Here is a 57,671-nt window from a genome sequence, read left to right as displayed (position 1 = left end):
AAGGAAGAATGGGGCTTTAAAGTAGATGGTACAGCATGGCATCATAATGGAAGTTACCCTGCTTACGGACTTGGAGCATTTCAAAACGTGCCTAAAGTAATAAAGACTTTATCTGGAACAAAATTCCGTATTGGTTCTGAGGGACATCAAAATTTTAAATATTCTTTTTTGACTTCTAGAGCTTATAGCCAATTGTATAATTGGGGATTTGGTAATGCTGGACGTCATCCTTTAGAAAATAACGGTATCTATTCGTTGAAAAATGAGTTTTTAGAAATGGCTTATGCAGGTAATCCTGAAGGCACATCGGCGATTGATAAAGATGTTGCTGAAGCATACTTAAGACTATGGGGCAAAGAAGACCCTAAAACTACAGCATCATTTGCAGAAAAAGGATTATATCCAGAAATATTATCAGGTTATCGTTCCTTACCTTACGGCGCTACGGCTATTCATAGACGTGACGATTGGGCAGCAATTATTAAAGGATACAGCAAGTACGTGTGGGCTTCAGAAATATATGTGAAAGCTAATAGATACGGTAGATATCCAGCAAACGGTACTATTCAGTTGTTAAATTCTGGAGGTGAAGAGGCAAGTGGATTTGTACAAGAAGGTTGGGATTGGAATAGATATCCCGGTTCTACAGTGATAAATTTACCCTTAAAAGAGTTAGAACCGAAACTACCATTGATTATGTTCCGTTCTAATGAATCCTTCGCTGGTTCGATTGTATTAGGGCAAGATGGAATTTTCGGAATGATTTTAAATGAATCAAAAGGCACAAATGCAGACGGTAATGAGTCAAATCTAGGCTTTCCAGGAAAGCTAACCGCTAAGAAATCAGTGTTTTCTTTTGGTGGAAAAATGATTGCGATAGGAACGGATATTTCTAGTATCGATACGAAGAATCCAACGCAAACCAATATTTTCCAATCCTCCTTGAAAGATACTAAGGCTCCTATAATGACAGCTTCAGAAACTATTACTAAATTTCCCTTTGAAACTGAGCTAAAGAAAAATAAAAAATCATCAAATTGGTTAATTGATCCTTATGGAAATGGATACAATGTACTGTCTAACAATTCAGTACAATTCAAAAAAGCTTACCAACAATCGTATCATAATGAATATTCTATAAATACTGGAATAATTGAAGATCCTGTTAATGGAGCTCGCGAAACTTACGGGGATTTTGCTTCTGCTTGGATTGATCATGGCACTTCACCAAAAAATGCATCATACCAATATGTTATTTATCCGTTTTTGAGCAAACAAAATCAGAATAATTTCGGTAAAATAGCTGCAAACGATAAGTCATTTGAAATTAAAAGAGCAGATGGTATAGCGCATATAGTCTTAAATAAAGAGACAAATACAACAGGTTTTGTAATCTTTGGAGCTAACCAAACTTTAGACAAGGAAATTATAAAAGAAGTTTCTTCTCCTGCTTTATTAATGGTTAATCAGAAAATTAAAAATGAATTGACTATTAGCGCAGTTCAACCTGATTTAAATTTCCCAGAATACAAGCCAGGGAAGTACAGAAATTATAGCCAGCCAGTAGAATTGAAAATAACAATTGTAGGGAAATGGAAAGTATTTCCTGTAGATTTTATTAAAAATATTGACACTTCTGGAGACAATACTATTATCACGTTAATGTGCGTGGATGGTTTGCCAAGAGAGTTTAAACTTAATAGATAGTAAGAATAAATTGTTTGTTAACGATCGCAAATCCCTGTAATACGGGATTTTGCGGTTGTTTAAAATAAATAATAAAAGATTCCATACTATTTTAGACCAGTTGTATCAATACCCTAATATTAGATTTAACTTTATACACCCCACAAAAGGTGGTTACATAATAAAAATATACAAATATGAATACAAACTATCTTTGCAAAATAATGCTCCTTAGTCTTTCTCTTTCTGTTATGTCATGTAAAATAAACATGAAAACAGAAACGGTGAATACTAAATCTAGTAATAAAGAAAGCGTTACAGAAAAAAATGAGGAAAACCCGTATGCAGATGCAAATGAATCAAAAAGATTCCAAAGTAATTTTGACGCCTATTTTAAAAGTAATACCCCTTCAAAAGTAGATTTGCCGTATGAAACTGAAGAAGAATACCAAAAGAGAATGCAGTGGTGGAAAGATGCAAAGTATGGCATGTTTATACATTGGGGTTTATATTCCATTTTAGGAGGAGAATACAATGGAGAAATAACACCTAAAATTGCTGAATGGATTCAAAACACTTTAAAAATACCTGGATCTGAATACAAAAAATTAATGGATCAATTTAATCCAAAAGATTTTGATGCAGATGAGTGGGTTTCTGTTGCTAAAGCTGCAGGAATGAAATACATGATAATCACATCAAAGCACCACGATGGATTTGCATTATTTAATTCTAAAGTATCAGCGTATAACGTAATGAACACTCCTTTTAAACGAGATATCATAAAAGAATTAAAAGCTGCATGCGACAAACAAGGAATTAAATTTGGATTATACTATTCGCATGCAATCGACTGGGATAACTCTCAAGCTTATATAGGTGAAGGAGCTTTAAGAGACCGCATGAATTTAGTAGATTTCGATTCAAAAAAGATGGATCGTGCTAAATATCTAAAAGAGAAATCATTTCCACAGCTTCGCGAGATACTAACAAATTATGGTACTATTGATATCATTTGGTTTGATATGGGTAAAGGTTTAGATAACGAAGAAATTCGTGAGTTCGTCAAAATTACCAAAGAATTACAACCCAATATTATTATTAGTTCAAGAATTGGAGATGAAGCAGCTCCTGTAGCAATGAACAAAGACTTATATTTTGACTTTTTCACACCTTCAGATAATTACTTTACAGGAGATCAAATGCCAATACCTTTTGAGATGGCTGGAACTACAAATACATCTTGGGGTTATAGAAAAGACGATCACGAATGGAGAAAACCTAATTTTATTTTAAATTCGTTAATTGCTTCGGCAAGTAGAAATGGAAATTATTTATTAAATGTGGGCCCTATGGCAAGCGGATTGATGCCAGCTGAGCCTGTTAAAAATTTAAAGATTGCAGGATCTTGGTTAAAAGAAAACGGAGAGTCTGTTTATAATACTACGCCCTCCCCTTTTCCATGGAATTATAATTGGGGTTATGTAACACAGAAACCAAATAAAATTTACTTAAATGTTTTTAATTGGCCAAAAAACAACACTATTGAACTAAACGGAATTATCAGTTCTATTGATAAAATACACGTATTAGGCAACTCAAAAAATATTAAATTTAAACAAGATGGACGTTTTCTAACATTAGATTTAGCTGGTGTTTCGAAGAAAGAGTTTGCGACTCCAATAGTAGTTGAATATAAAGATGCTGAATTGAAGATCGATCGAAATCTTTCACAAAACAAAGAAAATAACATCAGCTTAGATAGAATTACAAGCAGCTATATGAAAGATGAAGCGATATCGTCATGGCAGTTTAAAGTTCATACTCCTGGTAAATTCAAAATTAGAATTGTTTCTAATGAAAAAGGAAATCACTCTAAGCCAGTATGGACAGGTTCAGAGCAAACAGGTAGTATTCAAGTAGCAGGTAAAATCATACCCGTATCTCTAAAGAGAGATACTGAAATGATAAACCCTACATTATTTTTCTACAAAGAAATTGGCAGCAATGCAGGTGAAATCGAGTTATTAAAAGCTGGCACTTACACATTACAATTAAAAGGTTTTAAAATAGGTGCTGACAAATGGACTGAAGGATTAGGACTGGAAAAAATTGAATTAATAAAAATTTAAATTTTTTCATAATTTTATTAGCATTCGAAACTTAATAAAATAGTAATTATAAAGTAATACATATCAACAAATGAAAAAAACAATAACAATAACCGAGGTCTTAACTAAAGATGTTCGTTTCCCAACAAGTGATTCTCTAGATGGTTCTGACGCTATGAATCCAGATCCAGATTATTCTGCCGCATACGTAATTTTAAAAACAGACGATCCGGAATTTGAAGGTCATGGTCTAACTTTTACAATAGGTAGAGGAAATGAACTATGTGTAGCTGCAATCGAATCGCTTTCACATTTGATAGTTGGTAAAACATTAGAATCTTTCACTCAAAACATGGGAGATTTTTGGAAGATGATTACCGGTGATAGCCAACTTCGCTGGTTAGGTCCAGAAAAAGGAGTAATACACTTGGCAACAGGAGCGGTCGTAAATGCAGTTTGGGATTTATATGCCAAAGTCGAAGGAAAACCATTATGGAAATTAATAGCTGATATGTCACCTGAGGAATTTGTAAGATGTGTTGATTTTACTTATATCACAGACGCTATTACTCCTGCTGAAGCTTTAGAAATTTTAACAAATAATCAAGCAACTAAGCAAGATCGTATTAACGACCTACTAGAAAATGGATATCCTGCGTACACTACTTCTGCAGGATGGTTAGGGTATAGCGATGACAAAATGCGTAGATTATGTCAAGAAGCAAAAGCAGAAGGTTTCAAACATATGAAAATAAAAGTAGGTTCAGACCTACAAGATGATATGCGTCGTGCTCAAATTATTCGCGAAGAAATTGGTGATGATCTACAATTAATGATGGACGCTAATCAAAAGTGGGATGTCGATGAAGCAATTGAAAATATGGCTTCGTTGAAGAAATTTAATCCCTATTGGATTGAGGAACCTACTAGTCCAGATGATATTTTAGGTCATGCAAAAATCGCTAGAGCGGTTGCACCTATTAAAGTTGCAACTGGTGAGCACTGTCAAAACAGAGTAATGTTTAAACAATTAATTATGGCAGATGCATTGCAGATTTGCCAAATTGATAGCTGCCGTGTTGGTGGTGTAAACGAAATTTTTGCCATCTTATTAATGGCTGCGAAATATAAAGTTCCTGTTTGTCCTCATGCTGGAGGTGTAGGACTTTGCGAATATGTTCAGCATTTATCAATGATTGATTATATCTGCGTGAGCGGAACAAAAGAAGATAGAATAATTGAATATGTAGATCACTTGCATGAACATTTCTTCGAACCAGTTGTAATAAAAAATGGTGCTTACATGCCGCCAAAACAACCGGGATATAGCATTACAATGAAACCAGAATCATTAGCAGCATACACTTTCCCTACAGGAGAAATTTGGACTAAAAAATTAAAAAAAGCATAATATGGTATTCAGTTTAAAAGGAAAGACAGCAATAGTTACCGGCGGAGGAAGTGGAATAGGAAAAGCTATTTCAACGACATTTGCTAGACAAGGTGCACACGTTTGTATTTTAGATTTTAGTACAGATAATGGAAATAACACAGTTTCAGAAATTGAAAAAGAAGGTGGATCAGCTAGCTTTTATCAGTGTGATGTTTCTAATCAAGAACAAATGGAAACTATTTTTGACGAAATCGCTAAAAATAACACCATCAATATCCTAATTAATAATGCTGGAATTGCACACGTAGGAAATATTGAAAACACTAATTCAGAGGATTTAGATCGATTATTCAATGTAAATATTAAAGGTGTTTACAACGGAATGAAAGCGGCAATCTCACACTTTAAAAAACATAAAAGCGGAGTAATTGTAAATATGGCATCTATCGCAGCATCGGTTGGTATATCTGATCGATTTGCTTATTCGATGACTAAAGGTGCGGTTTTAACAATGACTTATTCTGTAGCTAAGGATTATGTAAACGAAGGCATTCGTTGCAACTGTATCTCTCCAGCGCGTGTTCATACTCCTTTTGTTGACGGATTTATCCAGAACAATTATCCTGATAATCAAGCTGAAATGTTCGAAAAACTTTCAAAAACACAGCCAATAGGTCGTATGGGAAAACCAGAAGAAATTGCAAATCTTGCACTGTACTTATGTAGTGATGAAGCATCCTTCATTACAGGTTCAAATTTTCCCATTGATGGTGGATTTGTAACTTTAAATAATTAGAAAAATTAAAAAATAAACAGATGAAATTAATACGATTCGGAACAGAAGGGAACGAAAAAATAGGAATTCAACTAGAAAATAAAAGAATAGACGTAAGTGCATTTGGAGAAGATTACGATGAAAAATTCTTTGAAACTAATGGCTTAGAGCGCTTAAAGGAGTGGCTTAACGTTAACGAAGCTACTTGCACAACGGTTGATGATTCGGTACGTTTAGGTTCACCAATTGGTAGACCATCAAAGTTAGTATGTGTGGGTCTGAATTACGCTAAACATGCAGAAGAAACGGGTGCAAAAGTGCCAACAGAGCCTGTTTTATTTTTCAAATCAACAACGGCGATTGTTGGTCCTAATGACAATGTGATGATTCCTAAAAACAGTTTAAAAACTGATTGGGAAGTTGAATTAGCAGTTGTTATTGGTAAAAAAGCATCTTATGTATCTTTAGAAGATGCTGACGATTATATTGCTGGATATTTATTGCATAATGATGTCTCTGAGCGCGCTTTTCAAATTGAAAAAGAAGGTCAATGGTGTAAAGGGAAAGGCTGCGATACGTTTGCTCCTCTTGGACCATTCTTAGCAACAAAAGATGAAATTAATGATCCTAATAATTTAGAATTGTGGTTAGAAGTTAATGGCAAACGCTTACAACACTCTTCTACATCTGACTTTATATTTAACGTTCAGGAGGTTGTGTCTTATATTAGTCAATTTATGACATTATTACCTGGAGATGTAATTTCAACTGGTACTCCGTTTGGCGTTGGTTTAGGGTTTAAACCGCCAATGTACTTAAAAGCAGGAGATGTAATGAGACTAGGAATTGAAGGTTTAGGAGTTTCTGAACAGAACGTCGTAGCATACAAGTAAATGAGAATAGACTCACACCAACATTTTTGGCATTTTGACCCCGTTCGAGATTCGTGGATCAATGAAGACATGAGTGTTTTACAACGTGATTTCTTACCTAAGGATTTAAAGCCACTTTTGAAGGAAAATAATTTTGAATTCTGCATTGCGGTTCAAGCCGATTCTTCTGAAAAAGAAACAGAATTTTTACTAAATTTAGCTGAAAGAAATAGTTTTATAAAAGGTGTTGTGGGTTGGTTGGATTTATGTTCAGATACTATCGAAGCTCGTTTAGAATATTTTTCAAAATTTGAGAAACTAAAAGGCCTGAGACATATCGTTCAATCTGAGGAAAAGGGTTTTATGTTAAGAGCAGATTTTCAGCGCGGCATTTCGGCATTGGAAAAATATAAATTGACGTACGATATTTTAATTTATCCCAATCAATTAGAAGAAGCAATTTTGTTAGTTGAAAAATTTCCTAATCAACAATTCATACTTGATCATTGCGCTAAACCGTACATAAAAGATGGAAAAATAAAAGTCTGGAAAAGTTTGATTGAGGAATTATCGGCTATTGATAATGTGGCCTGTAAAGTATCTGGTTTAACAACAGAAGCTGATTGGACCACTTGGCAAAAACAGCAATTTGAGCCGTATTTCGAAGCGATTTTTGACTGCTTTGGACCGGAGAGAACAATTTTTGGTAGTGACTGGCCAGTAAGCTTGCTTGCAGGGAATTACTCCACAACGTTGAGTTTAGTTGAAAATTACATTCAAAAGTTTACTAAAAGTAAACAACAACAAATTATGGGACTTAATGCGAAAAATTTGTACGATATAAAAGATTAAAACTATGGATTTAAAGCTAAAAGATAAAGTTATAATAGTTACTGGCGGATCAAAAGGTATTGGCTTTGGTATTTGCAAAGTACTATCTCAAGAAGGCGCTATTCCTGTAATTGTAGGAAGAAATGAAACAGATGCACTTCACGCTGCTACTGAAATAAAAGCAGAAGGTGGTGAAGCGTTTTACGTTGTTGGTGAATTGAATGATAAAGCCGAGTGTAAAAATGCTATTGACAGTATCGTTAAGCAATTTGGAAGAATTGATGGCTTGGTAAACAACGCAGGAGTAAATGACGGTGTTGGACTAGAAAACGGAAATTATGACGATTTTATGCTTTCTATTCAGCGCAATGTAGCACACTACTACGCAATGGCACATCACGCATTACCAGAACTTAAGAAAAGTAAAGGATCAATTGTAAATATTGGTTCAAAAACTTCAGTTACTGGCCAAGGAGGAACTTCTGGATACGCTGCTGCAAATGGTGCGAGAAATGCTTTGACAAGAGAATGGGCTGTTGAATTATTGCCTTACGAAATAAGAGTAAACGCTGTTATAGTCGCTGAATGTTTTACTCCATTGTATAAAAAATGGTTACAAACGTTTGAAAATCCTGAAGAAAAATTAGATGGTATTACGAAGCATATTCCGTTAGGACATCGCATGACTACTGATACTGAAATTGCAAATACTGTTGCTTTTTTACTTTCAGAAACCTCCAGTCACACCACTGGACAATTATTGTTTGTTGATGGTGGTTATACTCACTTAGATCGTGCAATCCAATGATAGAAAAAATTATAAAACAGCCTATAGTTGCCAGAAATGTTTTGGTTCCTTTTATACTAATTACCTCTTTGTTTGCGCTATGGGGAATAGCCAATGATTTGACGAATCCTATGGTATCTGCATTTAAAAAAGTGATGCCTGAACTTTCTAATATGGAAGCTTCATTGGTGCAATTTGCATTTTATTTTGGATACTTTTTTATGGCATTACCCGCTGCCCTATTCATTAGAAAATACAATTATAAATCAGGAATAATAGTAGGCTTGTCTTTATACGCTATTGGAGCTTTTTTGTTTTATCCCGCCGCAGAATATGAGACTTTTACCTATTTTTTAATTTCACTTTGGGTAATGACATGTGGTTTGGCATTTTTAGAGACAACATCAAACCCGCTAATTTTAGCATTAGGAACTAAAGAGACTGCAACTCAAAGATTAAACCTCGCACAAGCATTTAATCCGCTAGGTTCTTTAACAGGAATGATTATCGCACAAGTATTTATTATTGATGCTTTGCGATCAAATGCTTTCACAAAGGAAACCTACCAAGCCTTAACAAGTGCAGAAATTGCTGCAGTTCGTGAAAATGATTTGAGCGTAATCAGTATTCCTTACATTGCATTAGGCGTTTTAGTATTGATTATTATGGCAGCAGTTGCTTTAATAAAATTTCCTAAAATGGAAGAGCAATCTAAAATTTCTTTAGCTGAAACATTTAAAAAATTATCAAAAAATAGTGCCTATTTAAAAGGTGTTTTCGCTCAAATATTCTACGTTGGCGCACAAATTATGTGTTGGACATTTATATTTCAGTATGTAGATAATTTAAATGCTACGTTGCCAGTTACTGAACATTTGACAGCTACGTGGTATAATGTAGCAGCAATGATATTATTTTTATCTGGTAGATGGTTAGGTACTTTTTTAATGAAAAATTCTAATCCTTCTAAATTGTTATTCCTTTTTGGTATCGGTGGTGTTATAACAACCATGATTACGGTATTCGTTGGTGGTCATTTTGGTTTATACTCACTAGTTGCTACTTCATTTTTTATGAGCATTATGTTCCCCACTATTTACGGAATCTCATTAACGAATATGGGTGACGAAGCTAAAATTGGTTCTGCAGGATTAGTAATGGCTATTGTTGGTGGTGCTTTACTACCAGTATTGCAAGGTTATATTTTAGATATTGGTGGACCGGGATTTGATGATTCAAAGATTTTTGGATACATCCCAGAAGTTAATTTTTCGTTTATTCTTCCTATGATTTGCTTAGCAGTTGTGGCATTTTTTGGATTTAAAACTATGAATAATGATAACAGATAGACATTGTTTTGCACTTGACTTAATTGATGATGCAAATTTAATTGAAGAATATAAAAAATACCATGAGTCAGTATGGCCTGAAATTGTCGAAAGTATAAAAGATGCTGGCATTCAAGACCTACAGATTTATCTTGTGGCAAATCGGCTTTTTATGATTATGGATGTTTCAGAAAATTTTTCTTTTGAACAGAAGTCACAATCTGACGCCGCAAATCCAAAAGTACAAGAATGGGAGCACTTAATGTGGAACTATCAGCAAGCACTTCCGCAGGCAAAAAAAGGAGAAAAATGGATGCTAATGGAGAAAATATATCATTTAAAAAAGTAATAGACCAAGATGGAAATTAAAATAAACCCAAAATATCCTTCCGTAACCGACTTAAGAAAAAGAGCAATGGTCAAAATGCCAAAATTTGCTTTTGAGTATTTAGATGGCGGATGCAATGAAGACATAAATTTAGATAAAAATCGTTCTGATCTTCAGAAAATAGAATTAATACCACAGTATTTATCAAAATTTGATAAATCTGATATGCGAACAGAATTATTTGGAAAAACCTATGATGCACCTTTTGGAATATCACCAGTGGGTTTGCAGGGATTAATGTGGCCTAATGCACCAGAAATTTTAGCAAAGGCAGCTTTTGATCACAATGTACCTTTTATTCTTAGTACTGTTACAACATCAAGTATTGAAAGAGTTGCAGAGATAACAGAGGGAAAATCGTGGTTTCAATTGTATCACCCAACAGATGAAAAAGTAAAAGTAGATCTATTGAATAGAGCAGCTCACGCTGGAACAGATGTACTTGTAATTTTAGCGGACGTTCCTACTTTTGGCTATAGGCCAAGAGATGTGCGTAATGGATTAGCGATGCCTCCAAGTATGAGCGTAAAAAATATCTTGGAAGTTTTTACAAAACCGGATTGGGCAATTCAAACATTGATTCATGGCCAACCTGCTTTTAGAACAATGGAAGCGTATATGCCGAAGGGACTTAATTTAAAAAAATTAGGTGAATTTATGGATACTACTTTTTCTGGTCGCTTAAACGAAGATAGAATCGCCGCTATTAGAGATCAATGGAAAGGTAAATTGGTTATCAAAGGTGTAGTAAGTGAAATTGATACACAAAAAGCTATTGATTTAGGAATTGATGGTATAATTGTTTCTAACCATGGCGGAAGACAATTAGACGCTGGGCAGTCCTCTATCGTACCTATGACTCTTCTTGCTCAAAAATATAAGGACCAAATAAAAATCATGGTAGACTCAGGATTACGCGGTGGACCAGATATTGCGAGAGCAATGGCGAGCGGAGCTGATTTTACATTTATGGGTAGGAGCTTTATGTACGGCGTAGGAGCTTTAGGTAAAGAAGGCGGAAATCATACTATATCATTAATGAAACGAGAATTCCAGCAAGTTATGGAACAAGTTTGTTGTGAAAAAGTACAAGATTTGCATAAGTTCATTGCAAAATAAATCAAAGATCTTTCCGGTAAAATGCTAAATGTAATTCAAACAAATAGAATTGTTGATTTGAATATTTAGTGAATTTTTAAAAATTTTAATTAAATATTTTACGCATTAGCGTTAACTGATTTTCTAATCTTTAATTTTAAAAAACACGTCAATATAGTAAGATGAAAATTTTAAAAATAATTGTTTTAGCTTTTTGCACATTTTCGTTGTTTGCTTGCAAGCCTTTAAAGAGAAAAACTTTTGATGATAGTTATTTAACTAGTGCAAATTGGATTATCGAGCAGCAACAAGGTGGAAAAGTAGAATTCAAAAATAAAATTATAGAAATTATAGACGCCAAAGGTTGTACCATTTGGTTTAAACATATATTAACTGGTCCTATACAAATTGAGTATGATGTAACGGTCATTGGCAATAAAGGTCCTTATGATAGAGTATCTGATTTAAATTGCTTCTGGATGGCGAGTGATCCTAAAAATCCAAATGACTTTTTTAAAGATTCGAAAAACAGAAAAGGTTTTTTTCCAAATTATCACGAGTTAAAGCAATATTATGTTGGCTATGGTGGCCACGACAACTCTAAATCCAGATTTAGAAGGTATGACGAAAATAAAGAGCGACCATTATTAGCAGAGCACGATTTAAGTGATAAAAAATTTATGATCGTCCCAAATAAGAAAATTCATGTCACGCTAATTGCTAATAAAAATAAGATTCAATATCTACGCGATGGAGAAGTAATTTTTAACTTAAACGATGAAATGCCATACACAAAGGGCTATTTCGGAATTCGAACAGTGGAAAACCACATGATAGTTGAGAATTTAAAGATTAGTACCATCAAATAATCTTCTATATCTTGTCATAGATAAATTAAATGTATTTCTGTATTTAATAATTGTAATGCACAAACGCTATCAAATTTTTAGTATTTGAGACATCAAACTTGACAAATAATAAAACGAATAGAAATTTTGCCGAAAGCGTTATATAATTCAAGCTAAAGGAAAATTTACAAAGTTCGAAAACGAATAAAAATTATATTAAAATAATTACGACTTACTATTTCTTGTTTTTTAAAACACACATTACATTATGAAAAAAATATTTCTTTATGGACTTTTAGCGCTTTCGATTCCAGCATTTGCTCAAACACCTGAGAAAAATCCAATCATACAAAAACCGAATGTAATATTTATTTATGCAGATGATCTTGGCTACGGCGATTTAAGCTCTTATGGTGCAACAAAAATTGCAACACCACATCTTGATAAATTAGCGAGTCAAGGAGTACGTTTTACTAACGCGCACTCTACTTCGGCTACTTGCACTCCATCTCGTTATGCGCTTTTGACAGGAGAATATCCATGGCGACAATCAGGCACTGGAATTTTACCAGGAGATGCAGCTCTGATTATTCCAACAGATAAAATGAGTTTACCAAAATTATTCAAACAAGCAGGTTATAAAACCGCGATCGTGGGTAAATGGCATTTAGGTCTGGGAGATCAAATCGCAAAAAATTGGAATGCTGAAATAAAACCAGGTCCTAATGAAGTTGGATTTGATTACTCTTTTATATTTCCAGCTACCGCTGATCGTGTACCTACAGTTTTTATGGAAAACCATAGTGTTGTTGCTTTAGATTTAAGCGATCCCATTCAGGTTGACTACAACAACAAGGTAGGAAATGATCCAACAGGGAAAGAGCATCCAGAATTATTAAAATTAAAATCTTCACCAGGCCAAGGTCATGAAAATACTATAGTAAACGGAATTGGGAGAATTGGCTATATGAGCGGAGGACATAAAGCAAGATGGGTTGATGAGGAAGTCTCAACTACATTTTTGGCTAAAGCCAAAAGTTACATCGAAGAAAATCGCGAGAACCCCTTCTTTTTGTATTTTACCCTTACAGAACCTCATGTACCTCGCATGCCAGCAACAATGTTTAAAGGTAAAAGTGGTTTAGGTTTACGAGGTGATGCTATACTTCAACTCGACTGGACCGTAGGTGAAATTATGAAGCAACTAGAATATTCTGGTATTGCAGATAATACAATGGTGATTTTTTCAAGCGATAATGGCCCAGTACTAGATGATGGATATCAAGATGAAGCAGTGACACAATTAAATGGACATACGCCAAACGGAGTATTACGCGGTGGAAAATACAGTGTTTTAGAAGCAGGAACGAGAATACCTTTTATATTGACTTGGCCTAAAATTGTTCAACCAAGAATTTCATCAGCGATGATAAGTCAAATGGATTTATTAGCTTCTTTTTCTAGTTTATTAAATCAATCCATTCCTATAGGAGAAGCGCCTGATAGCGAGAATACCTTAGATGCGTTCCTTGGAAAATCAGATAAAGGAAGAAGCGTACTAATTGAGCAAGGTGGTAATGTTCTGGGATTAGGTGGAACATTAGCTATCATAAAAGAAAACTGGAAATTCATACCTGCAAACGACGGTATTCCGTATGATAAATTAATTGACATTGAAACTGGTAATTCATCTGTTCCTCAACTTTACAATTTAAGTACAGATTTAAGTGAAAATAATAATCTTGCTAAAAAATATCCAAAGAAAGTTAAGGAGTTAGCGGCACTGCTTAAAAAAGAAACTAGCAGATAACATATTAGAAACCAAACTTAATATACTAAACTCTTCAAATCAATTTTAAATAATTGTTTGAAGAGTTTTTTTTTTATTTATATTTTAAATTTTGGATTTTCACTTTAGATTAGATTTTTAAAATTATAGTATTCACACTTAGTTTTCACGTAGATTCCAACAATTACTATTTGAATTTCAAGAACACACGAACGATTCGAACTTTAAATTAAAAATGCAATAGTTCTAAATCTTTAAGACCATTAAATTCCTTCTATTAATTTTAAATACATACTAACATAACTATAAATATTAGAGTGTACTTTAATGTACGCTAATAGTTTTTTAAATACAATTTGAAACAATTACGATCCTGTCAATAATATGTTTTTTCACCATTTAAACACACAGAATTACCACTAACAATATCAAATATTCAGAGATATTTTAATTTCTTAATAAAATCATAATATTTTTTGATTTAGTGAGCTGAATAAAAAATGAAAAGGATATTATTTTTATGCTATTTTTTCAGAAAAAATTGATGATTATGAAAAGTAATGCCAGAACTACAAAAACAGTACTATTGAATAATAAAAACAATATGTGTAATTTATAACTATATTCATAATCAATAATACTCAAAATTGTCAGAAAAAAAAGAGTATTCATATAAATATCAGACTAATTACCAATTTTTATAATTTTAATTTGGTGTTCTGAAAACGTTTTCATAACATTGTGTATTATTAAGCCAAAACCAATTTGAGATGTTTATGAAAAAAAATTCAAAATTGAAAAGTCAATCTACCATAAGTGTTTTTAAATGCTTTATTATTGGCGTTCTTCTATCACTCGCTCCAGCTTACGCTCAGGCGCAGAGTAAAACGATTTCGGGTGTAGTTACCGATGATCAAAGAGAAACACTTCCAGGAGTTACAGTTTCTATTAAAGGGTCAAAAACTGCTACACAAACTGATGGTAAAGGTGAGTTTAGAATTAGTGCTACAGCAAAAGACCAATTGGTTTTTTCGTATGTTGGTTTTGAAACCACTTCAATGACTGTTGGAACTAAATCAGTTATAAACGTAAGCCTAAATTCACAAATGAGTGACCTTGATGAGGTCGTTGTTATTGGATACGGAACTTCAAAAAGAAAAGATTTAACAGGTGCAGTTGCTACTGTATCGGTAGCTGATCTTAACAAAGCTCCTGTTCGTTCATTTGACGAAGCTTTAGCGGGACGTGTTGCAGGAGTTCAAGTTACATCATCAGATGGTAGGCCAGGTTCTGGTGTAAACATCGTTATTAGAGGAAATAACTCAGTTACTCAATCTAGTAGTCCTTTGTATGTTGTTGATGGATTCTTACTTGAAGATCAAAACAACAATACTATTAACCCTGCAGATATTGCTTCTATCGATATCTTAAAGGATGCGTCAGCTACAGCAATCTATGGTGCAAGGGGAGCAAATGGTGTAATCGTGATTACTACTAAAAAAGGTAAAGAAGGTAAACCAGTTTTTTCTTTCTCTAGCTCTACAGGTGTTCAAGAAAACATTAATCCTATTGCTTTAATGAATCCTTATGAATTTGTAAAATATCAATTAGAACTTACGCCTGGTGCTACTGGAACACCACGTACTCCAACTGAAATTTATCTTGCTGATGGAAAAACATTAGATTACTACAAAACTGAAAAAGGAATTGATTGGCAAGACAAGACACAACGTGTTGCTGTGGTTACAAACAACAATCTTTCTGTATCTGGAGGAACTAAAAAATTGAAATATGTTTTTTCTGGTTCGACAATCGACCAAGACGGAATTTTATTAAATTCTAATTACAAAAGATATCAAGGTAGAACTGTACTTGATTACAAGATTACTGAAAAATTAAAAGTAGGAGTTAATGCAAATTACAGCTACTTGAGACAATCTGGTTTAAATCCAGTAGTTTCTGAGTCTGGTAGTTCAACATCAAATGTGATGGTAGCAGTTTGGGGAGCTAGACCAGTTCTTACAGATCCTTCTCAAGAAGATTCATTTATAGATCCGGATATTGATCCACTAAATGATTATAGAGTTAACCCTGTAATAAACCTTCAAAACACATATCGTGTAAATAACACTAAAAACTTTAGTGCAAATTCATACGTTGAATATTTGATTACAAAAGACTTAAAATTGAGAACTACTTTTGGTATTACTGAAAATCGTGCTACTCAAAACAGTTTTGATAATTCACAAACTCAATACGGTAATCCAGCTGGTTCAAACGGTGGACCAAGAGGAAGCATCAACAACATTAGTTCAAGCAACTGGTTGAATGAAAATACATTAACATGGAATAAAAAAATATCTAAAAAAGCTAAGATTGATGTTTTAGGTGGATTTACTGCTCAAAAATTTGATATTTGGACAGATGGTGTTGCCGCTTCAAGATTACCTAATGAAGAATTAGGATTGGGTGGATTAAGCCAAGGTGTTCAACAAAGGGTAGATTCAACAGCTTCAGTTTGGACTATGTCTTCATTCTTAGGAAGAGTTAATTATAATTACGATTCAAGATATCAATTAACTGCTTCATTTAGAGCAGATGGATCTTCGAAATTTCCTTCTAAAAATCACTGGGGATATTTTCCTTCAGGAGCAGCTGCATGGACTTTCAAAAATGAAAAATTCCTAAAAAAGAGCACAGTTTTATCAGAAGGTAAATTGCGTGTTAGTTATGGTGTAACAGGAAATAACAGAGTGGGAAATTTTGATTATCTAACAAGATACTTCAATCCAATTGGTTCTAGCTATGTTTTTAATAACGCTTACGTAGCAGGAGTTGTTGCTACTAATCTTGGTAACTCTGAATTAAAATGGGAATCTACTGAGCAGGTAGATGCTGGACTAGATATTGGTTTTTTCAAACAACGTATTACTTTTTCAGCAGATGTATATAAAAAGTTGACTAAAGATTTATTGCTACAAACACAACTAGCTCCTTCTTCTGGATTTGGTACAGCAACAAAAAATGTTGGAAGTGTAGAAAACAAAGGTTTGGAATTAAGCCTTACGACAAAAAATATCCAAACAAAAGATTTCTCTTGGACATCTAGCGCTAACATTTCTTTTAACAAAAATAAAGTTGTTGCATTAGGTGACGATGGAAGTGCAATTCAAAGATCTATTCCTTGGGATCAGAGCTGGAGAAATACAACTGCTTATATTACAAGAGTGGGAGATCCATTAGGTTTAATGTACGGTTACGAATCATTAGGAACGTACAAGTATGAAGATTTTAATTTAAACACTACAACAAATGTTTACACTTTAAAACCAGATGTTGCCGCTAATGGAAATGCTAGAGGAGCAATCCAACCGGGAGATGCTAAATACAAAGATCAAAATGGCGATTTAGCTATTACTACAAGTGATTACACAATTATAGGTAGAGGACAGCCAATTCACACAGGTGGATTTAGCAACAACTTCACTTACAAAGGTTTTGATTTAAATGTATTTTTACAGTGGTCTTATGGTAATGATATCTTGAATGCTAACAAACTTATTTTTGAAGGTAACTCAAGAAATCAAGGATACTTAAATCAGTATGCAAGCTATAATGACCGCTGGTCTGCTGACAATCCAACTTCAGATATTCCACGTGCAAGAGGATATACTGGTGCAATTGGAGGTTATTCATCTGCAATTGTTGAAGACGGTTCATTCTTACGTTTAAAAACGGTATCTCTAGGGTACAACTTTGAGTCAGAATTTACTAAAAGACTTCGTCTTAAATCAATGAGATTTTATGTTTCAGGACAAAACTTAATTACTTGGACTAAATATTCAGGATCAGATCCAGAGGTAAATAGCTATAATTCTGCACTAACATCAGGATTTGATTTCTCATCTTACCCACGTGCACGTACAATTGTTTTTGGAACAAACATTTCATTTTAATAACATTAAATCATTTACAAATGAAAAAAATATATATAACACTAGCATTAGTAGCCGTACTGTCGAGCTCTTGTGAAGATTTTTTAAATACGAAGCCAATTGATAAAATTGCTCAATCTCAGTACTTTACAAATGAAGAAGGATTAACTCAAGGTTTAGCTGGTGTTTACGATCCACTAGGATCAGCATCACTTTATGGAGAGTCATTGTACACAAAGTTAGAAGCATGTACTGATGAAGGTTTCTATGCAAGAAGTGGTCAAAAAACAGAACCAATGGTTTACGTTTTTAACCCAACAGATCCTACTATTTCTAACATGTGGAACACGCTTTATGACGGACTTAATAGAGCAAATGATTTAATTGCAAACATCAATCTTCCAGCGATGGATGAAGGAAAACGTCAAGTTATCCTAGGAGAAGCATTATTTCTAAGAGGATATTATCATTTTATGCTTGTTAAAGGTTTTGGTGCTGTACCAATGAAAACATCTCCAACAACAACTCCTAATGGAACACAACAGCCAGCAACACCAGTAGCTGAGATTTATGCTCAAATATTGAAAGATATGACTGAAGCAGAAGCTAAAGTAGGTACTTCTAGTGCATACGGGTATTCTAGTCGTGTTTCTAAAACAGTAGTTCAAGGAATTCTATCAAGAGTATGTTTGACTATGGCAGGCTTTCCTTTAAATGACACTGCAAAGTATAAAGATGCTTTAGCATGGTCTAAAAAGGTTATGGATTCAGGAGAACATGCTTTGAATGTTACTGCTAACCCAGACCCAAAATACAACACTTTCAATCCTTCTAATGGTGGAAGTACCGCAAATAACGCGTATCGCCAGATATTTATCAATCATGTACAAGATATTTACGATGTAAAAGAATCTATGTGGGAGATTGATTTTAAAGGAAATCGTGGTGATGGATATTTTGAAACTGGTCGTTTAGGAAACACTAACGGTATTACTTTTACAGGAGCTGCACTTTTCAACCAAATTGGTTACAGTTATGGTTTCATCAGAGGAACTGGAAGATTGTTTAACAAATATGGTGATGGAGATTTAAGACGCGACTGGGTACTTACTACCTATACGTTTAATAATACAACTGGAGCTAAAAATCCTATAAATAAATTAGCTGGAGCAAGAGCTTCTGAATTTCCTTACGGTAGAGACTGTGGTAAATGGAGAAGAGAATATGAAGCGCTTTTGCCGAAGGAAAAAAATCATAATCCAAACAATTTTCCTGTGTTAAGATATGCTGATGTTTTATTAATGATGGCTGAATCTGAAAACCAAGTAAACGGACCAACGGTTGCAGCTTACAATGCTGTAAACCAAGTAAGACGTAGAGGATATGGACTTGCTATCAATACAGTAAGTGCAGTAGCTGATTTACCAGCTGGATTATCTAAAGGTGCTTTTCAAACTGCAATTGAAGATGAACGTATGCGTGAACTATGTTTTGAGGGAACTCGTAAATCAGATTTGATTCGTTGGGGTAAATTTGTACAAACAATGAATTCAGTGGGTGCAGAAATGTCAACTGCTCCAACACTTGCAAACCAACAATACGCTGGTTTTGGTGGACTTAATGTTGAAGCAAAACATTTATTGTATCCTATACCTTCAAGAGAAATCGCTTCTAATAAAGAAATTACTCAGAATCCAGGTTGGTAATAAAAAGTGACTAATTAGTCAATTATAATAAGTTATCTAATTGAGCGCAATCTAAATTTTGTTTTTTAAATCAACAGAATATAGATTGTGCTCAATTTTTAAAAAGCATTTATTTTTAAAACATTCATTTTTATCACGCTTTACTCTCATAAAGCATTTTATAAAATGTTAATCACTCTTACAAGAAGTCAACTAAAATTCTAATCATTATGAAAATCATTAAATTCCTACTCATTGCAATTGTTCTAAATAGCTGCGGTGCATCAAAAGATAATGACAAACAAGAAATGAAGGCGCTTATCGATGAAAATTTTGCGTTTGCTGAAAAGCAGTATCAATATTTAATCAAAAATACTCCGAAGGATTCTTTACCTAAAACTTTCAAAGACAATAAAAATATTAATAGTGATGCGTACTGGTGGTGTAGCGGTTTCTATCCGGGAACACTACTTTACATTTACGAGTACACAAAAAACCCTACATTATTAGCAGCAGCAAATCAGAAATTAACTGTTTTAGAGCCTGTTAAATATTTCACTGAAAATCACGATTTAGGTTTTATGATGTATTGTAGTTTTGGTAACGCATACCGTTTAGAAAATAAAAAAGAGTATAAGGATGTAATACTACAATCTGCTAAATCATTAGCTACAAGATACCGTCCAGATGCCAAGGTGATACAATCTTGGGAAATTTCAGAAGGTGCTTTACGCCAAAAAGGATTTGTAGGACCGGTGATTATCGATAACATGATGAATTTAGAAATGCTAGAATGGGCAAGCCAAAATAGCACTGATAAAAGTTTTGCTGATATTGCAAGAACGCACTCTAATACTACAATCAAAAATCACTTTAGACCTGATTACAGCAGTTATCACGTTTTAGATTACGATCTAACGAACGGAGAAGTTAGAAAAAAAGTTACAGCACAAGGTTTCTCTGACGAAAGTGCTTGGAGCCGCGGTCAAGGTTGGGCATTATATGGTTACACAATGATGTATCGCTTTACAAAAGATCCTGCTTACTTAAAGCAAGCTAAAGGTATCGCTGAATTTATTTTAAATCATCCAAATTTACCTGCTGATAAAATTCCATACTGGGATTTTGATGCTCCAGAAATACCTAATGCTTTAAGAGATGTTTCTGCTGGTTCAGTATTTGCTTCTTCATTATTAGAATTAGGTCAATACACAACTGGAAAGGAAAAGGAAAAATATGTTTCAGCTGCTAAAACAATGTTAGTTGCATTGTCAAGTGACAAATACAGAGCTAAATTAGGTACTAACGGAGGATATCTTTTAATGCATAGTGTTGGATCAATCCCTCATAATAATGAAATCGACGTACCACTAACGTATGCTGACTATTATTTTGCTGAAGCATTATTGAGATACAAACAGTGGTACTTATAAACGCTTAAGTATTTAGGAGAGTTAATACTTTAATTTTAAAATTTCCAATTACTATTTTTATTAAATAAATAATGAAAAGATTTCATCTTATTATAATTTTTTCTTTCGTAACTCTAAGTCTAGTTGCCCAAAAAAAGATTGAAAAACCATCAAATTCGTTAGAATGGTGGAGCGATTCAAAATTTGGAATGTTTCTGCATTGGGGTTTATACTCGCAGGCGGCGGGAGATTGGAACGGACATAGATACAAAGGGAATGAGCATTTTATGATTTATGAGAAACTTTCGATAAAAGAATATAGCACTCTAGCTAGTGACTTTAATCCAACGCTATTTAATGCTGAACAATGGGTTGCTATGGCAAAAGACGCCGGTATGAAGTACATGGTACTAACTACTAAACACCACGACGGCTTTGCCATGTATAACTCGCCCAGCAGCGATTACAACATCCTTACTAAAACACCTTTCAAAAGAGATCCGGTAAAAGAGTTAGCTGAAGCGTGTAAGAAAAACGGAATGAAACTAGGTTTCTATTACTCGTTAGGACGCGACTGGGAAGATCCAGATGTTCCAACTAATTGGCCTACTAAAGGAGGAAGAAGCAACTTAGCTGATTTCCCGAATGAGGATATTAAAGATATCGCCAAATATTTTGAAAGAAAAGTTAAACCACAAATTAGAGAATTATTAACGCAATACGGACCAGTTGCTGTATTGTGGTTTGATACTCCAGAGCTTATTACTAAAGCTCAAAGTGAGGAATTATTACAAATGATCAAAACCTTGCAACCTGATTGTATTGTTAACAATCGTATCGGAAATGGATTAGGCGACTATTATGTTTCTGAACAGCAAATTTCTAAAGATGCAAATCCAAAACCTTGGGAAGCTTGTATAACGATGAGTAGAGGTTGGGCTTTCAATCGCCACGATAACGAATGGAAATCACCTGAATTATTAGTGAGACAATTAGTTGAAATTGTAAGTAAAGGAGGTAATTTATTGTTAAACATTGGACCAAAAGGAGATGGAACCTTTCCACCAGAAGCGGTAGAAAGATTAGCACTAGTAGGGAAATGGATGAAAACAAATAGTGAAGCAATTTATGACACTAAGCCATGGACTTTGACTGCTGAGCAAGTATCATCTAAAACATTTGCTGGAGCGATGGTTCACGATTCTGATTCTGATACAACTTCAAAAACAATTTTACCAGACATTTACTTTACATCAAAAGGTAAGGCAGTATATGTAATTGCTCGAAGTTGGACTGAAGCTGTTGTCAATGTAAAATCAATGACTAAAGATAAATATAAAGTGAAGTCTGTGCATTTACTTGGTTCGAAATTAAAACTAAATTGGAAGCAGTCTAACGATGCATTACAGATCACAATGCCGAAAGTAAAGACTAATACTATTCCTGTTTACGTATTTAAAGTAATACTAAAATAAGATTTAAAATATAATTTGTTGCCTTGTTTAAAATGAAAACTATGAAATCCACTAATCTAATAAAACATAAAATTACGAAAATCAGTTTGATTTTTTCACTATTGATGGTAGGATCGGTTTCGGGACAAACGCAATCGAAAGTATTCGAAGCTTATAAAAAAGATAAGACTACCCTACCCGATTTCTCTTATGTGGGATATCATAATGGTGAGCAAGATATTCCTTTAATAAACACTTATAAGATTTTTAATGTAGTTGATTACGGAGCAATACCTAATGATGATGTTTCAGATAAAGTAGCAATTCAGAAAACGATAGATGCTGCTAATAAAAACGGTTCTGGAGTAGTATTTTTTCCTAAAGGACGTTTCTTAGTAAATGAAGACAATGATGCAACTAATTCTATTATTTCAAAAAGTAGTAAAATTATTTTTAGAGGTAGCGGTTCTGGAAAAGATGGAACAGAATTGTATATGAAAAATCCACTTCCACCTGCTGATCCCGCTAAAATGTGGACTGTTCCACCAATCTTTATTTTTGGTAGCGGCGGTAGCGATAAAAAAATTGGCGAAGTAACTACTTCAGCTGTTGTTGGTTCTAAATCAATTTCAGTAAACACTACTGCTGATTTAAAAGCTGGTGACTGGATAATATTAAAATTATTAGATAACAGTAAAGAATTGGCTGCAGCCGAATTAAAAAGTTATAAAGTTGAACCAGAATGGACCTATCTCTATAATAAAGGAATTGATGTAAAAGTTTACCATCAAATTCAAAAAGTAGAAAATAATGCTCTTACTCTCGTTACTCCTATCACTTACAACATCGATCCAAAATATAAATGGGAAGTACTGAAGTTTGCAAATAGTGAAGAAGTGGGAATAGAAGATTTAGCGTTTGTTGGTAACTGGCAAGATAAATTTGTTCACCACCGCTCATGGAAAGATGACAGTGGTTTTACAATGTTACGCATCTCACGCAGTACAAATTCTTGGTTAAAAAATTGCCGATTTACTGATTGCAGTGTTGCAGCAATTGTTACGCAAAGTGCTAATGTATCAGTTATAAGTTGTGTCATTGATGGAAATGCTGGACATGAGGCAATTTGTTCGAATGGTGCTACAAATGTGCTTATTGCAAACTGCACAGATTTAGCTTCGCAATGGCATTCTTTTGGTTCTTCACACGGTGCTATGAATACTGTAATATGGAAAAGCACGTATCCTGCAACGACTAGTTTTGAGTCGCATGCAAGCCAACCTAGGAATACATTATTAGATAATGTTGAAGGAGGATTAATGAATGGTCGCGGTGGTGGAGCTTTAGAAAACATGCCTAACCACATGCAAGGTCTAGTGATGTGGAATTACAAACAAACTAATGCAGCAGAGAAAGATTTTGAATTTTGGCCTGATTCTAGAAGATTTAAATGGTGGAAGATTCCCAATCCTGTTATAGTAGGTTTTACAAGTGCAGGGACTACATTCATACAAGAGCAATTAGGACAAGGAGAATCGTTAGATAAAACTGTCGAGCCAAAATCATTATACGAAGCGCAATTAAAATTACGATTAAAGAAATTACCTAAATGGTTTTTAGATCTAAAGTAAGAAGTAAAGATTATGAAAAATAGAAAGCAGTTTATTTATTTTAAAATATTCGTTTTAGTTTTTGTCACTTCAATTAACTTTTCATGCACAACGCAGAAAAAGATAGCAGATAAAAAACAACCCAACCTCTTGATAATACTTGTTGATCAGTGGAGAGCACAAGCCACTGGATATGAAGGTAAAGAGCCTGTTATGACTCCGCACTTAGATAAATATGCTAAAGAGAGTTTAGTAATGGAGCAAATGGTCAGTAATTATCCTGTTTGCTCACCTGCTCGAGCGATGCTGATGACAGGTCAATGGCCTGTAAAAAACAAAGTGTATAGCAATGTCAATTCATCATCAGCACCTTTTGGAATTGAGTTAGATAAAAATGCAGTTACTTGGTCAGATATTCTAAAACAGAATGGATATTCTAACGGTTACATTGGAAAATGGCATTTAGATTCACCTTATGAGCCTTTTATCCCGACATCTAATAACATAGGACCCGTTGCATGGAATGAGTGGACTTCACCTGACAAACGTCACGGTTTTGATTACTGGTATTCATATGGTACTTATGACGTTCACAATAGACCAATGTATTGGGATACTGATGCTAAAAGAGATGATTTTCATTATGTTGATCAGTGGGGACCTATACATGAAGCCGATAAAGCAATCGCTTTTATGAAAAATGAAAGTGGAAAAGTTCGCAAGGCAGATGCTCCTTTTTCATTAGTGGTTTCAATGAATCCACCACATTCTGAATATGAGACAGTTCCTGAGAATTATTATAATATGTACAAAGATATTCCTTTAGAAGATCTAATTAAAGATGAAAACATTCCTGCCGCTGGAACAAAAGGTGGTGATCAATATAGACATGATATTAAATACTATTATGCAAATATTACTGGAGTTGACGAACAAATAGGGAGAATATTACAAGGCTTAAAAGATCAAAAATTAGACGAAAACACAATCGTACTGATAATGGCTGATCACGGAAACTGTTTAGGAAAACATTCTGAAGTTTCAAAAAATAATATTTATGAGGAGTCTTTGCGAATTCCTTTTATTGTGAATTGGAAAGGACATATCCAGCCGCGAACAGATAATAAATTCTTAGGAAGTATTCCTGACATCTACCCTACTCTATTAGATTTAATGGGAATTAAAAATCAGATACCTAAGGATATTGATGGAAAAAGTTATGCTAATTATTATCGTAACGGAAAAGGAAAAACCCCTACCGAGCAATTTATAATGGGAGCTATAATAAGTGACAATGTAGATATTAATACTGGTTTTAGAGGTGTTCGTACAGAGGATTATAAATTAGCTTACGTAAAGAAAAAAGGAAAAAATGAACTTGTGTTGTTTGATTTAAAAGCAGACCCTTTTGAAATGAATAATATATATTCAATTGATCACCCGATGGTTAAGAAATTAACTCCGGTGTTAAAAAATTATCTGCGAGAAACAGGAGATGGTTTCAAAGTGGAGTAAAATATTTTGTTTAAAAACACTTAATTTTGGTAGCGCTATTCAAGTTTTATGCAGTACAAAAATCGCATAGCAAAAAGAATAAATACTATCAATAATTAATCAATTGCAAAAATATCATGTCAAAAAAGGAAAAACATCAAGACAACACCATACTTGATATCGCATTGGCTTTAAAATTATCACCCGCTACAATATCTAGAGCACTAAACAATGGTGCTTATGTTAAAGCAGAAACTAGAAAACGTGTAACCGATATGGCCGAAAAACTAGGCTATCGAAGAAATATAATGGCTTCTAGTCTACGCAATAACAAAACGAATACGATAGGTTTGATGGTACCTAGAATTTCGATGTTTTTTCATGCTGCAGCGATAACTACAATACAAAACGAATTGTACAAACATGGATATAATTTAATTATTTGTCAGTCGAACGACTCCTTAGCTATTGAAAAACAACTTGCATCAACAATGTTCTCGTCACGCGTTGACGCTTTAATTGTTGCCTGCACGCTTCAAACTGAAGATTTTAGTCATTTTGATGTTTTTGTAAACAATAATATTCCATTAATATTTTATGATAGAGTTCCTACTCATCCTTACAATGCAACAATTATTAAAGGAGATGATTTTAGAGGAGGCTATCTAGCAACAAAGCACCTTTTAGAATTAGGTTGCAAGAAAGTGGCACATATTTCTGGACCTATAAGTTCTAACTTGTACATCGATCGCTTAGCAGGTTATAAAAAAGCTTGCGCACAATATAATATTGAAATTGACGAAGAACTTATTTTTCATCAAGAACTTACACACGACAATGCTAGAAAAGCGATGGAAATAATGTTTGAAGGAGATAATAAACCAGATGCCATTTTTACAGCAAATGATACAAGCGCAATTGCAGCTATAGAATACGCTAGAGAACACAATATTGCTGTTCCTGAAGATTTAAAAATTGTAGGATATTCTAATGATTCTCGAACAGAAATTGTTAGACCTTCAGTTACAACGATTGAGCAGTTTCCAAATTTGGTTGGAACCAAAGTAGTTGAAGAGCTATTGAAAAAATTACGTGAAAAAGCAGACAATATTGATACAGCTGTAGAAACCGATATCACTACTACACCTGTACAATTAGTAAGAAGAATGTCTACCTAAATTTAATATAAAGCGAAAATAGCTTCGATTTAAAGTGTAGCAAAAAATTAAAAATAAATTAATTAAGAATAAAACATAAATAAAATGAACTCAAATTTCGAAAGTCGTTATGCAATAAGCCCGAATGAAGCAAAACAAATGGACACGGCTACTTTGCGATCTAATTTTTTAATTGAAAACTTATTTATAGCTGATCAAGTTAACTTGACGCTATCACATTTCGATAGATATATTGTGGGTGGTGCAATGCCAACAACACAAAAATTGGCTATACCAAATCCAGATAATATTAAAGCAAATTATTTCCTAGAAAGAAGAGAGCTTGGAATTATCAATGTTGGTGCTAAAGGAATTGTCACTGCAGATGGAGAGCAATATGAGATTGACTATAAAGAAGCTTTGTATTTAGGAAAAGGAATTAAAGAAGTACATTTTGAATCAGTGGATGGAAATAATCCAGCTAAATTCTATTTGAACTCTGCTCCAGCACATCACGCCTACCCTTCTAAAAAAATAACTAAAGCAGACGCTGAGATAGTTGAACTAGGATCGATGGAAACTGCAAATCATAGAATTATAAACAAACTAATTGTGAATAGCGTAGTTCAAACATGCCAAGTGCAAATGGGAATGACTGAACTAAAGGCAGGAAGCGTTTGGAATACTATGCCAGCACATACACACGATAGAAGAATGGAAGCTTATTTTTACTTTGAGGTTCCAGAAAATCAAAGTGTTTGTCACTTTATGGGTCAGCCCCAAGAAACTAGACATATTTGGATGCAAAACGAGCAAGCTGTGATCTCACCAAACTGGTCTATACATTCAGGAGCTGGTACTTCTAACTATAGCTTTATTTGGGGAATGGCTGGTGAAAATTTAGACTATGGTGATATGGATCACTGCAGTATCACAGAACTAAAATAAATTCTACTTTACTCTTTGTCAATTCTGTATTCCATTATTTGCAAAGCTTGAAAAGATAGCACCAAAACAAAAAATTAGCGAAAACTAAAGTGATCCTAATTAGTATTAATATTCAAGAAAATAATAAGATATGAAAATACAAAAGAATTTTTTTCTAACCTTCTTTTTAATACCATTTGCAATTTTAGCTCAGAATAAAGCTAATATTAATATTGCGAATAATACAGTTTTAGAACGTAAAGAAGCAATTGTAGCAATTAATTGGAATTCGATTTTATCTCAATATCCACAAATTGATACGACAAACTTTGTTGTAATCAATACTGTTACAAAAAAGCAAGTTCCTTTTCAACTAGAACATAAAGGTCTTCCAGCAATTCAAAATTTATTAGTTCAAGTAGATGTTAAGGCAAAATCCAACTTAAAATTAGCAGTTCAAAAAGGAAAACCGCAAGTTTTTGCTGTAAAGACATTTGCTCGTTACGTACCAGAGAGATTCGATGATTTCGCCTGGGAAAACGATAAATTAGCATATCGAGCATATGGTAAAGCGCTTGAGGGAACTAAAGGTGACGCATTTGGGTTAGACATTTGGGTAAAAAGAACTGATAAAATGATCTTGAATAAGCGCTATAAGTCGGAAGACTACCATAAAGACAGCGGAGACGGATTAGATTATTATCATGTTGGCTTCACTCTTGGCGCAGGTAATATGGCTCCGTATGTAAAAGACAGTGTGCGTTATTCTGGAAACTATCACCATTGGAAAATGATGGATAATGGACCTTTACGCTCTACTTTTATCTTGGGTTATGATACTTGGGATGTCGATGGATTAAAAGTAAAAGCTACTAAAACAATCTCAATCGATGCTGGTTCACAATTTTATAAATTAGAAAATGTGTACACCTATGAAAACAGTAAATCACTACCGGTAGTGGCAGGAATAATCAAACGACCAGAAGCAGGAATCATGTCTTTGAACGAGCAAGATGGTATCATGGGATATTGGGAACCTCAACATGGTGAAGATGGAATAACTGGTGTTGCCGTGGTACTAACTACTCCTGTTAGCACTATAGTGATAGACAAAGAACAAATTTTAGCAAAAACTGAGGTGAAAAGTAATGAGCCTATCATTTATTATGTAGGAGGCGCTTGGAACAAAGCAGGAATTATAACTAATTCTGTGCAATGGTTTGACCACATCAATCGCTTTTCAAAAGAAATAAAAAGTCCGTTAATAGTTACGGTTAAATAAACAATTAAATACGCAACAATGAATACTCTCAATATGTTTCAATTAAATGGAAAATTAGCTCTTGTAACCGGTTGTAAAAGAGGTATTGGTAAAGCAATGGCAATCGCTCTTGCAGAAGCTGGTGCTGACATTATAGGTGTTTCAGCAAATCTAGAACCATCAGGTAGCGAAGTACAAAAAGAAATAGAAGCAACGGGTAGAAAATTTTATTCTTATCAATGTGACTTTTCAAAACGTGATTCGCTTACAGAATTTATCCAAAAAGTGAAAGAAGATCATCCAAATATTGATATTTTAATAAATAATGCAGGTACTATATTACGTAAACCCGCGGCAGAGCATCCTGATGAATATTGGGATGAAGCAATCGCAGTAAATCAAACCGCACCTTTCATTTTAACTCGTGAAATAGGTAAAGAAATGATTAAAAGAAACTCTGGTAAAATTGTATTTACAGCTTCATTACTTTCGTTTCAAGGTGGAATAAACGTTCCTGGATATGCAGCTAGTAAAGGTGCAGTTGCGCAACTTACAAAAGCATTTGCTAACGAATGGGCTTCAAAAGGAGTTAATGTAAATGCTATTGTTCCTGGATATATTGCAACAGACAATACGCAAGCATTGCGAGATGACGAAGCGAGAAGCACTTCAATATTAGAACGTATTCCTGCAAATCGTTGGGGCCAACCCGAAGATTTTAAAGGACCGATAGTTTTCCTTTGTTCAGAGGCATCTAATTATATTCACGGAAGTTTGATCAATGTTGACGGTGGATGGATGGGTAGATAATTTTATACCGCATCGATCAGGAAATAAAAAATCGCAGTTGAATCAAAGCGAAATAATCATTTAAAAAAAGCTGAATTAATATATGGGAAAAGTACTTTGTTTTGGAGAAATCCTATTGAGATATAGTATGGGAGAAAATTTCCCACAAGAGCAAGACTTGAATAGCTATATAGGTGGTGCGGAAAGTAATGTTTCCATGGCTTTAGCCAAATGGGATATTCCAGTTCGTTACTGCACCGCTATGCCAGACAATTTTTTAAGTGATAAAATCATTTCCTTTTATAATGAGAAAGGTATTGATACTTCAAGTATAGTAAAATTGGGACATCGCATTGGTTCTTACTATTTAAATCAAGGCGCAGATGTTAAAAATGCTGGAGTTATTTACGATAGAAATTATTCCTCATTCTCAGAATTAACTTCATCCGCATTAAATTGGGATGAAATTTTTAAAGATGTTACTTGGTTTCACTTCACTGCAATATCACCAGCATTAAATGCAAGAGTTGCTTCAATATGCGAGGAAGCTTTAATTGTGGCTTCAAACAAAGGAATTAATATATCTTTAGATCTCAATTTTAGAGAAAAACTGTGGAAATATGGTAGCGAACCGATAGCTGTTATGCCAAAATTAGCAAAATATGCAAACGTCATTATGGGTAATATTTGGGCAGCTGATAAAATGTTAGGTATTAGAATTTGCACACAAGTAACAGATAATGCTACTGACGCACAATTAGTAGAGCAAGGAGAAATTTCATCTAAAGCGATTCTTAACCAATATCCCAATTGTCATACCGTGGCCAATACTTTTCGATTTAGCGAAGGTCAGGGCGTAAAATATTTCACTACTTTGTATCAAGAAAATCATTTTTACAAAAGTAAAACTTTGTACACCATGAAAACAATAGATAAAGTAGGTACAGGAGATTGTTTTATGGCTGGACTAATTTATGGGATTACTACAAAGGAACAACCACAAAAAATTTTAGATTTTGCTACCAGAGCAGCCTTCCAAAAACTATTTTTAAAAGGTGACTCAACAAATTCAAAATCAGAAGAAATCAAAAAACTTATACATCAAGATGAATAAAAAAGAACGTGTAATACAGCAAATTGTAGCGTCAGGGCTGTTGCCTTTATACTATCACGATGATCAGCAGGTAAGTGTAAATATTTTACGTGCGCTTTATAAATCAGGCGTTCGAATATTAGAATTCACTAATCGTGGCGCAAACGCTGCGGTAAATTTCAAAGCATTAAAAGAAGTAGCAGTGGCTGAAATGCCTGACTTGCTGTTAGGCATTGGAACTGTAAAAACAGCTGAAAAAGCGCAAGAATACGTAGATTTAGGAGCTGATTTTATTGTTAGTCCTATTGTTTCTGCAGCTGTAGCAAAGGTTGTTTTTGAAAATAATTTAGCATGGATTCCTGGCTGCTTAACGCCAACAGAAATTCATGAAGCACAAACATTAGGAGCTACTTTAGTAAAAATTTTCCCTGGTAATCTTGTGGGACCTTCTTACATTCAGACGATAAAAGATATTTTTCCAGATCTTATATTTATGCCAACAGGCGGTGTTGAACCAGAAGAAGAAAACTTAAAATCATGGTTTAGCGCAGGAGTTTCAGCAGTCGGAATGGGAAGCAAACTGCTAAAAACAAATTTAATTGATGAGGGAAATTTTGATTCTCTTTCTGATTATATTTCAAAAGCCATTGCTCTAATTAAGAAATGTAGAATATCCCAATAAAATTAAATCCAAAAAAACTTAGTTTGTTACAATAAAATTTGATTGCTATATTTTTAAATAATAAATTTAAAAAATAGTAATTAGTATAATAAGGTTCAAACTATCTAGAAACCAAAAGATATGGAAGTAAAAAATAAAAATTATCGCTGGAAAATTTGTAGCTTATTGTTCTTCGCAACTGCTATAAACTATTTAGATAGACAAGTTCTTTCGCTAACGTGGAGTGATTTTATCGCTCCAGAGTTTCATTGGACTAACAATGATTACGGAAATATAACAGCTTTATTTTCTATTTTTTATGCTGTATCTCTTTTATTCGCAGGTAGATTTGTGGATTGGATGGATACAAAAAAGGGCTTTTTGTGGGCAATAGGAATTTGGTCATTTGGAGCTTGTTTGCATGCTTTCTGCGGAATTGCTACTGCTGGAATTATCACTGGAAACTGGTTTGTTGGTTTCGAAGAAGCGAAAGAAATTATTGCTACGGTAAATGATACCGGAATGGTAATTAACGTGAGTGTAACCTTATTTATTTTTGCAAGATTTGTTTTGGCTGTTGGTGAAGCAGGAAATTTTCCTGCTGCGATTAAAGCAACTGCTGAATATTTTCCTAAAAAAGACAGAGCGCTTTCAACAAGTATTTTTAATGCAGGTGCAACTGTTGGAGCGTTAGCAGCACCTATTAGTATTCCATTTATTGCAAGAGCATTTGGATGGGAAATGGCATTTATTATAATTGGTGCTTTAGGTTTTGTATGGATGGGATTTTGGATCTTTATGTATGAGAAACCAGAGAAACATCCTAAAGTTACTGCCGCTGAACTAGCTTATATACAACAAGATGACATTGCAGATAGCAAATTAGAAGGCTACACACCTGAAACTACTGCTAAAGTTTCTCTAATGCAATGCTTTAAATACAGACAAACGTGGGCTTTCGCTTTTGGTAAATTCATGACTGATGGAGTTTGGTGGTTCTTTTTATTTTGGACACCAGCTTATTTGAGTTCTGTTTATAAAATGGATTCTACACAAGCTGCACTTCCATTATTTGTATTATATATGATTACTTTACTTTCTATTATCGGAGGTTGGCTACCAACTTACTTTGTGGAAAAGAAAGGAATGAATCCATACGCAGGAAGGATGAAATCTATGTTGATTTTTGCTTTTTTCCCTTTACTAGCGATGATTGCACAACCTTTAGGTCATATTACATACTGGATTCCTGTAATCATTATAGGTATTGCAGGTGCTGCGCATCAAGCATGGTCAGCAAATATTTTTACCACTGTAGGAGATATGTTTCCTAAAAAAGCAATTGCAACAATTGTTGGAATTGGTGGTCTTGCAGGAGGAATTGGTTCTACCATAATTAATAAAGGATCTGGAATGCTTTTCGATTTTTCGAAAGAAACAAATATGGCTTTTATGGGCTTCAAAGGAATCGAAGCTGGATATTTTATCATCTTTTCAATTTGTGCAGTGTGCTATCTAATAGGATGGACCGTAATGAAATTATTGGTTCCTAGATATTCGCCTATAAAAGATATGTAATCTATAAATATTATTTGCTAATTAAGGTTTTGCCATAAATAATCTTTTATTGCAATTATACATGTATAATGAATTGATTTATAACAATGATTGTTATTAGAAGCAAATTGCTAATTCTAATAACAATCATTTTTTTTAGTCAAAATATTCAATTTCGGCTTACACAAAATACCCCCAACTAAATTTTAAAAATCATCGAAATGAAATACTTTTATGCAATTGCTTTGATTCTAATATCACTTCTAAATAACGGAACTACTTTCGCACAGGAAAAAAAAGTAGGTATTCCAAAACCAAATATTGTTATATTTTTAGTGGATGATATGGGTTGGCAAGATACTTCTCTCCCATTTTATAAAGAAAAAACCAAATGGAATTCAATCTACCATACTCCTAATATGGAAAAATTAGCTAGTCAAGGTATGAAATTCACAAATGCTTATGCAGCTGCTGTTTGTACACCTAGTCGAGTGAGTCTATTAACAGGAATGAATCCCATAAATCACAAAGTTACCAATTGGACTTTCGAAAAAAATAAAAGCGAGGAAGGAGAGTCAGCGCTTGTAACAATACCTGAATGGAATTTGAATGGGTTAAGTGCAACACCTGGAATTGAAAATACAATCTATGCAACTACTTTTCCTCAAGTTTTAAAGGATAATGGTTATTACACGATTCATGCAGGTAAAGCTCACTTTGGAGCGTACAATACTCCGGGAGAAGATCCTCTAAATTTAGGATTTGATATTAATATTGGTGGTCATGCTGCAGGTCAACCTAAAAGCTATTTAGGCGTAGAGAATTTTGGTAATGAGAATGGCAAAAAAGATAATCGTGCTGTTCCTGGATTAGAAAAATATTGGGGAAAAGATATATTTCTTATTGAAGCACTTACTCAGGAAGCGATCTCATCAATGAATCAAGCACTTAAGATAGAAAAACCTTTTTTGCTTTACATGTCCCACTATGCCGTCCATACTCCTATAATGGGTGACAAAAGATTTTTGACAAAGTATATTGATGCAGGAATGGATCCGATTGAGGCAAAATATGCCTCACTACTTGAAGGAATGGATAAAAGCTTAGGAGATATAATGGTTTATCTTGAAGAAAAAAACATTAGTGACAACACTATTATTATATTTCTTTCAGATAATGGAGGTTTAAGCGCTCATACGCGCGAAGGAGCTGCTTTAAACACGCATAATAGTCCTTTACGTAGTGGAAAAGGTTCTGCTTATGAAGGTGGAGTCCGCATACCATTTATTGTAAAATGGCCAGGAGTTACTAAAGGAAATAGTATTTCTAAAAATAATATAATAATTGAAGACATCTTCCCAACTCTGATGGCAATGAATACTAATAAAAAATATAATTTAGTCCAAAAAGTAGATGGAGAAAGTATAATTCCCTTATTAAAGCAAAAAAAGGTAAAAAATAACACCTTTTATTACTGGCATTATCCGCACGTTTGGGGTCCGGAAGGTCCAGCCTTAAAGTTATACAGCGCCATACGACAGGGAGATTGGAAATTAGTTTACTTTCATGAAGATCAGCGATTCGAACTATACAATACAAAAATAGATGTAGAAGAGAAAAATAATGTAGTATCGGGCAAAATGAAAATAGGATATAAATTAGCAAAACAACTAGGAAAGTACTTGCGAAATGCAAATACGAAAATGCCTATAAATAAAATGACAAACAAGATGATTTTGTTTCCAGATGATGCCTTTAATTTGTAAATTTGGTCTAGTATTTATTGTAAGTAACGTTCTCTACAATACTAAACAGAATTTATAAAATTCACATTCTCAAAAAAGAAAAATATGACTCAAGACATGAAAAATTATGAAGTACAGTTAGTAGAAGAAAATCTTCTAGAAGTCACCGGTAAAGGAGATAATCCTTTATGGGAAGATGCGACAATACTAACCGACTTTATTTCGCCTTGGGATGCAGCAAAACCAGCTAAAATAGAATTTAAGTCTGTTTGGGATCGAGAAAATTTATACTTCTGCTTTACGGTATATGATACAAATATTCGTATTGAAATGAAGGATGATGGAGTTGAAAGTATTGGAAACTCTGATAGAGTGGAAATCTTTTTTAGAGCAGATGATACACTTAATCCGTATTATTGCTTAGAAATCGATACGGCTGCCAGAGTTATGGATTTTGTGGCATACCCAAATAAAAAATTTGACTTTGATTGGAATTGGCCACAAAGTAATTTAGAGGTTAAATCGTCAATCAATGATAATAGCTTTATAGTTGAGGGAGCAATAAGTATCTCATCTTTAAAAATGCTAAATTTAATAAATGATGATAAAATCGAAACTGGAATTTTCCGCGCCAAATATAATGAAGTAGAAAAGTCAATTTTTGAACCTGTTTGGATTTCATGGGTAAACCCAAATACGGAAGAGCCTAACTTTCATATTGCATCATCATTTGGAGTGATGCAATTGATGGAATAAGTAGCGCGCTTAATAACATCATGTATTAGTTAAAATAAAAAACACTTTTAAAAATTTAATTCTGGAAATCCCTTTCCTTAGTCAAATTCTTAAAAGTGTTTTTTTTCACGAACAATTAGCAATGTGCATTTAGATCAAAAACTAGCTGTTATTCTAATATAAAACTCACAGTTACGTTTGCAGTAATATTAATTTCTCCTACAGCAAGCGTCTCTCTTGGAGCACTCAAATCAATTGATTCCATTAACTTCATCGACGCATATCTTGGCTGTGGATAATTTGTTTGAGTATTATCTGAAATAGTCATTGCGCGACCAACTTTCTGACCTAGAACTGAAACGTAATCTTGCGCCTTAACTTTAGCTTCTTTCATTGCTAGCTTTCTAGCTTCTGATTCATATTGCGCCATCTTTGAAGACTGAAAGGTTACATTGTCAATTCTATTAATTCCTGCATCTACTAAACCTCCCATTAATTCGTCATATTTTGACAAATCTTTCAATAAAATTTCGATAGTTTGAGTAGCATTATAATTATGTTTCTTTTTCTCATAATCATATTGAGGATTTAATGAAACACGTTGCGTTTTAAAATCGGATGGAGCCAAATTCATTTTTTTTATGAACTTAATAACGGCTTCAATCTTTTCGTCATTTTGCTTTTTAACGTTTTTTGCATCTGTGCCTTTAGTTTCAACAGTCACTGCAATAGTAGCTTCATCTGGAACAACTTTAACTTTCCCTTCTCCACTAACATTAATTTGAGGAACTTGTTTTACTTCCTGACCGTATGACATCGTAATGAACAATACAGAAAGTATTAATAGTGCTTTTTTCATTTTTTTAAATTTACTTGTTTGTAATACTTTCTTTTCAAAAGTTATGCCATTATAGTTTCCCCATCTTTTGCATTACAAAAAGAATCACGATTGGGATCGCTAATAGGACTACCATTAAGGTGTGTTCAACAATTAATGTTGGCTCTTTTACTAGTGTTATTAAATATCCACCCACAGCGCCCCCAAAGTGTGCTGTATGACCAATATTATCATTTTTAGCTCTCATTCCATAGATAGAATACAGTAAATAGAGAATTCCAAAAAGGTAAGCAGGCATTGGTATTATGAAAAAGATTCCCAGCATCATGTCAGGCTGTAGTAATATAGCAGAATATAATACTCCAGTTACAGCTCCAGAAGCTCCTACCGCTCTATAATTGTAGTCATTCTTGTGAAAAGCCATCGTCAATAAACTTCCAAAAATTAAACTTCCAAAATAAATTAGAATAAAAGAAAAACTCCCCATATAATTAATAACCACTGGCGCAAAAAACCATAGTGTCAACATATTAAAAATCAAATGAGTCATATCTACGTGAAGAAAACCTGACGACAGCATTCTTAATTGTTCACCTGCTCGAATACTTCCTACATGAAATTCATATTTTCTAAAAAAAGAAAGGTCGTTAAAACCTTTATAGCTAATTAAAACATTTACAACAATTATTGCTATTAAAATGGTATTCATAAAAACTGTTTATTGTGAAATGTAAAGATAGTCATTCTCTCACGTCGACGCAGTAAGTAGTCATATTTTATACCAATCTACATTTTTGACTTATCTTTGCCCAAAAATTAACTGCATGCAATTTCTTATTTTCATCATAGCTTTTCCACTGTTGTGGTTAGTATCCATTCTTCCTTTTAGAATTTTTTACTGGCTTTCTGACTGTATATATGTTCTTGTTTATCACGTAATAGGATATCGTAAAAAAACAGTTCGTGAAAATCTAGCTTTAGCTTTACCAAATCTTACCGATAAAGAACGATTAGTTATTGAAAAAAAATCGTATCATCATCTTTGTGATATGTTTCTCGAAATGGTTAAAACAATGACCATCTCATCAGAAGAAATGAACAAACGATTTACGATAACAAATATCGAACTAATCAAAGAATACGAGAAAAAGGGTAAAAGTATTATGCTTATTGCTTCCCATTATGCCAGTTGGGAATGGTTAATTACATTGAACCAAAAGCTATCTGTAAAAGGAGTCGCAGTTTACAAAAAATTAGCAAACAAATACTTTGACAAATTAGTTAGAGACATTAGATCAAAATACAACACTGAATTAGTGCCAACAAGCCTAACTATTCCGTTGATTTCACAGAACAAAAAAGACAATATTCAATGCATGTATGGTTTAGCTAGTGACCAATCACCTAAAATAGATCGTATTTTTCACTGGGAAAGCTTTATGGGAATTGAAGTTCCGGTGCATACTGGACCAGAAATGCTTTCTAAGAAATATGATATGACTGTTGTTTTTGCAAAAGTTAAAAAACTAAAAAGAGGATATTACGAACTGACGATAGTACCGCTTAGCGACGATCCTAAGTCAGTACCTGATTTTGGAATCACTCATAAATATATTAAAGAAGTAGAAAAGCAAATTCGTGAAGCTCCAGAATATTATTTTTGGACACACAAAAGATGGAAACATAGAAAATAGCAATCGAAAGTTCATTCGAAAAAAAAGTCCCTAAATCAAAATTTTTATGATTTAGGGATTTTATTATTTAGAGTGCAACTATTAAAGTGAAAACCAATTTTTTACTAATTCATCTTCTAAAGGTTGTGCATTTTTATTTATAAACTCATTGCTATTTGGATTATAGTCATAATCTAAAGCCCATGACTTATGATTTTCAGCTAATGCTTTAATTCCGTCACATACAAATTCTATTTCCTCCGTAGTAGTTGTAGGATGTATTGACATTCTAATCCAACCCGGTTTTCTAATTAAGTCACCTAAAGTTATTTCATCAATTAACTTAGTTGAAGTCTCTTGATCTACATGAAGTAAAAAGTGACCGTAAGTACCAGCACAACTACATCCACCACGAGTTTGAATACCAAATTTGTCATTTAGCAATTTAACTCCTAAGTTGAAATGTAAATCTTCGATAAAAAACGAAATCACTCCTAACCTATCTTGATGTTGTGCTGCTAAAATTTTAATATTTGAAACATCACCCAATTCCTGAAAAATATTTTCTACAATTTCATGTTCTCTTTTTAGGATATTGTCAATACCCATTTGGTCTTTCAACTGGATTGCCAATGCCGTTTTTATTACTTGGAGAAAACCTGGCGTACCACCATCTTCTCTATCTTCGATATTGTCAATATATTTATGTTCGCCCCATGGATTAGTCCAACTTACGGTACCACCACCTGGATTATCAGGGACCAAATTTTGATATAATTTTTTATTAAAAACTAAAACACCACACGTTCCAGGTCCGCCAAGAAATTTATGCGGAGAAAAGAAAATAGCATCTAAATAACTTTCAGGATCTTCAGGATGCATATCAATTTTTACATAAGGACCAGAACATGCAAAATCAACAAAACAAAGTCCGTTGTGTTGATGCATAATTTTAGCTACTTCATGATATGGAGTTCTGATGCCTGTAACATTAGAACAAGAAGTTATGGAAGCAATTTTAAATGGTCTCTCTTTATATTTATCTAATAGTATTTCAAGATTCTCTACACTAAATAAACCATCTTCACTGGAAGGAATTACTTCAACATCAGCAGTCGTTTCTAACCATGATGTTTGGTTCGAATGATGCTCCATGTGCGAAATGAATACAACTGGTTTCTTTTCTGCGGGAATATTTATAAAATTCTTTAAGTTTTCAGGAACTTTCAAACCTAAAATTCTCTGAAATTTATTTACAACTCCAGTCATTCCAGTTCCATCAGTGATTAAAACATCATCAGAATTTGCATTCACATGTTCTTTGATAATATGACGTGCTCTATGATATGCTTTTGTCATCGCAGTTCCTGAAATTGTAGTTTCAGTGTGCGTATTGGCAACAAAAGGTCCAAATTCGTTCATCAACTTTTCTTCAATAGGACGGTATAATCGACCACTTGCTGTCCAATCCGTATAAACGATTTGCTTTTGGCCGTAAGGCGATTCAAACTCTTGATCAATCCCGATTATATTTTTACGGAACTGTTGAAAGTATTGCTCTAGTTGTGTTGTTGCTATTTTGGTAATCATGTCTAATTTTAATTTGACCTCAAAGGTATTGAATTTTCCCAAATAGTCATTTTCAACTTTTGTTAATATTAAACATTTAGCATTTTCTTTTGAATAGAAACTTAATAGTCGCGAAATAAATGCTCTTTTACTGATAAATTTATAAGATTTAACATCTAATTTGAAAAGTAAATAGTCTATCAACTTTCGAAAAATAAAAAACCCTTTCATAACATATGCATGAAAGGGTAATTTATTTAAAAAACTATATTTTTTATATTCCGGCGATTGCTTTAATTTCATCAATTATGCGCAAAGCTAATACATCTGCTTTTTCTTGAGTGGTTGCTTCTGTGTATATTCTAATAATTGGTTCCGTATTCGATTTTCTTAAGTGCACCCAGTTTTCAGCAAAATCAATTTTTACGCCATCAATTGTTGTAATATCTTGGTCCTTATATTTATCAGTCATTGCAACTAGAATTGCATCAACATCAATTTGAGGTGTCAATTCAATTTTATTTTTACTCATATAATATTCTGGGTACGATGCACGCAATGCCGAAACAGTCATTTTTTTATTAGCCAAATGTGTCAAAAACAAAGCAACTCCTACTAAACTATCACGACCATAATGCAACTCAGGATAAATAATTCCTCCGTTTCCTTCGCCACCGATTATAGCATTATTCTTTTTCATCAATTTCACTACATTCACTTCTCCTACAGCACTTGCTTCATAGTTTCCGTTATTAGCTTTAGTGACATCTCTTAAGGCGCGAGACGAAGACATATTTGAAACCGTGTTACCTGGTGTTTTACTTAAAACATAATCTGCACAAGCAACTAATGTGTATTCTTCACCAAACATTTCACCGTCTTCACAAACAAAAGCTAGACGATCTACATCTGGATCAACAACGATTCCTAAATCAGCTTTTTCCTTTACAACTAATTCTGAGATATCCGTTAAATGTTCTTTCAATGGTTCTGGATTGTGAGGAAAATGTCCATTTGGTTCACAATAAAGTTCTACCACTTCAACACCCATTAATTTTAGTAATCGAGGAATGATTATTCCTCCTGATGAATTTACACCATCCACTACCACTTTAAATTTAGCAGCTTTAATAGCATCTATATCAACTAAAGGCAAATTCAATACTTCGTCAATATGAATATCCATGTAAGCATCATTAATCGTGATTTCACCTAAATCGTCAACATCTGAAAAGTGAAATGCTTCTGCTTCTGCAATTTCAAGAATTTTTGCTCCGTCGTCTCCATCTAAAAATTCCCCTTTCTCATTTAATAACTTTAATGCATTCCATTGTTTAGGATTATGAGATGCCGTTAATATTATTCCACCATCGGCTTTTTCAAGAGGCACAGCAACTTCAACCGTAGGTGTTGTAGAAAGACCTAAATCGATTACATCAATTCCTAAACCTATTAATGTATTAACTACTAAATTGTGAATCATAGGTCCAGAAATTCTTGCATCACGACCTACAACTACAGTTAGTTTTTCTTTACCACTGTACTGCTTCAACCAAGTTCCGTATGCAGAGGCAAATTTAACAGCATCAACTGGAGTTAAATTATCACCTACTTTACCACCTATTGTTCCTCGAATCCCAGAAATTGATTTAATTAAAGTCATTTATTAGAGTTTAAATTATTGAAGTATAAAAATTAATTATTTACAAATATAATAATTGGCAGTCTATAAAAGTCATTAAGAATTTAAAAAGTAGGATTTAAATTCTTAATTTAGGCGAATGAATTTTTTAGCACATATTTATCTTTCTGGCGACAATGAATTACTAAAAATAGGCAATTTTATGGCAGATGGAATTCGAGGAAAACAATTTGAATCCTATCCTGCCGAAATCCAAAAAGGAATAATTTTGCACCGTGCAATTGACACTTTTACAGACGCACATCCCATTTTTAGAAAAAGTACAAAACGACTTCATGAAAGGCATCACCATTATGCTGGTGTAATAGTCGATGTATTATACGATCATTTTTTAGCTAAAAATTGGAATAAATATCACTCAGAAAAATTAGAAGAATTTGTTGAAGAATTCTATCAATCGCTGCATACTAATTACAGCCATCTTTCCGAGAGAGTGGTACGAATAATGCCAATACTACTTAAAGAAAACTGGCTAGTAACGTACCGAACAGTAGATGGCATCAAACACATTCTGACGCAAATGGACAGCAGGACCAAAAATGAGTCTAAGATGCGGTTTGCAACGGAGGAACTTTCTGAATTTTACTCAGAATTTGAGAATGAATTTACTGAGTTTTTTAAAGAATTAATATTATTTTCGAACGAAAAAATTAAAACCCTATGAATAAGTTAATACTTCTTTTTGCCTTGGCTTTTTTAAGCTGTAAATCCAATGAAAAAACAGTAGAACCAACAGGTTTAGTAACTTCAAAAGCGATGGTAGTTTCTGCTCGTGAAGAAGCTTCTCAAATTGGGGTGGAAATCATGAAAAAAGGTGGAAATGCGTTTGACGCGATGGTCGCTACTGAATTAGCATTAGCTGTAGCTCATCCTCAAGCAGGAAATATTGGTGGAGGTGGTTTTATGGTTTACCGTAAAGCAAATGGTGAAACTGGCACAATTGATTACCGAGAAAAAGCGCCGCTAGCAGCCTCAAAAGATATGTATCTTGATAAAGAAGGAAATGTAATCGCTGGTAAAAGTACTCAGACAGCGTTAGCATCTGGAATTCCTGGTACAATCGCGGGGATATTTGAAGTCCATAAAAAACTTGGTTCTTTGCCAATAAGCGAAATATTAAAACCTGTTATCGCACTTGCAGAAAAAGGTGTTGTTGTTACAAAAAATCAAGCGCAAAGTTTAAATAACAATAGAGAAGTGTTTATTAAAAGAAATGGTAGAAATAGTCTTTTTTCGAAAGTTTACAAAGAGAACGACACTATCAAGTACACTGCTCTAGCTGCTACTTTTAAAAGAATTGCGGCAAATGGACGTGACGAATTTTACAGTGGAGAAACCGCACAAAAACTAGTTGCGTTTTTAAGTAAAAAAGGTGGAAATGCTACCATGGAAGATCTTAAAAAATACGAAGCTAAATGGAGAGATCCAGTCACTTTTCAGTATAAAAAATTAAAAATAACTTCAATGGCACCACCCAGCAGCGGCGGAATTTGTTTGAACCAAATCATGAAAATGATTGAACCCTACAATTTATCGCAAATGGGGCATAATAGTTTAAAAACTATTCAAGTAATTACTGAAGCAGAAAGAAGAGCTTATGCAGATAGAAACTTTTATTTAGGTGATCCTGATTTTGTAAAATTGCCTATTGAAGAATTATTAAGCCCTGCCTATTTAGAAAAGAGAATGAAAACTTTTTCATTTGACAAAGCTTCAAAATCATCTGATATTGCTCCTGGAGCAATTAAAGGATATGAAAGTGACCAAACTACGCACTACTCGATCGTTGATGCGGCTGGAAATGCTGTTTCTGCGACGACTACATTAAATGATAATTATGGTTCAAAATTATATTGTGATGAATTAGGTTTCTTCTTGAACAATCAAATGGATGATTTTAGTGCTAAACCAGGAGTTCCTAATCTTTACGGATTGACAGGTAGCGAGGCAAACAGCATTGCTCCTGAGAAAAGAATGTTGAGTTCGATGACACCAACAATTGTTGAAAAAGACGGTAAACTTTTTATGGTTGTAGGAACACCGGGCGGTTCAACTATTATTACTTCAGTTTTACAAACTATTTTAAACGTATATGAATTTGGAATGAGTATGCAAGCTGCAGTTGATGCACCTCGTTTTCATCATCAATGGCTTCCCGACGTAATTACTTTTGAACCAAACTCCTTTTCTAAAGAAGTGCTTGAAGATTTAAAGAAAAAATCCTATTTCGTAAACGAAAAAGATAAAGAAATTATAGGTCAAGTTGATGCTATTCTACGTCTACCTACTGGAAAATTGGAGGGTGGTGCAGACAGAAGAAATGATAATGCAGCCGTTGGTTTTTAATCAAGAAGTAATCAATAAATTATCTGATAGCTATTCTATCAAAATTATATCACCAACGCCATTGAAAATGCAGGATTGATTTTACGATCAAAAGTATTTCAAAACAATAAAGTATAAAAGAAGCATTGAAAAAGATTTGATGCCTTTAAAATAATAGTAGTTTTGCAATCCTTTAAAAAGTCATAATGTTCAAAAAATATATTTCTAAATTACAAATAATAATTGCGATTGCGCAGTCGTTGTTAACACCTAAACAATTTATATTTTTATCTGCTGTTTTAGTTGGTATCACTTCTGCATTAGCGGTTATAGTTTTAAAAACTTTTGCACATTGGGTTTTTACTTTTGCAACTTACGTCACTACGATTTCAAAGTTGGGTTTCATCAATAGTATTTTACCCATTATTGGTATTATGCTTACGGTTTTTGTAGTACAACGAGTATTGGGAGGTACGATACAAAAAGGAACTTCACAGATACTTTACGCTGTTGCTAAAAAAGCAAGTATTATTCCTGAAAAACAAATGTATGCCCAGATTTTAACAAGCTCGCTAACAGTGGGTTTAGGTGGGTCAGCTGGTTTAGAAAGCCCTATTGTAATTACTGGAGCGGCATTTGGATCTAACTATGCTAAGAAATATAAATTATCATATAAAGATCGGACCCTACTAATAGGTTGCGGTGTATCAGCTGGAATTGCGGCCGCTTTTAATGCACCTATCGCTGGAGTTTTATTCGCTATTGAAGTTCTACTTGTAGATGTAAGTATCGCCGCGTTTACACCAATTATGATTGCCGCAGCTACTGGGGCTCTAGTTTCAGTAATCGCGCTAGACGAAACTATATTATTATCTTTTAGACAACAAGAAAATTTTGACTACCATAATATTGTCTTTTATATTCTTCTAGGTGTATTTACGGGATTGATTTCTGTTTACTATTCTCGGAATTTCGGTCGTGTGGAACATTTCTTTAGTAGATTAAAACTCTCTCCTTACAAAAAAGCGTTGTTTGGCTCTTCTATTCTGGCAGTGCTTATATTTATTTTTCCATCGCTTTTTGGAGAAGGATATGAAACGATTAAAACCTTATCTGACAATGATCCTGGAAAATTATTAGACAACACTTTGTTTAGTGGATTCAGAGATAACAGTTGGGCACTTTTATTATTTGTAGGCTGTACTATGATGGTTAAAGTATTTGCAACTGGAATTACATTAGGTAGTGGTGGTAATGGAGGAAACTTTGCTCCTTCCCTATTTTTAGGATCTTATTTAGGATTCTTTTTTTCGAAATTTATAAATCTTATTGGACTTGCTAAATTACCAGTGAGTAATTTTACGCTAGTTGGAATGGCAGGAATATTAAGCGGTTTATTCCACGCGCCATTAACAGCTATATTTTTAATTGCCGAAATAACTGGCGGATACAGTTTGATGATTCCTTTGATGATTGTAGCTTCAATAAGTTTTGCAATTTCGCGTCGTTTTGAAAAGCACTCTTTAGATGTTAAAAACTTAGCAGAAAAAGGTCATGCATTTACTAGCAATAAAGACACGAATGTACTTTCAACTTTAGAAACCAATTCAATCATACAAACTGATTTTTTAACTGTTGCTCCAGACGAAAGTTTAGAGAAGGTAGTAGATTTAATTTCTCACTCTAATCAAGTAATTTTTGCAGTTGTAGATGCAGATCAAAACCTAATAGGGATTGTGCATTTTAATACAATTAGAGAAATAATTTTCAACACGTACCGCGTTAAATACACAAAGGTGAAAGAGGTAATGTTGCCACTTGGCGAAATTGTTTCACAGGATGAAAGTATGGAAACGGTAATGAACAAATTTGAGAAATCAAAAGTTGCTTATTTGCCTGTTCTAAAAAATGGAAAATACTATGGCTTTATCTCAAAGTCAACTGCATTAGAAGCGTATCGAACAAAATTAAAATCGATGACCATCGATTAAAGTTGATCTTTTAATTTGAGAATTTAAAAAAAACGAGTTTCAAGATTTTTCATTGAATCTAAAATAGTACCAACTTGGAGGCAACCAATATTTTTGAAAAAATCTTTTCATCTCTGAAAAAAATCTTCAAAATTATCTATTTCAAAAGGAAGTTTTAAAGTAAAAAAAAATACAGACCTATAAGCCGGATTCTGTCCACACTAAAGTGTGGCCTTATCATTTATCTAGATCACACATTACTGCGTGACTCAAGCTATCTACCCTTCAGCAACGGACGAGACGCCCTTAAATGCTGATATACTTGATATTTCACCGCATAGAGTTTACCTGGTTTCACTACAGCATTACCTGTACATACTTTCTGTTGCACTTGTCCTAATTCGCCTAAACGAACCGACGGGTGTTACCCGCTATGCTTCCCTGTGGTGTCCGGACTTTCCTCCACGCTATAAACGTGGCGATAAGGCGGCCTGTGCCGCAAATCTACAATTTTTTTTGTGTTGGTTCCTCAATTTACGTGCCCTACTTTAACAACTCTTTTACAACCCTCTAAATTTAAATTGGTTATCTTTATAAATCAATATTAAATTTTAATTATTATGTCAAATATATACCACTATAAAACGGTAATCAAAGCACTTGCTGAACTAAATGAGATGGGATTTACCTACGACTTTAATATTGATGATAGTGAAATAACTACAAATCCAGAAAATTGCGAAATTCAACATGTTTATCGATATGAGGGGGACAGTAATCCTGATGATGAGGCAACTGTTTATGGAATCAAATCCATTTCTGGTAAAAAAGGAGTTTTTGTAACTGGTTTTTCTGCTAATTCTGAAAGTGACGCGGCACGTATTTTAATAGAAATTACTATCAAAGGTCGAGAGCAATAAATCTGCACTAAATAAAACAATCTTTAACCAAATCAATTGTTAAATTAGTCCTTCGAGCTATTTCCCACTCCCGAAGCTTCGGGACGCTGCAATCTTAATTTCCATCCCAATTTCTATGGGATATTAATTAAGGATTTTCACTTCTATCTGGGCTAGAATCTATACTACTTAAAGGTGCTTTGATTTATACAACATCTTTCAATATTTAAATTTTTCCATCTTTAAATTAAAAGCTATATTTGCTTTCGAATAAAAATCCTATGGAACAATTTGTAGTATCGGCACGTAAATATCGTCCTCAAACATTTAAAGATGTAGTAGGACAAAAAGTAATTACCAATACTTTATTGAATGCTATTGAAAGCAATCACCTTGCTTCAGCATTACTATTCACTGGGCCACGTGGTGTTGGTAAAACTACCTGCGCACGTATCTTAGCTCGAAAAATTAATCAACGTGGTTACGACGATCCAGAAGAAGATTTTGCATTTAATGTTTTCGAATTAGATGCTGCTTCTAACAATTCCGTTGATGACATTCGTAATTTAATAGATCAAGTCCGCATTCCGCCACAAACTGGCCAGTACAAAGTTTATATCATAGATGAGGTTCACATGCTTTCTTCAGCTGCTTTTAATGCATTTTTAAAAACACTAGAAGAACCACCTAAGCATGCTATTTTCATTTTGGCTACGACCGAAAAACATAAAATTATTCCAACGATATTATCACGTTGTCAGATATTTGATTTCAAAAGAATCACCGTTAAGGATGCTAAAGAACATCTAGCAGAAGTTGCGACAAGCCAAGGTGTGATCTATGAAGACGATGCATTACATATTATCGCTCAAAAAGCAGATGGTGCCATGCGCGACGCTTTATCTATTTTTGATAGGGTAGTTTCTTTTTGTGGAAAAAATTTGACACGTCAAGCCGTTACAGAAAACTTGAATGTACTGGATTACGAAACCTACATCAACATTACTGATTTGATTTTGGAAAATAAAATTCCAGAATTATTAATGGCTTTTAATGATATTCTATCAAAAGGTTTTGATTCCCATCATTTTGTATCGGGTTTAGCTTCACATTTTAGAGATTTATTGGTTTCAAAAACTCCAGTAACCTTATCTTTATTAGAAGTAGGTGAACAAGCTCAAAAACTATATGGTATTCAAGCTCAAAAGTGCAATGCAGAGTTTCTTTTAAAAGGCATTGAAATAGCAAATGACTGCGATTTAAAATATAAGCTAAGTCAAAATCAACGCCTTCTTGTTGAACTTTGTTTAATGCAACTTGCCTCTATCACTTTTGATGGAGAAAAAAAAAAGTTGAGCAATTTATAATTCCACCTACTTATTATAGGAAAAATGATTACTCAATTGTTGACACTAATAAAACTCAAAAAAGTGAAATAGTCGAGCGTGAATCGGTTACTGCTATTTTACCAACTCCAGTGACGGTAATAGAACCTAAAGCTATTCCTGTTCCAATCAAGACTGCAGCAAGCGCAATTTTTGCATCAAATGAACCAAAAGTTTCTGCATTTTCGCTAGCAAGCATTAGAGCCAAAAAAGCATTAGAAGAAAGTACGAAAGGAATCGTTAGAGAAGTTTCTCAGTTACCTACGGAATCTTTTAATGAGACTGAAATGCTTTTGCAGTGGAACAAATATGCACAGCGTCTGGGAGATCGCGGTTTTAAAATAATGGAATCACTTCTGCTTATTAATGATCCAAAACTTAATGGTACAGCAATTACTCTTGAATTACCAAACGAAGGATCTAAATTAGATTTTGAAAAAGAACTGAATGGATTATTAGGACATTTGAAAGGACATCTGCACAATCATGATATTACTATTGAAATTATAGTAAATGAAAGCATTGAGAATAAAAGAAGTTTTAATGATCAAGATCGCTACAATAGACTTCATGAAATAAATCCAAATATCGAACTTTTAAGAACAACATTTGGATTAGATTTAGATGCTTAAAAACTAATGTTTTAGCTTTTTTAAAATATTTTCTAGAACTTTTTATATCAGAGTGAAAATATTATAAAACTTTTCTAACTTTTTTACTTAAATCAATTAAAGATTAATCGTCGCTAAATTTTATTAAAATACATTGCTTTTACAATACCATCAGAAAGTCCAATTTTAGGTACATAAATATTTCTAGCACCACTCCATTTCATAGCATTTAAGTAAATTCTTGTGGCAGGAATAATAACATCAGCACGATCTGGATTTAAACCTAACTCTGAAATTCGCTGCTCGTAAGAAAGTGAATTTAAAAAAGCATATTGAGAATTTACGTAAATATACGATAATGGTTTTTCCTGTAATTTACCAGACATTTTAAATAACTTATTGATATTTCCGCCCGAACCTATCAATGTTACCTCTTCATAATCTGAAGTATTTGCTCTGATCCACTTTTCAATTTCTTCCCAAACTACTTCGCAAACCATATCATTCAACAATCGAACAGTTCCTACTTTAAAAGATCTAGAATTTACAATTTTGCCATTCGAAAACACAGTAAACTCTGTACTCCCACCACCTACATCGACAAATAAATACGTCTGATCAGTTTTTAATAAATGATGTAAATCTGTCGAGGCAATTATTGCAGCCTCTTTTTTACCATCTATTATTTCTATCTCTATGTCTGCTTGATTTTTAATTATTTCAACAACCTCTTTCCCATTGTAGGCTTCCCGCATCGCTGAAGTAGCAAAAGCCATGTAGCGTTCCACTTTATGAACTTTCATCAACAAACTAAAAGCTTTCATAGCATCGCTCATTCTTTCAATACTTTCCTCTGAAATTTCACCGACAGTAAAAGCTTCCTGACCAAGTCTGATAGGAACACGAACTAAGGAACTTTTATTAAACTGAGGTTCTTTACCTTCTTGTTCAACAATATTTACGATCAATAAGCGCATGGCATTTGAACCAATATCTATTGCAGCATATTTCTTAATTTTAATCATATTCCTTTTATTCTTTTATTTTGTATCTACTTAAAATGTATCGTTTGTCACACTATTAATTTGAAAATAATTTCAAGTCTATTATTAAGAATTTAACGTTTTTTCATTTTCTAAAGGCGCAACTTCAAGTTTATTTTGATAGTATTTGTAAGTCTCAAATTGCGCTCTAAATATAGGATTATGATTGCGTGGCTTGTATTTATTATCTAATTTATAGGAATGAATTCTAACTTTTACATTTCCTTTCCATCCAATATCAAAATTATCAATAAGTTCATTTTTTATACCTTGATCATATATAGGACAAGTTACTTCTACTCGTCCATCTATATTTCTGGTCATAAAATCAGCAGACGAAATATAAACCTCTGTCTGTCCAGCATTCCCAAAAATATATACCCTCGAATGCTCCAAATAGTTGTCTACAATACTAATAGCTTCTATATTTTCACTCATACCAGGAATCCCTGGAATTAAAGAACAAATCCCTCTTATTTGCAAACGAATTTTAACTCCTGCCCTACTAGCCTCGTATAATTTGTCTATCATTTCGAAATCAGATAGACTATTCATTTTTAGCTTGATCTGAGTTTTTCGACCCGCTAAAGCATGTGTGATTTCGCGGTCTATAAGTTTCACAAAACGCGTCCTTGTATAATGCGGAGAAACAATTAAATGTTTATATCTGTGCACTCTGTAATTAATATCAAAGAAATCAAAGATCTTCATGATGTCTTTTAGGATTTGCTGATGACTAGTAAAAAGTGTTACGTCAGTATATATTTTAGCGGTAGATTCATTGAAGTTTCCAGTCGAAATAAAACCATATCGCTTAATTTTATCGTTTTCAGATCTTTCGATAACACAAATTTTACTGTGTACTTTCAAACCTTTTATCCCAAAAATCAATTCAATTCCTTCTAACTGCATTTGCTCAGCATAAGAGATATTTGAAGCTTCATCAAAACTAGCTTGAAGCTCAATTTGGACAGTAACTTTTTTACCATTTTTAGCTGCGTTTATAAGCGAACTTATAATTTGCGAGTTCTTTGCTAATCGATATAATGTAATTTTTATCGAAACAACCTTAGGATCTAATGCTGCTTCACGTAAAAACTTAGTCAAATAAGAAAACGACTGATACGGTGCATTAAGCAGGTAATCTCTTTCGCTTATTTTTTCTAGAATACTTCCCTCTAAACTTAATCCTGGAATAAGTAATGGATCGTTTTTTTGATAAAGTAAATCGTATCTTCCTAAGTTTGGAAAGCTCATATAATCTCTCCTATTATGATAGCGCCCACCAGGAATAATACTGTCCGTTGAAACAATTTTCATTTTATCTAGAAAAAAAAGTAGCGTATCCTTTTCTATTAATTGGTCATATATAAAGCGCACCGGCTCGCCTATTCTTCTATCTTTTACACTTAAAGATATTTTTTCAATCATACTTTTGCTCAAATCACTATCAATATCCAACTGGGCATCCCTAGTGATTTTGATCATATGGGCAGAAACGCTTTTGTAGTCAAAAATGTTGAAAATATTACTTAAATTGTGTCTTATAACATCATCTAAAAGTATAATATATTGCTTTTCGTTATCTGAAGGTAAAACAACAAATCTATTAATTGCCTTAGGTATTTCTACTACAGCATAACGAACTTCAGAATCTTTATTCATTACTAATTTCACTGCTAAGTAGCCTGAAGTATCTTTTAAAATAGGAAATTCAGCTAAATCATTCAAAATGATGGTCACTAATTCGGGGCTAACTTTCTGAATGAAAAATTCTTTTAAAAAGATCTCTTGTTTCACAGTAATTTCATCTTCTGTGATGATAAAGATATTTTTAGTTTCAAGTTCGCTTTCGATAATATTTAATATCCTTAAACTTTCAGACTGCTGCTGAATGACAATTTCAGTAATGTCCTTAACTAACTGCTGTGCAGATATACCGCCGAGATATTTCTCTCCTGTAATGCCTGTTAAACTTAATCTTCTTATTGCTGCAAAACGAACTCTAAAAAACTCGTCTAAATTATTTGAAAAAATCCCTAAAAACCTTAATCTTTCTAATAAAGGAACTGTAGTATCAGCAGCTTCTTGCAACACTCTAGCGTTAAAAGCTAACCAACTCTTTTCTCTATCAATATATTTATATTCTAATACTTTACTCATCTTAGTTGTTTGGGAAATATTTTGTGTTTTACTTTTCCTTTTTTAATATCATTCCAACTGTCGGTTTCAAATTCTAAGGACACAAAGCCTGAAGTTGGTACATTCTCTATAAATTGATCTCCAAATTTATTAACAAAATCTGTAATAGCACCGTTATGTCCAAAAAGAATAACATTTTCATAACTCTTACTAAGTGATTTTATGATTTCTTCTAATTTCTGTTCATCAAATGTGTAAAGTTCATCAGTAAAAATGATACTTTCGACGGGATAAGCAAAATTTTGAGCGAAAATTAAAGCGGTATTTTTAGCTCTTTTAGCCGTACTACTACACATTATATATGTATTAGGAACTAAATGTTTCACATGATTAGAAACAAGATGCGCATTTATAATTCCTTGACAAGTTATACCGCGACTCTTATCCTGCATCGGAACATCCCAACTTGATTTCGCATGCCGTACCAAAATTAAATTTTTCATGTTGAAATAATAAATTAATAAATAGACACAATAGTAGAAGACAATTTACAAAAGAAAACAGGAATAAGGAGCCCTTTAAAATCTTTTTTAATTTTATTACAACTAAAATCATCTTACAAAATATTATAACAAAAAAAACAAGAAGTAACTAAGTTTTATAAAAAGAGAACTATTTTGTAGGATAAAAAGTCCAAATTTAACATTAATTTAAGTCATGATTAGCTCAGTAAAAAGAAAATTTATGATAGAAGGGTCTTATTACAGACTACAAAAAGAGTACTTAAACGAGTATTTTAGTAGTTGGTAGAAAAAATAATGAACCTAAAACAAATTAGAATACTTTTATTTCGTTATTGACTCTAGCCCTGATTTGATGACCGAATGATAATAAAAAAAAATAACATGAAAGCAATTGCACTAAATCCTATAATAAACCTGCAGAAAAATAGTGTTAAAGTAATGTGCAAGATTCTCTCTTATTCAAAAGAAAATCATTACTACAATTCTTTAAACATTCAATTATTTTCAGAAAGAAATTAAAAAATATTCACAATCGAGCTATTTATTATTAGTTATAATTTAGAACCTGACTCACATGATTATTTTTAACAAGTAGTATTTGCCAAATAAATTTGAATACTTAATAAAATAAATTGAATAGAAACTAAAGGAAGATTTCTTTTTTTAAAATACAATAAGCACACTAATTACACAACAGACAAAATATGAATAATCTCTACTCCAGAACGAAGAATTCCACGTTGCTTTACTTTTTATTTTTAATTACAGTGCTGTTTGGAAATTCCTTTACAGCAGATGCACAAATATGCGGAACTCCTGGCGTTGATGGACCAGCCAATGTTTCAAGTGCTATAAACACATATTATCCTATTAAGGTAGGCGAGCCGACTCTAAATGGGGGAGCGCAGGCTATTAATTTAGGTGCAGTACCAGCTATAGACGCGTATGGTAATAATTTTGGAACGACGCCAATCTCAGTAGGTGATTTAATTTTAATTATTCAAATGCAGGACGCTGATATAAATTACTCTAATTCAAAACTTTATGGCTCCGGAAACGCTAACTCCTTTTCAGATGGACTTGGTGGAACTGGCTTTACTAATATAGGGAATACAGGAGTTTTTGAATACGTAATAGCAACGAGCAACGTACCGCTTGCCGGTGGAAATTTAACATTTAAAGGTGCAGCAAGTAATGGAGGTGTTAAAAACTCTTATTATAATGCGGAAGCAACTTTAGCTAGAGGAAAGAGAACATTTCAAATCATTAGATTACCGCAGTATTCAAATTTAATATTAACTTCAGATATTACTACACCTCCTTTTAATGGATCTGCGGGTGGAATAATTGCATTTAGTGTTTCAGGTAATTTTGACTTTAATGGAAAGAAAATTGATGGTAACGCAAGAGGATTTAGAGGAGGTTACAGCCCGGTCGCTATATCCTTAATTAATAATTCTACAACTTATGTAGGTAACGCTTCAAATAAGTCAATTTCTGGTAAGGGAGAAGGAATTGCAGGAACACCACGATTTATGTATGACGGTTATAATGAGGTGGATAATTTAGTTGAAGGAATGCCAGGAGGATCTGCCGGAAGAGGTGCACCCGCTAATGCAGGTGGAGGTGGAAACGACCACAATGCTGGTGGTGGTGGTGGTGGAAATGGAGGTTACGGTGGTTTAGGTGGAATTGGGTGGAATGGAGCAAACGGTGATCTTACTCCATTGAATGGTGGAGGAAGACCAGGATTTAAATCTTATCTTACTACAAATCCTTTATTAAACACACTTGTCATGGGCGGTGGAGGTGGTGCTGGTGATGCTAATAATGCTACAAATGGAGTAAAAGGAGGAGTTGGAGGTGCAATTATCTTAATTAATGCGGGCAGCATGTCTGGGATAGGAACAATAAATGCAAACGGAGGAAATGGTGCTGCTGGTGTTTATGGCGATGCCCCTGACGGAGCTGGAGGAGGAGGAGCCGGCGGTAGTGTTCTTATGAACATTGCCAATTCTAGTACTGCAAAAATAACAATTGAAGCTAAAGGAGGAAATGGAGGCAATACTTTCCTTGATTCTAAAAATGAACATGGTCCCGGTGGCGGTGGCGGTGGTGGTATAATTAGATATAATGCAATTGGTGCAACAATATATGCTGATGTGACGAAAGGTTTTGCAGGCAAAACTAATAATGGCGGTTCTAATACAATTTTACACGGTGCAGTAAATGGTACTGATGGTTACATAGCAACTTTTAATTCCACAGAACTTAATCCCGAACTCCAAATAACTTCAAATTGTTTGCCTATTCTTGAGACTAATGTAGAGTCACTAATAAAATCATTATGTAATACTATAGGGAACGAAATTATATATAAAATTGAAATAAAAAATACCGGTAATGGAAACGCAGCTGGAGTAGTTCTAGACTTTGAATTCCCTTCAGGAATGGAGTTTACATCTGCTACGGCATCTTATTCAGTTGGAGCTAGTGGACCTTCTGGACCTCTAACTAATACAAGTACATCAATCAATCCGTTGTTTGGAGGATTTAATATTGCATTAAATGGTATAGTTACCATAACCTTAAAAGGTAAGCTAACTGCAACAGCTAGTTCAGGAGTAAAAAGTGCAATGGCTCAAGCATTATATCTGGACCCTACAAGAACTATTGTTAATCCTAATAGGAAAATAACAGCATTTACAAATTCTTATGGTTCGGCGATAAAAACATATGAAAGTTCAAACGCATCTGATGTTCCGGGAACTAACTTTAATGGTGTACCTGCTAATATTACAATAGATGACATAACAATTTGGGCTTTACCAGGAGTACCTACTACTAGTGTAACTCAACCAACGTGTTCAACTTTAACTGGAGAAATAAAGGTACTTTCTCCAGCTAATGGTACTGGAGTAACTTATACAATAATTGGAGTAAATCCAGTAGTTGCAGCAAAAACTAATGCTACAGGTATTTTTTCTGGTTTAGTAGCAGGAAGCTATTCAATAACTACTGCTAATGTAAATTTATGTAGTTCTTTACCAACTGATAACATAATAATTAATGGAGTTGCTGGTGCACCAACGACCACAGGAGCTTCTATATGCGTGGGCGGGTCCGGAAGCTTAGTTGCCACCGGATGTTCTAACAATTCAAATATTAAATGGTATACAGAGCCTACGGGCGGGACAGCAATATTTACAGGAACTCCTTTTAATCCAATTGGAGTTTCTAATTCTGGAATTACTAACACAGATACTCCAAGTAGTACTACTTTTTATGCGGAATGTAGTGACGGTGGTTGTAGAGCGGCAACCAACTTTGTTATTAATCCTATACCAACAATTAATTCCACAACAGCGGGAACAAGTTGTGGAACAGGGACAGTTTCTTTAAATGCTACAGCATCTACAGGAACAATCAATTGGTATGACGCTTCTACAGGAGGCACATTAGTAGGAACAGGCACAAATTTTGTTACACCGAGCTTAACACAAAGTAAAACTTATTATGTTGAAGTAACGGATAACGGCTGTACTTCATCTCGATTACCTGTAGTAGCTACTATAAATGAAATACCGACAATAACTAGCAAGACACCTAATGAAAGATGCGGTCCTGGTACAGTTGAGCTAAAAGCTACTGCTTCAGCAGGAAATGTTAACTGGTACAGCGATGCTCAAGGGGGAGTTTTACTAGCAACAGGAAATACTTATACACCAAATATTTCTCAAACTACTACCTATTATGTTGATGCTACAAATAATGCCTGTACATCGACCTCTAGGATAGCTGTAGCAGCAACAATTAAAGCTGCTCCTGTCGCTAATGCTGGTGCAGCTTTCACTAAAACGTGTACAGCTAATCCTAATGGTAAAACTATTGGTGTAGCTCCTATTACTGGAGTAACTTATGCTTGGAGTCCTGCTGCTGGTCTTTCTGATGCTACGGCTTCTAACCCAACAGCTAATCCTTCTGTTACAACTACTTATACTTTAACAGCTACTAATACCGCTTCTGGATGTACTGCAACTAGTACCGTAACGGTAACAGTAGATAAAACTGTTCCTGTAGCTAATGCTGGTGCAGCTTTCACTAAAACTTGTACAGCTAATCCTGATGGTAAAACTATTGGTGTAGCTCCTATTACTGGAGTAACTTATTCTTGGAGTCCTGCTGCTGGTCTTTCTAATGCTACGGCTTCTAACCCAACAGCTAATCCATCTGTTACAACTACTTATACTTTAACAGCTACTAATACCGCTTCTGGATGTACTGCAACTAGTACCGTAACGGTAACAGTAGATAAAACTGTTCCTGTAGCTAATGCTGGTGCAGCTTTCACTAAAACGTGTACGTCTAACGCTAGTGGTAAACAAATTGGAGCTAATGCAGTAACTGGAGTAACTTATGCATGGCTTCCTGCAACTGGACTTTCTGATGCTTCTGTTTCAAATCCTAATGCGAATCCTGATGCAACAACTACGTATACTTTAACAGCTACTAATACTGCTTCTGGATGTACCGCAACTAGTACCGTAACGGTAACCGTTGATAAAACTATTCCTGTAGCTGATGCTGGTGGACCTTTCACGAAAACGTGTACGTCTAATCCTGATGGTAAAACTATTGGTGTAGCTCCTATTATTGGAGTAACTTATTCTTGGAGTCCTGCTGCTGGTCTTTCTAATGCTACGGCTTCTAACCCAACAGCTAATCCATCTGTTACAACTACTTATACTTTAACTACCACTAATACTGCTTCTGGATGTTCTGCAACTAGTACCGTAACGGTAACCGTTGATAAAACTATTCCTGTAGCTGATGCTGGTGCACCTTTCACGAAAACGTGTACAGCTAATCCTGATGGTAAAACTATTGGTGTAGCTCCTATCACTGGAGTAACTTATTCTTGGAGTCCTGCTGCTGGTCTTTCTAATGCTACGGCTTCTAACCCAACAGCTAATCCATCTGTTACAACTACTTATACTTTAACCACCACTAATACTGCTTCTGGATGTTCTGCAACTAATACCGTAACGGTAACTCTTGATAAAACTGTTCCTGTAGCTGATGCTGGTTCACCTTTCACTAAAACCTGTACAGCTAATCCTGATGGTAAAACTATTGGTGTAGCTCCTATTACTGGAGTAACTTATTCTTGGAGTCCTGCTGCTGGTCTTTCTAATGCTACGGCTTCTAACCCAACAGCTAATCCATCTGTTACAACTACTTATACTTTAACTACCACTAATACTGCTTCTGGATGTTCTGCAACTAGTACCGTAACGGTAACCGTTGATAAAACTATTCCTGTAGCTGATGCTGGTGCACCTTTCACGAAAACGTGTATAGCTAATCCTGATGGTAAAACTATTGGTGTAGCTCCTATCACTGGAGTAACTTATTCTTGGAGTCCTGCTGCTGGTCTTTCTAATGCTACGGCTTCTAACCCAACAGCTAATCCATCTGTTACAACTACTTATACTTTAACAGCTACTAATACCGCTTCTGGATGTACTGCAACTAGTACCGTAACGGTAACAGTAGATAAAACTGTTCC

At 34.0% G+C, this 57,671-nt stretch carries 41 protein-coding genes, 1 other RNA gene and 1 pseudogene (1 of these 43 running past the window's edge); 35 read left to right on the top strand and 8 right to left on the bottom strand.

What is annotated here, in order from left to right; genetic code table 11:
- The 27 genes from RCH19_RS08995 to RCH19_RS08865 all read left to right on the top strand — a co-directional run.
- Nucleotides 1-1,707 carry the 3' portion of a chondroitinase family polysaccharide lyase gene (locus tag RCH19_RS08995; RefSeq protein ID WP_343022939.1) on the top strand. Its footprint begins 1,365 nt before the window's first position, so only the last 1,707 of its 3,072 coding nucleotides appear in the window; the start codon falls outside the window, past its left edge; it ends in the stop codon at nt 1,705-1,707.
- Between the two features lie 248 nt (nt 1,708-1,955).
- A complete protein-coding gene (locus RCH19_RS08990; protein WP_170151330.1) occupies nt 1,956-3,818 on the top strand; it encodes an alpha-L-fucosidase in 1,863 nt (620 codons plus the stop codon).
- 70 nt (nt 3,819-3,888) lie between these two features.
- The gene (locus RCH19_RS08985; RefSeq protein WP_343022938.1) at nt 3,889-5,208 is read left to right on the top strand and encodes an L-fuconate dehydratase; all 1,320 of its coding nucleotides are present in this window, start codon (nt 3,889-3,891) and stop codon (nt 5,206-5,208) included.
- A 1-nt stretch (nt 5,209) separates the two neighbouring features.
- Nucleotides 5,210-5,986 carry a glucose 1-dehydrogenase gene (locus RCH19_RS08980; protein ID WP_343022937.1) on the top strand — a complete coding sequence of 259 codons (777 nt, stop codon included), beginning with the start codon at nt 5,210-5,212 and terminating at the stop codon, nt 5,984-5,986.
- Nucleotides 5,987-6,006: 20 nt separating this feature from the next.
- A complete protein-coding gene (locus RCH19_RS08975; RefSeq protein WP_343022936.1) occupies nt 6,007-6,858 on the top strand; it encodes a fumarylacetoacetate hydrolase family protein in 852 nt (283 codons plus the stop codon).
- Nucleotides 6,859-7,689, top strand: coding sequence for an amidohydrolase family protein (locus RCH19_RS08970; RefSeq protein ID WP_343022935.1), 831 nt, complete (start codon nt 6,859-6,861; stop codon nt 7,687-7,689).
- Between the two features lie 4 nt (nt 7,690-7,693).
- Entirely contained in the window at nt 7,694-8,476 is a 783-nt protein-coding gene (locus tag RCH19_RS08965; RefSeq protein WP_343022934.1) for an SDR family oxidoreductase, read from the top strand.
- The gene (gene fucP / locus RCH19_RS08960) at nt 8,473-9,804 is read left to right on the top strand and encodes an L-fucose:H+ symporter permease (protein ID WP_343022933.1); all 1,332 of its coding nucleotides are present in this window, start codon (nt 8,473-8,475) and stop codon (nt 9,802-9,804) included. Before RCH19_RS08965 ends, fucP begins: the two co-directional genes overlap by 4 nt.
- A complete protein-coding gene (locus RCH19_RS08955; protein WP_343022932.1) occupies nt 9,791-10,132 on the top strand; it encodes an L-rhamnose mutarotase in 342 nt (113 codons plus the stop codon). The genes fucP and RCH19_RS08955 overlap by 14 nt, the downstream gene beginning before the upstream one ends.
- Nucleotides 10,133-10,141: 9 nt before the next feature.
- Nucleotides 10,142-11,290, top strand: a complete 1,149-nt coding sequence (locus RCH19_RS08950) for an alpha-hydroxy acid oxidase (RefSeq protein WP_343022931.1) — start codon at nt 10,142-10,144, stop codon at nt 11,288-11,290.
- A gap of 161 nt (nt 11,291-11,451) precedes the next feature.
- Nucleotides 11,452-12,138 (top strand): DUF6250 domain-containing protein, encoded by a 687-nt coding sequence (locus RCH19_RS08945; RefSeq protein ID WP_343022930.1) that lies wholly within the window; start codon nt 11,452-11,454, stop codon nt 12,136-12,138.
- Nucleotides 12,139-12,385: 247 nt separating this feature from the next.
- Nucleotides 12,386-13,927 (top strand): arylsulfatase, encoded by a 1,542-nt coding sequence (locus RCH19_RS08940; RefSeq protein WP_343022929.1) that lies wholly within the window; start codon nt 12,386-12,388, stop codon nt 13,925-13,927.
- Nucleotides 13,928-14,682: 755 nt separating this feature from the next.
- The gene (locus RCH19_RS08935) at nt 14,683-17,862 is read left to right on the top strand and encodes a TonB-dependent receptor (RefSeq protein WP_343022928.1); all 3,180 of its coding nucleotides are present in this window, start codon (nt 14,683-14,685) and stop codon (nt 17,860-17,862) included.
- Between the two features lie 20 nt (nt 17,863-17,882).
- Nucleotides 17,883-19,547, top strand: coding sequence for a RagB/SusD family nutrient uptake outer membrane protein (locus RCH19_RS08930; RefSeq protein WP_343022927.1), 1,665 nt, complete (start codon nt 17,883-17,885; stop codon nt 19,545-19,547).
- A gap of 209 nt (nt 19,548-19,756) precedes the next feature.
- Complete coding sequence (locus tag RCH19_RS08925) at nt 19,757-20,959, top strand: glycoside hydrolase family 88 protein (RefSeq protein WP_121926567.1); 1,203 nt, start codon at nt 19,757-19,759, stop codon at nt 20,957-20,959.
- Between the two features lie 71 nt (nt 20,960-21,030).
- Nucleotides 21,031-22,413, top strand: a complete 1,383-nt coding sequence (locus RCH19_RS08920) for an alpha-L-fucosidase (protein WP_343022926.1) — start codon at nt 21,031-21,033, stop codon at nt 22,411-22,413.
- 41 nt (nt 22,414-22,454) lie between these two features.
- Nucleotides 22,455-24,023, top strand: coding sequence for a DUF4955 domain-containing protein (locus RCH19_RS08915; protein ID WP_343022925.1), 1,569 nt, complete (start codon nt 22,455-22,457; stop codon nt 24,021-24,023).
- A gap of 12 nt (nt 24,024-24,035) precedes the next feature.
- Complete coding sequence (locus tag RCH19_RS08910) at nt 24,036-25,517, top strand: sulfatase (RefSeq protein WP_343022924.1); 1,482 nt, start codon at nt 24,036-24,038, stop codon at nt 25,515-25,517.
- A gap of 116 nt (nt 25,518-25,633) precedes the next feature.
- Nucleotides 25,634-26,674 carry a LacI family DNA-binding transcriptional regulator gene (locus tag RCH19_RS08905; RefSeq protein ID WP_343022923.1) on the top strand — a complete coding sequence of 347 codons (1,041 nt, stop codon included), beginning with the start codon at nt 25,634-25,636 and terminating at the stop codon, nt 26,672-26,674.
- A gap of 84 nt (nt 26,675-26,758) precedes the next feature.
- Nucleotides 26,759-27,601 (top strand): 5-dehydro-4-deoxy-D-glucuronate isomerase, encoded by an 843-nt coding sequence (gene kduI, locus RCH19_RS08900; protein WP_343022922.1) that lies wholly within the window; start codon nt 26,759-26,761, stop codon nt 27,599-27,601.
- 130 nt (nt 27,602-27,731) lie between these two features.
- Nucleotides 27,732-28,862 (top strand): DUF4861 family protein, encoded by a 1,131-nt coding sequence (locus tag RCH19_RS08895; RefSeq protein WP_343022921.1) that lies wholly within the window; start codon nt 27,732-27,734, stop codon nt 28,860-28,862.
- Between the two features lie 18 nt (nt 28,863-28,880).
- The gene (locus RCH19_RS08890) at nt 28,881-29,651 is read left to right on the top strand and encodes an SDR family NAD(P)-dependent oxidoreductase (RefSeq protein WP_121926560.1); all 771 of its coding nucleotides are present in this window, start codon (nt 28,881-28,883) and stop codon (nt 29,649-29,651) included.
- Between the two features lie 82 nt (nt 29,652-29,733).
- Complete coding sequence (locus tag RCH19_RS08885; protein WP_343022920.1) at nt 29,734-30,744, top strand: sugar kinase; 1,011 nt, start codon at nt 29,734-29,736, stop codon at nt 30,742-30,744.
- Nucleotides 30,737-31,405, top strand: coding sequence for a bifunctional 4-hydroxy-2-oxoglutarate aldolase/2-dehydro-3-deoxy-phosphogluconate aldolase (locus RCH19_RS08880; RefSeq protein ID WP_343022919.1), 669 nt, complete (start codon nt 30,737-30,739; stop codon nt 31,403-31,405). The genes RCH19_RS08885 and RCH19_RS08880 overlap by 8 nt, the downstream gene beginning before the upstream one ends.
- Nucleotides 31,406-31,525: 120 nt before the next feature.
- Nucleotides 31,526-32,962, top strand: a complete 1,437-nt coding sequence (locus tag RCH19_RS08875) for an MFS transporter (protein WP_121926558.1) — start codon at nt 31,526-31,528, stop codon at nt 32,960-32,962.
- A gap of 200 nt (nt 32,963-33,162) precedes the next feature.
- On the top strand, nt 33,163-34,707 hold the full coding sequence (locus tag RCH19_RS08870; RefSeq protein ID WP_343022918.1) for a sulfatase: 1,545 nt from the start codon (nt 33,163-33,165) through the stop codon (nt 34,705-34,707).
- 84 nt (nt 34,708-34,791) lie between these two features.
- Nucleotides 34,792-35,442 (top strand): sugar-binding protein, encoded by a 651-nt coding sequence (locus tag RCH19_RS08865; RefSeq protein ID WP_343022917.1) that lies wholly within the window; start codon nt 34,792-34,794, stop codon nt 35,440-35,442.
- Nucleotides 35,443-35,590: 148 nt separating this feature from the next.
- Here RCH19_RS08865 and RCH19_RS08860 read toward each other — a convergent pair whose 3' ends face one another.
- Both RCH19_RS08860 and RCH19_RS08855 read right to left on the bottom strand, forming a co-directional pair.
- On the bottom strand, nt 35,591-36,280 hold the full coding sequence (locus RCH19_RS08860; RefSeq protein WP_343022916.1) for an SIMPL domain-containing protein: 690 nt from the start codon (nt 36,278-36,280) through the stop codon (nt 35,591-35,593).
- A 49-nt stretch (nt 36,281-36,329) separates the two neighbouring features.
- Entirely contained in the window at nt 36,330-36,968 is a 639-nt protein-coding gene (locus RCH19_RS08855; RefSeq protein WP_121926555.1) for a rhomboid family intramembrane serine protease, read from the bottom strand.
- 115 nt (nt 36,969-37,083) lie between these two features.
- On the opposite strand from RCH19_RS08855, the gene RCH19_RS08850 reads away from it, so the two are divergent.
- Nucleotides 37,084-37,953 carry a lysophospholipid acyltransferase family protein gene (locus RCH19_RS08850; protein WP_343022915.1) on the top strand — a complete coding sequence of 290 codons (870 nt, stop codon included), beginning with the start codon at nt 37,084-37,086 and terminating at the stop codon, nt 37,951-37,953.
- 81 nt (nt 37,954-38,034) lie between these two features.
- Here the strand turns inward: RCH19_RS08850 and RCH19_RS08845 are convergent, their stop codons facing one another.
- Complete coding sequence (locus tag RCH19_RS08845) at nt 38,035-39,522, bottom strand: aminotransferase class V-fold PLP-dependent enzyme (protein WP_343022914.1); 1,488 nt, start codon at nt 39,520-39,522, stop codon at nt 38,035-38,037.
- A 253-nt stretch (nt 39,523-39,775) separates the two neighbouring features.
- Nucleotides 39,776-41,164, bottom strand: a complete 1,389-nt coding sequence (gene glmM / locus RCH19_RS08840; protein ID WP_343022913.1) for a phosphoglucosamine mutase — start codon at nt 41,162-41,164, stop codon at nt 39,776-39,778.
- Between the two features lie 118 nt (nt 41,165-41,282).
- Between glmM and RCH19_RS08835 the strand changes: the two genes are divergently transcribed.
- From RCH19_RS08835 to RCH19_RS08825, 3 genes are all read left to right on the top strand, one after another.
- Nucleotides 41,283-41,867 carry an ACP phosphodiesterase gene (locus RCH19_RS08835; RefSeq protein WP_343022912.1) on the top strand — a complete coding sequence of 195 codons (585 nt, stop codon included), beginning with the start codon at nt 41,283-41,285 and terminating at the stop codon, nt 41,865-41,867.
- Nucleotides 41,864-43,549, top strand: coding sequence for a gamma-glutamyltransferase (ggt, locus tag RCH19_RS08830; protein ID WP_343022911.1), 1,686 nt, complete (start codon nt 41,864-41,866; stop codon nt 43,547-43,549). Before RCH19_RS08835 ends, ggt begins: the two co-directional genes overlap by 4 nt.
- 185 nt (nt 43,550-43,734) lie before the next feature.
- Nucleotides 43,735-45,519 carry a chloride channel protein gene (locus RCH19_RS08825; RefSeq protein ID WP_343022910.1) on the top strand — a complete coding sequence of 595 codons (1,785 nt, stop codon included), beginning with the start codon at nt 43,735-43,737 and terminating at the stop codon, nt 45,517-45,519.
- A 164-nt stretch (nt 45,520-45,683) separates the two neighbouring features.
- On the opposite strand, the gene rnpB is transcribed toward RCH19_RS08825, so the two are convergent.
- Nucleotides 45,684-45,996: RNase P RNA component class A (gene rnpB / locus RCH19_RS08820), an RNA gene on the bottom strand.
- Between the two features lie 122 nt (nt 45,997-46,118).
- Here rnpB and RCH19_RS08815 point away from each other — a divergent pair.
- The 3 genes from RCH19_RS08815 (at nt 46,119) to RCH19_RS08805 (ending at nt 48,414) form a co-directional block, all read left to right on the top strand.
- The gene (locus tag RCH19_RS08815; protein WP_121926549.1) at nt 46,119-46,418 is read left to right on the top strand and encodes a hypothetical protein; all 300 of its coding nucleotides are present in this window, start codon (nt 46,119-46,121) and stop codon (nt 46,416-46,418) included.
- A gap of 260 nt (nt 46,419-46,678) precedes the next feature.
- Entirely contained in the window at nt 46,679-47,764 is a 1,086-nt protein-coding gene (gene dnaX, locus RCH19_RS08810) for a DNA polymerase III subunit gamma/tau (RefSeq protein WP_343022909.1), read from the top strand.
- 110 nt (nt 47,765-47,874) lie between these two features.
- Nucleotides 47,875-48,414: a DNA polymerase III subunit gamma/tau gene (locus tag RCH19_RS08805; protein ID WP_343022908.1), complete on the top strand. Its 540-nt coding sequence runs from the start codon at nt 47,875-47,877 to the stop codon at nt 48,412-48,414.
- A 113-nt stretch (nt 48,415-48,527) separates the two neighbouring features.
- Here RCH19_RS08805 and RCH19_RS08800 read toward each other — a convergent pair whose 3' ends face one another.
- The 3 genes from RCH19_RS08800 to RCH19_RS08790 form a co-directional block, all read right to left on the bottom strand.
- A complete protein-coding gene (locus RCH19_RS08800; RefSeq protein ID WP_121926547.1) occupies nt 48,528-49,418 on the bottom strand; it encodes a rod shape-determining protein in 891 nt (296 codons plus the stop codon).
- 84 nt (nt 49,419-49,502) lie between these two features.
- Nucleotides 49,503-51,599 (bottom strand): polyphosphate kinase 1, encoded by a 2,097-nt coding sequence (ppk1, locus tag RCH19_RS08795; protein ID WP_343022907.1) that lies wholly within the window; start codon nt 51,597-51,599, stop codon nt 49,503-49,505.
- Complete coding sequence (locus tag RCH19_RS08790; protein WP_343022906.1) at nt 51,596-52,081, bottom strand: phosphoglycerate mutase family protein; 486 nt, start codon at nt 52,079-52,081, stop codon at nt 51,596-51,598. The genes ppk1 and RCH19_RS08790 overlap by 4 nt, the downstream gene beginning before the upstream one ends.
- Nucleotides 52,082-52,806: 725 nt before the next feature.
- Here RCH19_RS08790 and RCH19_RS08785 point away from each other — a divergent pair.
- Nucleotides 52,807-57,671: pseudogene (locus RCH19_RS08785) on the top strand (hypothetical protein); the annotation flags it as partial.

Source organism: Flavobacterium sp. PL12 (assembly GCF_039123485.1).
GTDB lineage: Bacteria > Bacteroidota > Bacteroidia > Flavobacteriales > Flavobacteriaceae > Flavobacterium > Flavobacterium weaverense.
Note: the sequence above shows the minus strand (reverse complement) of the source record. Positions and strands in the feature narration are given on the sequence as shown.

Excerpts from the sequence above, each read along its gene's own strand:
- ppk1 (WP_343022907.1), bottom strand. The coding sequence starts at position 51,599 with ATGAGTAAAGTATTAGAATATAAATATATTGATAGAGAAAAGAGTTGG.
- RCH19_RS08835 (WP_343022912.1), top strand. The coding sequence starts at position 41,283 with ATGAATTTTTTAGCACATATTTATCTTTCTGGCGACAATGAATTACTA.
- RCH19_RS08825 (WP_343022910.1), top strand. The coding sequence starts at position 43,735 with ATGTTCAAAAAATATATTTCTAAATTACAAATAATAATTGCGATTGCG.
- RCH19_RS08895 (WP_343022921.1), top strand. The coding sequence starts at position 27,732 with ATGAAAATACAAAAGAATTTTTTTCTAACCTTCTTTTTAATACCATTT.
- fucP (WP_343022933.1), top strand. The coding sequence starts at position 8,473 with ATGATAGAAAAAATTATAAAACAGCCTATAGTTGCCAGAAATGTTTTG.
- RCH19_RS08860 (WP_343022916.1), bottom strand. The coding sequence starts at position 36,280 with ATGAAAAAAGCACTATTAATACTTTCTGTATTGTTCATTACGATGTCA.
- RCH19_RS08890 (WP_121926560.1), top strand. The coding sequence starts at position 28,881 with ATGAATACTCTCAATATGTTTCAATTAAATGGAAAATTAGCTCTTGTA.
- RCH19_RS08930 (WP_343022927.1), top strand. The coding sequence starts at position 17,883 with ATGAAAAAAATATATATAACACTAGCATTAGTAGCCGTACTGTCGAGC.
- RCH19_RS08910 (WP_343022924.1), top strand. The coding sequence starts at position 24,036 with ATGAAAAATAGAAAGCAGTTTATTTATTTTAAAATATTCGTTTTAGTT.
- RCH19_RS08865 (WP_343022917.1), top strand. The coding sequence starts at position 34,792 with ATGACTCAAGACATGAAAAATTATGAAGTACAGTTAGTAGAAGAAAAT.
- RCH19_RS08945 (WP_343022930.1), top strand. The coding sequence starts at position 11,452 with ATGAAAATTTTAAAAATAATTGTTTTAGCTTTTTGCACATTTTCGTTG.
- RCH19_RS08885 (WP_343022920.1), top strand. The coding sequence starts at position 29,734 with ATGGGAAAAGTACTTTGTTTTGGAGAAATCCTATTGAGATATAGTATG.
- RCH19_RS08955 (WP_343022932.1), top strand. The coding sequence starts at position 9,791 with ATGATAACAGATAGACATTGTTTTGCACTTGACTTAATTGATGATGCA.
- RCH19_RS08815 (WP_121926549.1), top strand. The coding sequence starts at position 46,119 with ATGTCAAATATATACCACTATAAAACGGTAATCAAAGCACTTGCTGAA.
- RCH19_RS08935 (WP_343022928.1), top strand. The coding sequence starts at position 14,683 with ATGAAAAAAAATTCAAAATTGAAAAGTCAATCTACCATAAGTGTTTTT.
- glmM (WP_343022913.1), bottom strand. The coding sequence starts at position 41,164 with ATGACTTTAATTAAATCAATTTCTGGGATTCGAGGAACAATAGGTGGT.
- RCH19_RS08925 (WP_121926567.1), top strand. The coding sequence starts at position 19,757 with ATGAAAATCATTAAATTCCTACTCATTGCAATTGTTCTAAATAGCTGC.
- RCH19_RS08845 (WP_343022914.1), bottom strand. The coding sequence starts at position 39,522 with ATGATTACCAAAATAGCAACAACACAACTAGAGCAATACTTTCAACAG.
- RCH19_RS08940 (WP_343022929.1), top strand. The coding sequence starts at position 12,386 with ATGAAAAAAATATTTCTTTATGGACTTTTAGCGCTTTCGATTCCAGCA.
- RCH19_RS08905 (WP_343022923.1), top strand. The coding sequence starts at position 25,634 with ATGTCAAAAAAGGAAAAACATCAAGACAACACCATACTTGATATCGCA.
- ggt (WP_343022911.1), top strand. The coding sequence starts at position 41,864 with ATGAATAAGTTAATACTTCTTTTTGCCTTGGCTTTTTTAAGCTGTAAA.
- RCH19_RS08975 (WP_343022936.1), top strand. The coding sequence starts at position 6,007 with ATGAAATTAATACGATTCGGAACAGAAGGGAACGAAAAAATAGGAATT.
- kduI (WP_343022922.1), top strand. The coding sequence starts at position 26,759 with ATGAACTCAAATTTCGAAAGTCGTTATGCAATAAGCCCGAATGAAGCA.
- RCH19_RS08855 (WP_121926555.1), bottom strand. The coding sequence starts at position 36,968 with ATGAATACCATTTTAATAGCAATAATTGTTGTAAATGTTTTAATTAGC.
- RCH19_RS08800 (WP_121926547.1), bottom strand. The coding sequence starts at position 49,418 with ATGATTAAAATTAAGAAATATGCTGCAATAGATATTGGTTCAAATGCC.
- RCH19_RS08990 (WP_170151330.1), top strand. The coding sequence starts at position 1,956 with ATGAAAACAGAAACGGTGAATACTAAATCTAGTAATAAAGAAAGCGTT.
- RCH19_RS08985 (WP_343022938.1), top strand. The coding sequence starts at position 3,889 with ATGAAAAAAACAATAACAATAACCGAGGTCTTAACTAAAGATGTTCGT.
- dnaX (WP_343022909.1), top strand. The coding sequence starts at position 46,679 with ATGGAACAATTTGTAGTATCGGCACGTAAATATCGTCCTCAAACATTT.
- RCH19_RS08970 (WP_343022935.1), top strand. The coding sequence starts at position 6,859 with ATGAGAATAGACTCACACCAACATTTTTGGCATTTTGACCCCGTTCGA.
- RCH19_RS08950 (WP_343022931.1), top strand. The coding sequence starts at position 10,142 with ATGGAAATTAAAATAAACCCAAAATATCCTTCCGTAACCGACTTAAGA.
- RCH19_RS08965 (WP_343022934.1), top strand. The coding sequence starts at position 7,694 with ATGGATTTAAAGCTAAAAGATAAAGTTATAATAGTTACTGGCGGATCA.
- RCH19_RS08870 (WP_343022918.1), top strand. The coding sequence starts at position 33,163 with ATGAAATACTTTTATGCAATTGCTTTGATTCTAATATCACTTCTAAAT.
- RCH19_RS08790 (WP_343022906.1), bottom strand. The coding sequence starts at position 52,081 with ATGAAAAATTTAATTTTGGTACGGCATGCGAAATCAAGTTGGGATGTT.
- RCH19_RS08980 (WP_343022937.1), top strand. The coding sequence starts at position 5,210 with ATGGTATTCAGTTTAAAAGGAAAGACAGCAATAGTTACCGGCGGAGGA.
- RCH19_RS08915 (WP_343022925.1), top strand. The coding sequence starts at position 22,455 with ATGAAATCCACTAATCTAATAAAACATAAAATTACGAAAATCAGTTTG.
- RCH19_RS08880 (WP_343022919.1), top strand. The coding sequence starts at position 30,737 with ATGAATAAAAAAGAACGTGTAATACAGCAAATTGTAGCGTCAGGGCTG.
- RCH19_RS08920 (WP_343022926.1), top strand. The coding sequence starts at position 21,031 with ATGAAAAGATTTCATCTTATTATAATTTTTTCTTTCGTAACTCTAAGT.
- RCH19_RS08875 (WP_121926558.1), top strand. The coding sequence starts at position 31,526 with ATGGAAGTAAAAAATAAAAATTATCGCTGGAAAATTTGTAGCTTATTG.
- RCH19_RS08850 (WP_343022915.1), top strand. The coding sequence starts at position 37,084 with ATGCAATTTCTTATTTTCATCATAGCTTTTCCACTGTTGTGGTTAGTA.